Annotated in this window: 41 protein-coding genes, 1 tRNA gene and 1 other RNA gene (1 of these 43 only partly in view); 41 read left to right on the top strand and 2 right to left on the bottom strand. The window is 52.8% G+C overall.

Annotated features, from left to right (window positions below; translation table 11 throughout):
- The 14 genes from asnB to VMF88_04780 form a co-directional block, all read left to right on the top strand.
- A protein-coding gene (gene asnB / locus VMF88_04845) for an asparagine synthase (glutamine-hydrolyzing) (GenBank protein ID HTY10381.1) crosses the window boundary here: on the top strand, positions 1-1737 show its 3' portion. Its footprint begins 159 nt before the window's first position; 1737 of the gene's 1896 nt are visible here — the last part of the coding sequence; the start codon falls outside the window, past its left edge; its stop codon occupies positions 1735-1737.
- A 374-nt stretch (positions 1738-2111) separates the two neighbouring features.
- Positions 2112-3782, top strand: coding sequence for an alginate lyase family protein (locus VMF88_04840; protein HTY10380.1), 1671 nt, complete (start codon positions 2112-2114; stop codon positions 3780-3782).
- Positions 3779-5020, top strand: coding sequence for a glycosyltransferase family 4 protein (locus tag VMF88_04835; GenBank protein ID HTY10379.1), 1242 nt, complete (start codon positions 3779-3781; stop codon positions 5018-5020). Before VMF88_04840 ends, VMF88_04835 begins: the two co-directional genes overlap by 4 nt.
- Positions 5021-5272: 252 nt before the next feature.
- The gene (locus VMF88_04830; GenBank protein ID HTY10378.1) at positions 5273-6622 is read left to right on the top strand and encodes a hypothetical protein; all 1350 of its coding nucleotides are present in this window, start codon (positions 5273-5275) and stop codon (positions 6620-6622) included.
- Positions 6623-6719: 97 nt separating this feature from the next.
- Positions 6720-8420: a capsule assembly Wzi family protein gene (locus VMF88_04825; protein ID HTY10377.1), complete on the top strand. Its 1701-nt coding sequence runs from the start codon at positions 6720-6722 to the stop codon at positions 8418-8420.
- Between the two features lie 69 nt (positions 8421-8489).
- On the top strand, positions 8490-15203 hold the full coding sequence (locus VMF88_04820; GenBank protein ID HTY10376.1) for a putative Ig domain-containing protein: 6714 nt from the start codon (positions 8490-8492) through the stop codon (positions 15201-15203).
- Between the two features lie 180 nt (positions 15204-15383).
- Positions 15384-16814, top strand: a complete 1431-nt coding sequence (locus VMF88_04815; protein ID HTY10375.1) for a sugar transferase — start codon at positions 15384-15386, stop codon at positions 16812-16814.
- A gap of 172 nt (positions 16815-16986) precedes the next feature.
- Positions 16987-18294 (top strand): UDP-glucose/GDP-mannose dehydrogenase family protein, encoded by a 1308-nt coding sequence (locus tag VMF88_04810; protein ID HTY10374.1) that lies wholly within the window; start codon positions 16987-16989, stop codon positions 18292-18294.
- A 49-nt stretch (positions 18295-18343) separates the two neighbouring features.
- Positions 18344-18721, top strand: coding sequence for a four helix bundle protein (locus VMF88_04805; GenBank protein ID HTY10373.1), 378 nt, complete (start codon positions 18344-18346; stop codon positions 18719-18721).
- Between the two features lie 62 nt (positions 18722-18783).
- Entirely contained in the window at positions 18784-19743 is a 960-nt protein-coding gene (locus tag VMF88_04800) for a UDP-glucuronic acid decarboxylase family protein (protein HTY10372.1), read from the top strand.
- 164 nt (positions 19744-19907) lie between these two features.
- Entirely contained in the window at positions 19908-20861 is a 954-nt protein-coding gene (locus VMF88_04795; protein ID HTY10371.1) for a GDP-mannose 4,6-dehydratase, read from the top strand.
- A gap of 113 nt (positions 20862-20974) precedes the next feature.
- On the top strand, positions 20975-22018 hold the full coding sequence (gene gmd / locus VMF88_04790; protein ID HTY10370.1) for a GDP-mannose 4,6-dehydratase: 1044 nt from the start codon (positions 20975-20977) through the stop codon (positions 22016-22018).
- Between the two features lie 268 nt (positions 22019-22286).
- Complete coding sequence (locus VMF88_04785) at positions 22287-23222, top strand: GDP-L-fucose synthase (GenBank protein HTY10369.1); 936 nt, start codon at positions 22287-22289, stop codon at positions 23220-23222.
- 182 nt (positions 23223-23404) lie between these two features.
- Entirely contained in the window at positions 23405-24706 is a 1302-nt protein-coding gene (locus tag VMF88_04780; GenBank protein HTY10368.1) for a nucleotide sugar dehydrogenase, read from the top strand.
- 45 nt (positions 24707-24751) lie between these two features.
- Here the strand turns inward: VMF88_04780 and VMF88_04775 are convergent, their stop codons facing one another.
- Together VMF88_04775 and VMF88_04770 are read right to left on the bottom strand one after the other, a co-directional pair.
- A complete protein-coding gene (locus VMF88_04775; protein ID HTY10367.1) occupies positions 24752-26824 on the bottom strand; it encodes a pitrilysin family protein in 2073 nt (690 codons plus the stop codon).
- An 18-nt stretch (positions 26825-26842) separates the two neighbouring features.
- Positions 26843-28168 carry a pitrilysin family protein gene (locus tag VMF88_04770; protein ID HTY10366.1) on the bottom strand — a complete coding sequence of 442 codons (1326 nt, stop codon included), beginning with the start codon at positions 28166-28168 and terminating at the stop codon, positions 26843-26845.
- 207 nt (positions 28169-28375) lie between these two features.
- Between VMF88_04770 and VMF88_04765 the strand changes: the two genes are divergently transcribed.
- The 27 genes from VMF88_04765 (at position 28376) to pckA (ending at position 57406) form a co-directional block, all read left to right on the top strand.
- Entirely contained in the window at positions 28376-28816 is a 441-nt protein-coding gene (locus VMF88_04765; GenBank protein ID HTY10365.1) for a GNAT family N-acetyltransferase, read from the top strand.
- A 290-nt stretch (positions 28817-29106) separates the two neighbouring features.
- Positions 29107-29179: transfer RNA gene (locus VMF88_04760), tRNA-Ala, on the top strand.
- 95 nt (positions 29180-29274) lie between these two features.
- Positions 29275-29372: signal recognition particle sRNA small type (ffs, locus tag VMF88_04755), an RNA gene on the top strand.
- A 322-nt stretch (positions 29373-29694) separates the two neighbouring features.
- A complete protein-coding gene (locus tag VMF88_04750; protein HTY10364.1) occupies positions 29695-31365 on the top strand; it encodes an Rne/Rng family ribonuclease in 1671 nt (556 codons plus the stop codon).
- Between the two features lie 12 nt (positions 31366-31377).
- A complete protein-coding gene (gene fsa / locus VMF88_04745) occupies positions 31378-32025 on the top strand; it encodes a fructose-6-phosphate aldolase (GenBank protein HTY10363.1) in 648 nt (215 codons plus the stop codon).
- Positions 32022-33101 carry a glycine cleavage system aminomethyltransferase GcvT gene (gcvT, locus tag VMF88_04740; protein ID HTY10362.1) on the top strand — a complete coding sequence of 360 codons (1080 nt, stop codon included), beginning with the start codon at positions 32022-32024 and terminating at the stop codon, positions 33099-33101. The genes fsa and gcvT overlap by 4 nt, the downstream gene beginning before the upstream one ends.
- 91 nt (positions 33102-33192) lie before the next feature.
- On the top strand, positions 33193-33960 hold the full coding sequence (locus tag VMF88_04735; GenBank protein ID HTY10361.1) for a 2-phosphosulfolactate phosphatase: 768 nt from the start codon (positions 33193-33195) through the stop codon (positions 33958-33960).
- A gap of 14 nt (positions 33961-33974) precedes the next feature.
- Positions 33975-36446 (top strand): DNA translocase FtsK, encoded by a 2472-nt coding sequence (locus VMF88_04730; GenBank protein HTY10360.1) that lies wholly within the window; start codon positions 33975-33977, stop codon positions 36444-36446.
- Entirely contained in the window at positions 36443-37132 is a 690-nt protein-coding gene (gene lolA / locus VMF88_04725) for an outer membrane lipoprotein chaperone LolA (GenBank protein HTY10359.1), read from the top strand. The genes VMF88_04730 and lolA overlap by 4 nt, the downstream gene beginning before the upstream one ends.
- A 15-nt stretch (positions 37133-37147) precedes the next feature.
- On the top strand, positions 37148-38161 hold the full coding sequence (locus tag VMF88_04720; GenBank protein HTY10358.1) for a lysylphosphatidylglycerol synthase transmembrane domain-containing protein: 1014 nt from the start codon (positions 37148-37150) through the stop codon (positions 38159-38161).
- 33 nt (positions 38162-38194) lie between these two features.
- A complete protein-coding gene (locus VMF88_04715; protein HTY10357.1) occupies positions 38195-40348 on the top strand; it encodes a bi-domain-containing oxidoreductase in 2154 nt (717 codons plus the stop codon).
- Positions 40349-40382: 34 nt separating this feature from the next.
- The gene (locus VMF88_04710) at positions 40383-41048 is read left to right on the top strand and encodes a hypothetical protein (protein HTY10356.1); all 666 of its coding nucleotides are present in this window, start codon (positions 40383-40385) and stop codon (positions 41046-41048) included.
- 17 nt (positions 41049-41065) lie between these two features.
- Positions 41066-41671, top strand: a complete 606-nt coding sequence (locus VMF88_04705; GenBank protein HTY10355.1) for a peptidylprolyl isomerase — start codon at positions 41066-41068, stop codon at positions 41669-41671.
- 14 nt (positions 41672-41685) lie between these two features.
- On the top strand, positions 41686-42720 hold the full coding sequence (gene holA / locus VMF88_04700; protein ID HTY10354.1) for a DNA polymerase III subunit delta: 1035 nt from the start codon (positions 41686-41688) through the stop codon (positions 42718-42720).
- Between the two features lie 9 nt (positions 42721-42729).
- Complete coding sequence (locus VMF88_04695; protein HTY10353.1) at positions 42730-44268, top strand: DUF92 domain-containing protein; 1539 nt, start codon at positions 42730-42732, stop codon at positions 44266-44268.
- A gap of 106 nt (positions 44269-44374) precedes the next feature.
- On the top strand, positions 44375-45205 hold the full coding sequence (gene kdsA / locus VMF88_04690) for a 3-deoxy-8-phosphooctulonate synthase (GenBank protein ID HTY10352.1): 831 nt from the start codon (positions 44375-44377) through the stop codon (positions 45203-45205).
- Positions 45202-45978 (top strand): hypothetical protein, encoded by a 777-nt coding sequence (locus VMF88_04685; GenBank protein HTY10351.1) that lies wholly within the window; start codon positions 45202-45204, stop codon positions 45976-45978. The genes kdsA and VMF88_04685 overlap by 4 nt, the downstream gene beginning before the upstream one ends.
- Positions 45975-46964, top strand: coding sequence for a KpsF/GutQ family sugar-phosphate isomerase (locus VMF88_04680; protein HTY10350.1), 990 nt, complete (start codon positions 45975-45977; stop codon positions 46962-46964). The genes VMF88_04685 and VMF88_04680 overlap by 4 nt, the downstream gene beginning before the upstream one ends.
- A 1-nt stretch (position 46965) precedes the next feature.
- Positions 46966-47505: an LPS export ABC transporter periplasmic protein LptC gene (gene lptC, locus VMF88_04675; protein HTY10349.1), complete on the top strand. Its 540-nt coding sequence runs from the start codon at positions 46966-46968 to the stop codon at positions 47503-47505.
- A 9-nt stretch (positions 47506-47514) separates the two neighbouring features.
- Complete coding sequence (locus VMF88_04670) at positions 47515-48777, top strand: OstA-like protein (protein HTY10348.1); 1263 nt, start codon at positions 47515-47517, stop codon at positions 48775-48777.
- A gap of 71 nt (positions 48778-48848) precedes the next feature.
- Entirely contained in the window at positions 48849-49580 is a 732-nt protein-coding gene (gene lptB, locus VMF88_04665; protein HTY10347.1) for an LPS export ABC transporter ATP-binding protein, read from the top strand.
- A 73-nt stretch (positions 49581-49653) separates the two neighbouring features.
- Positions 49654-50031 (top strand): four helix bundle protein, encoded by a 378-nt coding sequence (locus tag VMF88_04660; protein HTY10346.1) that lies wholly within the window; start codon positions 49654-49656, stop codon positions 50029-50031.
- 103 nt (positions 50032-50134) lie between these two features.
- On the top strand, positions 50135-51151 hold the full coding sequence (gene aroF, locus VMF88_04655) for a 3-deoxy-7-phosphoheptulonate synthase (GenBank protein HTY10345.1): 1017 nt from the start codon (positions 50135-50137) through the stop codon (positions 51149-51151).
- Between the two features lie 192 nt (positions 51152-51343).
- Entirely contained in the window at positions 51344-52429 is a 1086-nt protein-coding gene (locus VMF88_04650) for a prephenate dehydrogenase (protein ID HTY10344.1), read from the top strand.
- A gap of 36 nt (positions 52430-52465) precedes the next feature.
- The gene (locus tag VMF88_04645) at positions 52466-54181 is read left to right on the top strand and encodes a choice-of-anchor D domain-containing protein (protein ID HTY10343.1); all 1716 of its coding nucleotides are present in this window, start codon (positions 52466-52468) and stop codon (positions 54179-54181) included.
- Between the two features lie 370 nt (positions 54182-54551).
- Positions 54552-55769 carry a pyridoxal phosphate-dependent aminotransferase gene (locus tag VMF88_04640; protein HTY10342.1) on the top strand — a complete coding sequence of 406 codons (1218 nt, stop codon included), beginning with the start codon at positions 54552-54554 and terminating at the stop codon, positions 55767-55769.
- Positions 55766-57406, top strand: coding sequence for a phosphoenolpyruvate carboxykinase (ATP) (gene pckA, locus VMF88_04635; protein HTY10341.1), 1641 nt, complete (start codon positions 55766-55768; stop codon positions 57404-57406). Before VMF88_04640 ends, pckA begins: the two co-directional genes overlap by 4 nt.
- Positions 57407-57671 lie beyond the last annotated feature (265 nt).

The following is a 57671-nucleotide window of genomic DNA, read 5'->3' as shown; positions in this document are numbered from 1 at the left end:
GGACATCAGCCGATGTTTTCCCGCGATGGCAGGATCGCCCTCATATTCAACGGAGAGATCTATAATTATCAGGCCATCAAAAAGGAATTGATTTCAAAAGGGTATGTGTTCAGATCTCATTCTGACAGTGAAGTCCTGATCTATGGGTACATGGAATACGGGAGGACGCTCGTCAATCACCTGAACGGGATCTTTGCGTTTGCGATTTATGACAAAAATGCCGGAACGGTTTTCATCGCCAGAGATCAGCTTGGCGTCAAACCCCTGTACTACTACAACCGGGAAAATATCTTTGCGTTTGCGTCGGAACTGAAGATCTTTAAGGCGATCCCCGGGTTTGATAGGAGTCTTGACGTTCATGCGCTCAGTTATTACCTGCAGGCTCTCTACGGTCCCGGAGAGGTCACTCCGTTCCAGCACGTCAAAAAGCTTCTGCCCGGCCATTATTTGATCTATGACGTGCACAGGCACACCCTTGCGGTGACCCGTTATTATGATGTTTCGTTTCACGTTGAACAGGATACCGTCAGCGAAAAGGAATGGATTGATCGGCTTGACAGTGCGCTGCAGAAGGCAGTCGAGCGGCAACTCATGAGCGACGTACCGTTGGGATACTTTTTGTCGGGCGGCCTGGATTCAAGCCTGGTTGTCGCTATGGCCAAGAAGTTGCTGCCTCAAAGCAGCCTGACATGTTTCACGATCGCAACGGGACCCGAGATGAAAAAGGAGGGTTTTGCTGACGATGAATACTATGCACAAATAGTGGCGAAAGCTCTCGGCGTAAAACTCGAAATCATCCCGGCGCATGTTGACATGCTGGCACAATTTGACAAGATGATCTGGCACCTGGACGAACCGCAGGCCGACCCTGCTCCGATCAGTGTGAATAACATCTGCGACGGTGCGGTACAAAAGGGGATAAAGGTCTTGCTGAGCGGCGCGGGGGGCGATGACGTTTTTACAGGGTATCGCCGGCATCAGGCATTGAACCTGGAAAAATACATCGCAATGATCCCTGGTTTTGCCGCCCGACAGATCCAATCGGCCGCCAAACGCTTGAACAGTTCAAGCCCTCTTGGCAGGCGGATCCAGAAGATTGCCCACGACATTTCCTTGACCAAAGACGAGCGCCTTGCCGGGTATTTCATGTGGCTTGATGACCGAAACATCACATCGTTATATCGAGAAGAACAGAGGGCAGAACTATTGCGGAGGAAAATGCCTAGAGAATACTGGATGGATCTGCTGCGCAGTTTGCCCGCTTCCACCGACGACATCAACAAAATGCTCTATTTAGAGTTGAGGACATTTTTGCCCGATCACAACCTCAATTACTTCGATAAAATGGGCATGGCTTCGAGCGTTGAAATTCGCGTACCTTTCTTAGATATGGAGCTCATCGACCTCGCCGGCAAGATGCCGCCGCATCTGAAGATGGGAGGAAATGTGACAAAATACTTATTACGCAAAGTGGGAGAGAGGTATCTGCCGAAAGAAGTTGTCTATCGGCCTAAGACCGGTTTCGGGGCGCCTGTCCGCCAATGGATCAAGAGCAGCATGAAGCCAATGATCGCCGAGAGATTGTCCGGAGCTTCACTTGATAGATCGGGAATTTTTGACAGCAAGAACGTTCAGCATTTAATACGGCTGAATCTGGAAGGAAAGGTCGACGCAGCGTACACCATTTGGGCATTGCTCTCTATCGACAGTTGGATGACACAGTTTCGTGATACTTAAGGCCGTCGAAAGTCCACTCGTCATAGCACGGGCATTCAACGCGATTATTCTCCGATGAAATAGTTCATTGAAGAGCTACGATTAGGCGATCTTCTTTACGATTAGGTTTCTGCGCCCAACGTGAGCAAAGGAGAGGCCTTAGTTCAAATTCGATGATTTTGGAGAGAAGCAATGATTCCCTCTGCGGCGCTTGCCGATACCATAAGGAAAAAGTTTGCCCGATTTTAGCGTCTTGTGACATGCAAGCGGAAACGACTTCCCCAATATCACGAAGTATCTGGATCAATTAAAGGGCGTTTTTGTCAGTGGCTCCCCTCAGAAGGCTGGTTGTGAAAGGTCCCTTTCGAAACATAGAAAGACAAGTACAGGATAGAATGGAGAAAGTTCTGACCTTGTTTTTCACGGTTCGCCATCTCACCCGGCGGCAGATAGTGTATCGCATCTATTACGGACTTCGAAGCATCGTTTCGTTTCCGGGGGGGCGTGTTGCTGCCCGTACCTATAATCGCACGTTAACCCTGAGCCCCCCGATTCTGAGAAAATGGGATCGCCGGCCTCATGAATTTTCTTTTGTTGGAAAGACGATTTCTTTTGATCATGCAGACGCCATTGAGTGGTATCCCCCGTCTGCGTCGAGACTATGGCAATATCATCTCCATGCATTCGATTATTTAGTGAGCGACGCGTGTATTTCCGATGCTCACACAGCAAAGAACCTTGTGGTGAGTTGGATAACGAGGCACAAAAAGCCGTCATCAGCGGCCGGCTGGGCAGCCTTTCCCCTCTCCCTGCGCGTTGTGAACTGGATCAAATGGATGCATGCTGTTCAATGTTATGATCCGGTGATCATTGAATCGCTCTCACTTCAATACGGTGAGTTGTTAAAAAAAATAGAATACAACGTTCTAGGGAATCATCTTTTAAAGAACATCAAAGCGATGGTGTATTGCGCCTCATGCTTTTCGGGAGAAGGAAAAGTCCTACACAAAGCTGTTCGACTTTTGTGCGAAGAGATCGACGAGCAGATTTTGAAAGATGGAGGACATTTTGAACTGAGCCCCATGTACCACGCAGCTGTGCTGGAAGATCTTCTCGATGTTTACAGCATCGTTCTACGCAATCCGGTGTTGTTCGGGAAATATCCCGGCCTTTCGTCGAGGCTTGAAACGACAATTTCTAGGATGTTGGAGTGGCTCGAGGATATGTCGTTTGGAAATACCCCTTCATTTTTCAATGATGTCTCGCAAAATGAGTCGCCGACGTTAGCGGAATTGCGTGCGTACGCGGTTCAGTTGAAAGTCACCATTAATGATCGTCCACCGAGTTTATTGACCGTGAAGGAGGACTCCGGGTACAGCATCATCCGCCTTCAGCCGTTTCGTTTGATCATCGACCATGGAAGGGTGGGCCCGGCATATCTGCCTGCGCACGCTCATTGTGACATCTTTTCTTTCGAAGTCGCAAAGAACGACCGGCGAATATTCTGTAATTCCGGAACCGACGATTATGGAAACGCCTCCACACGTCAATCGCTTCGGAGCACCCGGGCGCATAATACCGCCATGATCGATGGACAGGAACAGGCGGAAATGTGGGGGACGTTCAGGGTTGCACGCAGGCCTAAGCAGATTCTGTCTCATGTCGACGAGACTGCGAGCCATATCTATTTTGAAGGGAAGCATGAGGGGTACAAACATCAGAAGTCTTTCTTAGCGGACTACACAAGAAAGATCAGGATAAACAAGGAGTCCGGGCAAATTACCGTCGAAGATATTTATACGGGAGAGGGACTTCATACCATCAGCTCGTATTTGCATTTTCATCCAAGCGTCGATGTTAAGCCGTCAGGGAACAAATACAGCTTTTCCCGTTCGTCTGACGGCATCAGCGGCTCCGTTGAAATTCACCATTGTTCTCGCGTGGAAGGCGCGCATCAGCCATTCTTCGAAGAATTCGGATGCCGGCAGCAGCATTACTGCCTTTCAATCTCTTCGTCGAAGCTTTCGCCGACTATCGTATCGTATACTGTCAGTATCAATCAATGAACATTCTGTATATCACGCATTTTTTCCCCCCCGAATTGAACGGTGGAGCCCGCCGGGTAAGCGATCTCGCGTCGGAATGGGTGAAACAGGGGAATGGTGTTACGGTCGCAACGGGTTTTCCTACACATCCGACCGGGATTGTGCCGTCACGATACAAACACCGGTGGCTGGCGGAAGAAATTCATGACGGCGTCCGTGTGCTTCGGGCGAAGAAGTTCAATGTGCCGAACAAGGGATTTTTACCGAGAATTCTCAACCACGTCAGTTCAGCGCTTTCGGCTTTCCTGGTGGGAATATTTCATAACGACGCCTACGACGTCGTTATCGCGACGTCGCCACCGCTGTTCATGGGATTTTCAGGCGTACTTCTGAAATTCTTCAAGAACGTTCCTTTGGTTTTCGAAGTTCGGGATCTCTGGCCGCAGCAGGCAATTGATCTGGGCATCATTCAGAATTCGCTACTCATCTGGCTCTCTCGAAAATTAGAGCATTTCTTCTATTCGAGCGCAGACCACATTGTTGTGGTAACCGAAGCCAGCAGGAGAACGCTGATCGGTCAAAAAGTCCCTTCATCGAAGATCTCAGTGATAAGAAATGGCGTCAATATTGATGCATTTCGTTCACCAAGCGTCCAGAACATGAAGATCGAATTCTCGATCAAGGACAAAATTCTCGTTACGTACGGCGGAACATTCGGTTTGTCACAAGGCCTGCACAGTATCCTGGAGGCTGCAAAACGATTCTCCGATGCCGGGATCGACAGATTTCATTTTCTCTTTGCAGGCGACGGTGTAGAAAGGGATTCGATGATCTCGTACGTCCGAACGAACAATCTGCATAATGTGATCATTCTCCCAACTCAACCGTTCGAGAGGATGGAGAGCTTTTACCGATCGTCGGACGTTCATATCGTCCCTTTAAGAAAACTTCCCCTGTTCAGTCACACGATACCCTCGAAGATTTACGAAATTATGGCATGCGGCGGGGCTATGGTATGCATGGTTGACGGTGAATGCCGTTCCATTATTGAAGAAGCAAGCGCGGGCGTTTTTGTTGAGCCTGAAAATGTCGACCAACTCTGTTCTTGTTTGCTCAAGCTCGACAGAGATACGATCACCGCTTTCAAGTCCTTAGGCGAAAATGGACGGGTTTGGGTCGAGAAGAACTGCGATAGGAAGAAACAGGCGAACCTCTATTCAAAACTCTTAAAAGGCCTTGTTTCGAGGCGTTATGACTAATTGTTCTGTGTTGCGAGACACAGTTCCCTATGATGGAATTGCCAATTTTAGAATTAGGGCATTCTGTAGGGCCCATTTCAACCGTCCGAAAAGAATCATCAGAATATTCCCTTGGCTGTATTTTCCTTCATATCGGAATTGATAAAATGAACCATTGGTAAAAATGATCTTACCGAGAGGTCATCTTTGTTACGAGGCGAATTGTAATCAAGGTATATTTACTTACTTGATGACGATGAGGAGAAGGAGAAAATGAAGAAGATAGTATCTATTTTTGTTTGTTGCGCGATGATCGGCTTCGGAACGATCGCGGCGGCTGAAAATATTCCGCAAAATGCGGCCGCCCAACAGGCGAACACCGATGTCGCAATAAAAGTGGATTTCGGAACTTCAATTTCCGAGAAATCCATGGTTGGATTTTTGGACAGTTTTACGGAGACAGCACCTCCCGACAGCATGATCCTTCCTCTCCGGCCGCGCTTTATGCGTAATCCAGGGTGGGGGGCCAAAGGTTTTGAGAATCGGATTGCAAGAGCGGAGGGTCTCGGGATGAGGCCCATTCTCGTGGTGAGCAATGCGTGGAGATGGAGTCACCATGAAATGCCTTTTGTCAACTATTCAGCGTGGGAAAGTTTGGTGGCTGATCTTGCAAGGAAATTTCCTGACAAGAATATCATCTGGGATATTTGGAACGAACCGACCGGTGAACTCCAGAAAGGCCTCGAGACCACCGATCAGTTTCTTGAATCTTTTCGCCGCGCGCACGACGTTCTGAGGAAGGAACTTGGCAATAACGTGTACATCGAGGGACCTAGTATAGGGACGTGGGGAAACCATGTTCTAACCATCGATCAGTTCATGGAATATGTCAAAGCAAATCATTTGAGGGTTGATGGTCTGAGTTGGCATGAAATACTAGGTGATGAAAGCGTTGCAGCCATCGAAGACCATTTACAGCAGGTGCGCAAGAAATATATTGGCAATCCGGAATATGCGGGCGTCGGAATTCGGGACCTTCATATCAATGAGATTATCGGCAAGTATTCCACCTACTATCCTGGCTCCATGATTGCTTGGTTCTATTTTCTGGAAAAAGGAGGAGCGGATGGTGCATGCAAAGCATGCTGGCAGGATGACGCCAGCGGAGAAGTAACTTGCGGCAATTCCACACTCGACGGTTTACTGGTTCCAAACACCTACGAACCTCGCGCCGGTTGGTGGGCTTACAAATACTACGCAGATGGAGTCGGCACGAGGGTTGCCAGTACATCATCCTATGGCGGGATCGTCGCCTTGGCAAGCAGGAGTGGCAAAGATCCCAACTCAGCGCAAATTCTGATAGCAAGTTATGACCCTGAAAAGAAAAAGGACTATTTTGCATCTGTCGGAGTTTCCTTGACAAACCTCGGCTCGTTGCCCTTCCTCAAGAACTCCAAAATGGCGAAGGTCTCTGTCAGCAGGGTTCCGAATGCCGGTTTGCTTCCCGTCCGCAGCATCAACGTTGAATTTGAAAAGATCATTCCTGTCGATGGTTCTATTCCCGTCATTATACCGAAAATCAAAGTGCACGAAATGATAATCGTAACGCTCTCGAAGCCGTAGCGCTTGCATGAACCAATCGGTGTAATACCGGCGCCATGTTTCCCTTAGAACCGTAAGAGGTAATGCTGTTGAACCAGAAGTGAAAAGAATGCTGAAAATGCACGGAGAGATTCTTTCGTTGCTGCTGTGGAGTACGTTTGTATATTCTCAAACAGTCTATTTGCCTGCGACGCACGAAGTCTACAATTTTCTCGACAAGATGGCTGCAAAGCATATTATTGTGGGATACCGCGATGCGGTCAAACCTCTGTCCCGGCAGTCCGTCGCCAGGTTTCTCCTCCAGACTGATAGTCTAAAAAACGACCTGACGACGGTGGAAAGGGAACAGTTGAAGTTCTACAAAGAAGAATTCTACGAAGAGCTTAAAAATATCGGCTACGATCGTGAGATAGACGGACGTTGGCATTTCTATAATCTTCAAAGTGAATCAATGCGGATGATGATCGACCTTGTTGGTTCGGCGTCGAACGACCATATGGCAAACGGAACAGTTTTTCACACTTTTGCCAATGGATTGTTCGCCTATGGATATGTCGGAAATGCCGTCGGCGCATATTTTTATTATCACGACACCCATGACGGAGGGTCGTACGTTAGTACCTTGGGCCCGCAATCTCCGCTTCGGCCGCTTTCTCCGTTGACCGCCGTTGTTCCGTCCGCCTCGACGATCGGAGCAAACGGTACGGCCACGGCGTATGATTACGATGTGTTCAATGCCCAGGTGAACGCCGATTTTGGCTTTGTAACCTTTACACTCGAGCAAATGCAGAACGTGTGGGGTGCGGGCGAGAACGGTAATATAATTCTCTCGACCAAGTCTCCCGCATTCCCGCAATTGAAGATGCGTGCGCGGCTGAGTAAGGACATTGATTTTACATACATCCATGGCTGGCTCTTCTCCGGGATAACAGATTCATCGCAAACGTACGATACCCAGTACTATGGAGCGCGCCCGGCGTATATCAATAAGTACATCGCGGCGAACATGCTGGAGTTCACTCCCTGGAATGGCGTCAACATCGCTGTCGGGCAATCGGAGATTTATGGAGGTCCCGGGCGTGAACCGGAATTATTGTATCTCATACCAATAATGTTCTTTAAATCCGCCGAACACTATCTGAACAACCAGGATAATTCTCAGATATTTTTCAATATTAAGCTAACCGCCGTAAGAAATTTCGATTTCTACGTTCCTCTCTTTATTGATGAATTTTCGACCGCGACGTTTCTTAGCCCCACTAAAAATCGGAATCAACTGGGGTTTACGTTAGGGGGTAATGCGTACGACCTCTTCTACCATGACACAAGAATCAACATCGAATATACTCGTATCAATCCGTGGGTCTATAATCACGAGTATGCCGAGGATACGTATCAAAATCATGGCGTGAATTTGGGCGATTGGATCGGGCAGAACGCCGACCTCTTCGCGATGAGCGTCTATCATCGCCCTGTGTATAATCTAGAGCTCGGGCTGAAATTTCAGTCGCTGAGAAAAGGGGGAAAGGAGTCTACGTATTACCAGTACGGGTTCGGCGATCCAGGGTTCTTATACGGCCCGATCACCAAACAACAATCAGTCGGTATTGTGGGCACGTTCCAGCCGTTACGCGACCTGTATGTTGATTTTCACGCGTTGTGCACGCGATTCACGACACAGATGACGCCTTCGACGACGGATAACACCGTGATCCCCGGCTATAATGAGTTCTTAAGCAACCCCTTTGATTACGTGCTCGGCCAAAGTTTTTCCGGAAAATACGATTTCTTGCTTGGGATTCGCTACAACTGGTATTGAACTGAAAAATTTAGTTCGGAAGTTGATTCTGAGCTTAGCTAATTCTTTCCATTGTCCCCGTTTTGGTCCATGGTATTGACGTCTACACTATACCGGCGCTTCAGGACACCCAATCTGCTCAACCTCATTTGTTTGAGGAGGTGCGGGTTTGTTGTCCTGTTCCTTCTGACCGCTGCATTTCACGGCCAGAGCCAGAACATTCTTTCGCCAGAAACCGGCGCCACGAATCAGAACTACAGCCAAGTCGTTCTTCAGTGGGCCGATACGACCCATTCGTACAGAGTTCTGATAGGAACCGATTCGCTGTCGTGGGGCATTGTGGATACCGTTGTGAGCGGTTCCTATCTGGTCATCACAAAGCTGTCGCCATCAACGACGTATTTTTGGAAACTCCAGACGATTGGCGATACCAGCAATGTCTCAAGTCAAACCTCCTGGTTCACCACAGGACACTACTTAACATTTCAGAATTTTAAGTTCATTCCCGCCATCGATTCCATCAACTTCGTCTCAGAGTTGTCTTCGCAGACCATTACGTTCACTGATTCCATCGATATTGGAAAAACGGCATTAGTGCTGTGTGACGTCTGGGCGTCGGCAGCTGACAGCAACGTCGTTAACATCGTCACAATGCTCGATGTGGCTCGAAAACATAATATTCCAGTTTTTCTTTTCAACCATAACGGACCCCTCTACCCTACCGTTGTGCTGAAGCCGTGGGATATCAATGCAAACATCTCCGCGATTCCCGATACCATGTTGAGCCAGAAAGGATATACGACGCTGTTATACGCAGGCGGGGACGCATCGGAATGTATTCTCTTTACGCGACCGATCAGCATCAATACCCTTACACTCAAAGTCCCCAACACGTACAAGATTGTCGGAATAAAAGACTGCATAATAAGTTGGTCGCAGCTTGCGTATAATTGGGGTATCAACGCTATCGAAACGAAGTATCAAACGACCTTGATGGCGACCTTGGCGGCGGCGCTCGGCGATACAGTTAATACGCTGATCGTACAGCGGCCCTCACTTCTAGCAACCATTAACACTGACTCCGCGTTTGGCACGGTTCTGAACCCTTCCCAAACGGCATTGGTTGTTGTCAATGCATGGAATTATTTCCCGAATGCGGGGTGGCTGGCGCGAATTCGGAACAATAACCGAAACAACATTGCCCCGTTGATTAAATGGGCCAGGAGTATCGGCATTAGGGTTTATCATGCTGCGAACGGGCAGCCGATAGATTCATCGTGCCTACCTCTCGGGAACGAATTGGTCGTGAACGATAAGAATTCGCTATACTCGTACATCAGGGGCACCGGAGTAAAGAAGATCATTTTTTGCGGGAACCTGATTAACACGGCAAATGTCTTCGCTCCGATGGATGCGTGGGGAATGACGAAATATCCCACAGGCTTTAACAATGTTCCTGGTTTCTTTTCATCCCGGCTTTTAAGCGATTGTTTTACCGTTTTTGAAACACCGGGCACCCTAGCGACCGAAACGAATAAATACATTTATCTTGAACGGTCTTCGACTGAGCCGTATGATACAATGTACCTGGTCTCAAGTCTCGCGACGCTGACAAGAAACATTCCTCTCAAAATTATTTCGACCCCCTTGTTTGTCGCCCATGAGGATTCTGTCTACAGAGATACGGTAGTCTCTCAAAGCGCATTTTTGGACAGTACGCTGAGATATACATTCATTGTGAAACCGAGCTGGTTGAAAATTAACAACTTGAGCGGCATCATTTACGGAACGCCCGGCGCTGCAAACGTTGGTGATACAACGGTCATGATACAGGTCCGCAACGGCGCAGGCCGGGTTACGACTCAATCGTACACTCTGACCGTTCTGCAGACAAATCACAATCCGAAGATCATTACGGCAGCTGATTCAACGGCGACAGAGGATTCGCCGTACAAATACAGAGTTATTGCCGTAGACAAGGATACCGCCCTTTATGGGGATGTGATTCGCTATCGTTTGTCCATTAAGCCGAGCTGGCTGACAATTGACAGTGTTGCAGGATTAGTTACGGGACTCCCTTCCGGGATCAATGCCCGCGATACAGTGGTAGCAATCCAGGCGTACGATAACAAAGGGGGTGCAGGAACTCAGCAATTCACCCTGCACGTCGTGCACGTCAATCATGTTCCAAAAATCCTTTCTCAGCCTGTAACGATCGCGAAACAAGATTCTCTTTATCGATACCGCATGTATGCAACGGATCAGGACAGTGCACTATGGGGAGACCGCTTGACCTATATGTTGCAAGTTTATCCGTACTGGTTAACAGCGGATTCGGTAACGGGGATTGTCAGCGGAACGCCGCATGCGCTGAATGTTGGAGATACTGTTGTGACCGTGCAAGTGAGCGACGGGAAAGGGGGGACGGCGACGCAGAGTTATCCGCTTCACGTGGCGCATACGAACCATTCGCCAGTGATAAAGACGGGAAGTCTTCCGCCAGCGGTAGAAGACACGCTTTATCAAACGAGGGTCTACGCGAGCGACCAGGACAGCGCGTTGTTCGGCGACGTCGTCCATTACAAATTATCACTAAGGCCGGTGTGGCTGAAGATCGACAGTGTGAGCGGAATCATCACGGGGACTGCGAGCGGGATCAATGCCCAGGATACGACCGTGACGGCAACAGCGTATGACGGAAAGGGTGGAAGCTCAAGCCAGAGTTATGCGATTCATGTTGTCCATACGAATCACGCGCCGGTGATCGTGAGCATAGCGGTGACGCATGCGGCAGAAGACACGCTTTACCGGTATGCGGTGTGGGGATCGGATCAGGATAGTGCGTTGTTCGGCGACCGTGTACATTACCATCTGACGACACGGCCGAGCTGGATCACGATCGATAGCGTGTTAGGATTAATCAGCGGAACGCCGCATGCGCAGAATGTTGGAGATACTGTTGTGACCGTGCAAGTGAGCGACGGGAAAGGAGGGACAGCAACGCAGAGTTATCCGCTTACGATCACACATACGAATCATCCACCTGTAATTATGCAGTTGCCCGACACCCTCGCGAGAGAAGACACTTTGTATCAATCTAAGGTTTGGGCGACGGATCAAGACAGCGCATTGTACGGTGACAGAGTCCATTACGCGCTTTTGAACAAGCCGAGCTGGATCACTATCGACTCGGTGCTGGGAAAATTGAGCGGCACTCCGATAGGAGCTAGCGCCGTCGATACGATACTCAATCTTCAAGCGTACGATGGGAAAGGGGGACTTGCGACAAAACGGATGACTCTTCATGTTTTAAGAGTAAATCATCCCCCGGTTATCCTTTCAACGGCGCTCACGATAGCGCAGGAAGATTCGGTCTATAAATACAAGGTAACCGCGGCCGATCAAGATACCGTTGTGGGCGATAGTATCTCATACAGCCTCATTGCACATCCATCCTGGTTAACATTCAACGCTGTCACACACTGTTTTAGCGGTACACCGAGAGCCGTGGATGTCGGCGACACTCTGTTCTCGTTTAAACTCACAGATAGATTGGGCGCGTTCGCAACCCAAACCGATACGCTGCACGTGCACCACACGAATCACACGCCTCAGTTTGTCGGTACCGTTACCGACACAACCGTTGTAGAGGATCAAAGCTATAGGGCCTCTGTTTGGGCAACGGATCAAGACAGTGCGTTGTTTGGGGACAAAGTACATTACCGGCTCCTCAAACCGGCATGGATGGCAATTGATAGCACAACGGGAATATTCGGCGGCACGCCGCATGTGCAAAATGTTTTTGACTCGGCCGTTGTCCTCCAGGCTTACGACAATCACGGTGGGATGGCACAACAACAATATACTTTGCACATTACTCGGATTAATCATTCGCCGACACTCTCTTCTTCGCCGGTTTTTACCGCGCATGAAGATACCCTGTATCGGTATCAAGTCGTTGCGTATGACCCTGACACTTTGATCGGTCAAGTATTAGCCTATACGCTGACGCAAAAGCCAAGCTGGCTGTCGGTGTCCTCCGGCGGGTTAGTCTCCGGCATACCGCGCGGAATAAATGTCGGCGACACGACCGTCACTGTAAAAGTAAGTGATGGAAACGGCGGCGTCGTAAATCAAAGCTATCATCTTGCAGTGATTCATACCAATCACAATCCGTATTTTGTTTCGGCGATTGACAGCATGGCGACGGAAGATTCTTTGTATCTTTATGCTGCAACAGCGAGAGATCAAGACAGCGCCTTGTTTGGGGATAAGGTTCATTATAAACTTATAACCAAACCGAGCTGGATCGCCATCGACAGCGTCACTGGCTTACTTTCGGGAATTCCTTCCGGTAAGAATGTACGGGACACGGTAGTCTGTATCCTCGCATACGATAACAGCGGTGGGACAGCCACGCAGCAGTTTATTCTCCGTGTCACCCATGTCAACCACCCACCGCAATTTGACATCTTTCCGGCCGATAGCGCTGTGGAGGACTCTATGTATTACACCGTTGCCGGAGCGACGGATCAAGATTCGTTACTGTGGGGGGACATAGACAGTTTTGGCATACTGCAAAGTCCGAGTTGGCTGGTGATTGATTCAGTCAAAGGAATTATCCATGGGATACCAAGACTTGTGAGAAGTAGTTCTTCTCTCGCCAGTCAAACTGTTAATGCGCGTGTACAGCAAATTCTTGACAAAACAAAGACCATCAAGCACTACGCTGCAAAGCCAAAGACAAAAAGGGCGCAAATATTAGGAATCGCGGGAACCAATATCTACCTGGATTTTCCAGTGACTATTGCCGTTTGGGATACTAGAGGAGGAGCTAGCGAATATAGTTATGATCTGACGGTGAGGCATACGAATCATCCGCCAGGATTCTTCGTTTTCCCCGACTCGACGGCGGTAGAGGATTCGCTCTATACAACGGTAGTTCGGGCAAGCGATATCGATTCTGCGATGTTCGGCGACATTGTACACTATCGTTTTGTTTCGAAACCTCCCTGGATATCCATCGATTCTGTTACGGGGATCATAACAGGCACACCCCATGGCCCAGATCTCGTTGATACCACAAAAATTATCGCTCAAGCATATGACGGAAAGGGTGGAGTAACTTCGTACCAATATGGAGTTCATATCAGGCATGTGAACCATCCGCCGGTATTTGTCTCACCACCCGTGACTAACGGAGTGGAGGATTCATTGTATGTTTACAGAGCATCTGCTATCGACTCTGATTCGCTCTTATGGGGGGACAGGGTGAGTTATGCAGTCGTTACAGCGCCGAGCTTTCTCTCGATAGATTCGACGAGCGGGATTATCGCTGGTATACCAGCTCTAGTCCTCGATTCTCTTGCGATGAAATCCGGAAAAGCGTCGACGGGGAAGCAGAGCCGCGGAGGTGTAATGCACACCAGTGTTGTAAAGTTCATTCCTGCGGTATCGCGTGCGGCGAAGAAGTCCGTCGCCGGCGCGCGTGCCGTGATGGATTCATCGCAATACCGAACATTTCCAGTCAGTATATCTGCCAGCGATGGAAAAGGGGGGATTGCGCTGCAGAGCTTCACCCTGGCAGTTCTTCACACCGATCACGCGCCGGTATTTACAAGCGCTCCTGATTCAGTTGCCACGGAAGACTCGTTGTACCGTTATCAATATTCCGTGTATGACAGGGACGCTGCGTTGTTTGGCGACACTATGACGGTGACGACGACAATCCGTCCCTCTTGGCTGCACCATGATTCCGTGCAACACGTGCTGACTGGAATTCCCTACGGAAGATTGGCCGCCGATACCATCGTAGAGCTCGTCGTCGCCGACAATCACGGCCTTTCAACGACTCAGCATTTTATCGTGCATGTCGCCAACGTTAATCATCCACCTCAAATCCTTTCTGCGCCTGACACCATTGCGCTGGCAGATTCAATGTACCGGTACGTGGTCACAGCAGTAGATTCCGATGCGATCTTTGGGAGGGATTCCATTTCCTACAAAGAACTATTTGGCCCGCAATGGCTGCATATGAAAAACGACACTCTCATAGGATTGCCGGTAAACGCAAATGCAGGAGACAGCATGGTAGCGATCTTGGTCTCGGACAAGCATGGGAGTACCGTACAGCAGGTGTGGAAAATAGCCGTGCTCCCGATGGTGCTTCCGCCGACAGCTTTTCAGCTGGTCAATACGTTTCATGCAGACAGCCTGACGATAAATTATGGCAAAGCCCTCACGCTGAACTGGCAGCCCTCTCATGGGCATGATCCAGGCGACACGGTCCGGTATGCGTTGAAGTTGTGGGGAGGACGCATCGATACGACGATCAGCGGGATAGCGGACACGGTGTTCAGTTCTTCGTCGATGATGAAGAAACTGTTGCCGCGCACACATTATGCATGGACAGTCTCTGCCGCGGTCAACGGCCGGACTGCGGTATGGTCGAAAGACACCGTGCAATTTTTTACGTCGGGGTCCATCGTCTATGCCGAGGGGCAGGCGTCGCAGATCCCACAGGATTATGTTCTGTACCAGAATTATCCCAATCCGTTTAATCCATCGACAACCATTCGGTACGGAATTCCCGAACTGAGCAATGTCTCGGTCAAAGTGTATAATATCTTAGGCCAGGTTGTCGCAACGCTCGTCCATGAAGTTCAGCAGCCGCAGTTTTACGAATATCGATGGAATCCGAACCATGCCGCTTCGGGAGTTTATATTGTCGTCATTAATGCACAGAGCTTGATTTCACCGACAAAAACCTATCGCAGCATCAAAAAAGCACTCTACGTAAAATAATCCACCAGTTCCTTTTTTGAGGGATTAACGGAACAAAGGCGGTGCATTTTATTAAAGCGGTTCAAATTTGAGACTCTCTTGTTCAATCCGGAAAAGAATTGTTTTGCCTTCGCTCGATATTTTGTATATTACTCGGCACCTCACGAAGGGGACTACGTCGGGGGATGAAAGTTATTTGGCATGTTAAGACTCATACGTCACAACTGGAAAATACTTTTCGTCGGAATCTCGCAGCTCGTTGACCTCCTCGCCATGATCTGTGCCGCTCTTGTCCTTCTAGGGACGAGGCATTACAATCTGGTTACCATACGGACGCCCGATGCCGACCTTGCCACATGCTACTTGATTTTCGTCGCGGTGTATATCACAATTGCCGCGATGATGGGATTGTACCGTGGCTCATATCATCTTAGCCTCAGCCTTCAGAACCTCATCATGGCACGGGCATTCATCCTCTGTGTCCTCGTGACGTTGACGATCGTCTCCGCGATCGACAATCTCTACATCGGCCGCCACGCGCTGGTGATCTTCCTTTTTTCCCTTCCGGTTTTCTTTGTTCTCGGGCGCGTTCTGCTGCGAAGGGTCAATTTGCTATTTCAGAAATGGGGATACGGAGTCCATAATTCACTGATCGTCGGGTACGACCAGGATGCGTTCAAGATTTACCAGCGTTTTTCCTCATTTCCGGAGCTTGGATACAAGATCAAAGGATTCGTCGTTCGCGAAAAGAACTCCGCGAGCACGCTGCAGCCTCAATACACGCTCGCGCAATTCGACGAGGTCATTGCAAGCGAATCGATCGATAGGGTCTTCATTCCGTCCCCCGAAATGGTGGTGAACGGCTATGCCTCACTGAAGAAGAAGGGCGAAAACCATCCGATCAAACTTAAAATCCTCTCACCGCAGGCTGAGGAGCTTTTGAAGATCGCCCGTATCTACGATATCGCCGGCATTACCCTCACGGCGCCCCCAAGGTATCATGTGGATGCCATCAAGCTTTTCATCAAGCGGCTGTTTGACATCGTAGGCTCCACCGTTGCCATTATCCTTTTTAGCCCTATTTTTCTCGTGACGATCGTCGCCATTTACCTGGAAAGCGGGCGCCCATTTTTCTTTCTGCAAACCCGGGCAAGCATCAAGGGGGGAAAACAGTTCGATTTCATAAAGTTCCGCAGCATGATCGAAAAAGCGGACCAAATGAAAGATGAACTCTGGGGGCACAACGAATCGGACGGCGCGCTCTTCAAGATGAAGAACGATCCACGGATCACGAAAGTCGGACGCATAATCCGCAAGCTGAGCATCGATGAACTCCCGCAGCTCTTCAATGTCCTTAAAGGAGATATGAGCCTAGTGGGACCGCGGCCGCTGCCGCTGTCTGATTTTGATACGGTCAACGAGCCTGATGAATTCTGGGAGACGATCCAGGACCGCGCTGCCGTGAAACCAGGGATGACCGGTTTGTGGCAGGTCTCTGGAAGAAGCGACATCAAGTTCAGAGAGATGATCCTGCTCGACCTGTATTACGTCGAGAACCATTCTCTGCTGTTTGACCTGGAAATCATGTTTGAAACGGTTCCGGTGGTGCTGTTCGGCAAGGGCGCCTATTGATTACGCAGATGACGCAGATTTTGCGCTGATTACAGATTAGACAGATCACGCAGATAGGGCCAGGGTGGCGAATCAGTTTCTTGCCGATGATTGAAAGAAAAGTTCCGTTCCCAACGGAGCGTTGAAGAAATTCCGTTATCCTTCATTGTAATTTGAAAGACTGCGAACAGCTATGGAAATTTCTATTATTGGTACGGGGTACGTTGGATTGGTCCAGGGCGCCTGTTTTGCAGATACGGGCAACTCGGTACTCTGCATGGACATCGATGAAAAGAAGATCGCCGGACTGAAGAAGGGGACGATCCCGATCTACGAACCCGGGCTTGAAGAAATGGTCCGGCGCAATACGCAGGAAGAACGTCTTGAATTTACGACATCGCTGAAGGCGGCGATCGACCACGGTGAAGTGATCTTCCTCTGCCTGCCGACTCCGCAATCGGAGGACGGTTCGGCAGACCTGTCGCGCGTTCTCGCGGTGGCCGAGCAGATCGCCTCGCATGCGACAGGGTACAAGATCCTTGTCAGCAAAAGCACCGTTCCCGTCGGGACGGTCGACAGGATCCGGCAGATCATGCGAAAGAAAGGAAAGACGGAGATCGACGTCGTCTCCAGCCCGGAGTTCCTGAAAGAGGGTTCGGCGCTCGAAGATTCCCTGCGCCCGAACCGGATCGTGATCGGCTCGCGCAGCAAGCGGGCGATCGCCGTTTTGACGGACATCTATACGCCGTTCATGCGGACGGGCAACCCGATCATGGTGATGGACGAGCGAAGCGCCGAGATGACCAAGTATGCAGCGAACTCGTTCCTCGCAACAAAAATCTCTTTCATGAACGAGCTCGCCAACCTGTGCGAAAAAACGGGAGCGGATATCGACTGGGTGAGAAAGGGGATCGGGTCCGATCCCCGCATCGGGCAACAATTCCTTTTTGCCGGCGTAGGATACGGCGGGTCGTGTTTTCCGAAGGACGTGAAGGCGCTGATCAAGACCGCACAGGAACACGAGTATGAGTTCAAAGTTCTTCGCGCCGTCGACGAAGTGAACGAACGTCAAAAGCGCCTGATCGTCAAAAAGATGATGAAGCATTTCAACAACCAATTGCACCAGAAAGTCATCACCGTATGGGGGCTGTCGTTCAAACCTCAGACTGACGACATCCGGGAGGCGCCGGCGCTTGTTGTTATCGCCAGCCTGCTTGAAGCGGGGGCGAAAGTCCGCGCACACGACCCCATCGCCAATGGCAGGGTCAAACCTCTGTTCGAGGGAAGGGTCGAATTTTTCGACAACAACTACGATGCGCTGAAAGGGGCCGAAGCGCTTGCCGTCATCACGGAATGGAACGAGTTCCGCCGTCCCGATTTCGACAGGATCAAATCCCTCATGAAACGTCCGGTCATCTTCGACGGAAGAAACATCTACGACCCGAAATTGATGAGGGAAAAAGGATTCGTGTATTTCGGGATCGGGAGGAATGGGGAGTGACTGAAATAAGGAGTAAGGAGTAAGAAGTAAGGAGAGAAAAGAGGGGGCAATGGAAAGGATGTATCGGGGTTTTAAGGATCTCAGAGTATATCAGGCGTCTTACTCTTTGGCTATGGAAATGTATTTTGAGACAAAGAAATTTCCATCCGAAGAGAGATTTTCTTTGACGGATCAAATCCGGCGCTCTACACGGTCAATACCCGCAAATTTGGCTGAAGGGTGGAAAAAGCGGCGGTATCGAAAGTCGTTTATCAGTAAAGTGATAGATTGTCTGGGAGAGGCCGGAGAAGTCGAAGTGTGGTTAGATTTTGCAAGAGATTGCGGCTATCTCGATAGCGGTCGTCATCGCCATTTTTTTCAAGGGTATGAAGAAGTTAGCAAAATGCTCTACGGCATGATTCAAAATGAAGCTAAGTTTACTTTTTAGAAAGAATTTTGGCTTCAGTCTTAAATCTTGTTCGCCTTACTCCTTACTCTCTACTTCTCTGAATGAATCTGCTCAACAAGAAAACGTCAGTGGTGACCGGCGGTGCCGGGTTCCTCGGCTCGCACCTGTGCGACAGGCTTCTTGCCGAAGGGCATTCTGTCGTCTGTATCGATAACCTCATTACCGGCGACACGGCGAACATCGCTCATCTGTTCGGCAACCCCCGGTTCAAATTTTTCCAGCATGACGTCACCGAATATATTTATCTTCACGACGACGTCGATTACATTTTTCATTTCGCCTCGCCGGCAAGCCCGATCGATTACCTGAAACTCCCGATCCAGACCCTGAAGGTCGGTTCCCTGGGAACGCACAAAGCGCTCGGATTGGCAAAAGCGAAGCATGCCAGATTTTTTCTGGCATCGACGTCTGAAGTCTACGGCGATCCGGAAATTCATCCGCAGGTGGAAGAATATTGGGGAAACGTGAACCCCGTCGGCCCGCGAGGCGTGTACGACGAAGCGAAACGGTTCGCCGAAGCGATGACGATGGCGTACCATCGTTATCACAACGTCGAAACGCGCATCGTGAGAATTTTCAATACGTACGGAGAGCGGATGAGGATCGACGACGGGCGCGCGATCCCGGCGTTCGTGGCTCAGGCGCTCCGCGGGGAGGACATCACAGTGTTCGGCGACGGGAGCCAAACGCGCAGCGTGTGCTATGTTTCCGACCTGATCGACGGCATTTTCAAGTTGATGATGTCCGAGTATGATCTTCCGTTGAACATCGGAAACCCGTCGGAGCTGACGATGCTGCAGCTTGCACAGGAGATCGTCCGATTAACACACAGCACAAGCACGATCGTCTTTAAGGAGCTTCCCCAGGACGACCCGAAAGTTCGGCAGCCGGATATTTCCAAAGCAAAGCGGCTGCTCGGATGGGAGCCGCGGGTTCCCCGCGACGAAGGGTTGAAACGAACGATTGAGTATTTCAGGCAGAAGCTGAAACTGGGGCAATGATCGTCTTTCCCTCCTCGTCTATTCCTCGCAACCCAAGCAGTATCAAGGGCTTTTCCCGCTTCTCGTTGAAAAGGCGCGGCCGATTCCGTATATTATGTCTCGCATTTTCAGAGCCGTACGCTCGCTGTTTGTCATCATCGCTGTAATCCAGAGTAATTGAAATTATGAAAGTTCTTATTACCGGTATCGGGGGATTTGCCGGAAGTCATCTCGCGGAATATGTTCTCGATCAAGGCGTCGCAGAAGTCGCCGGAACAATCCGCGACGCGGAAAAGAACGAGAACATCCGTTCCCGCGAAAAGAACATCGACCTGCACGAATGCGATGTCGTGGATTTTCAGTCGGTGTTCGGGGTGCTCAAAGAGGTCAAGCCGGACATTATTTTTCACCTGGCCGGACAGGCGTTCGTGCCAAGTTCGTTCGAGCACGCGGCAGAAACGTTCAAAGTCAACGTCATCGCCCCGATCAACATTTTTGAAGCAGTGAAGGCGGCCGACATCGCGCCGAGGATCGTCGTCGTGACGTCGGGCGAGGTGTACGGCGAGACGGCCGGATTGCCTGCCGTGCACACGGAGCGATCGATCCCACATCCCGTCAACCCCTATGCCGCGAGCAAAACGAGCATCGATTACATTGCGCAGACGTATAAAACGTATGAAGGGCTGAACATCGTCATTGCCCGGCCGTTCAATCATACCGGCCCGCGTCAGAAGCCGTCGTTCGTCTGTTCATCGCTCGCCCGCCAGATCTCATTGATCCGAAAGAACAATGCGCCCCCCGTCATTCAGATCGGCAGCATCAAGCCGCGGAGGGATTTCACCGATGTTCGCGACGTCGTTCGCGCGTACTGGCTCCTGGGTGCAGTCCCGAATGGAAAAGAGTTCATGTACAATGTCTGCTCCGGGAAGATTTTCTCGATCGAGGAAATTATCAGGCTCTATGAGACAATTACCGGAATAACGTTTGAGCTGCATGTCGAACAGAAGAGACTGCGCGGATACGACATCCAGCTTCTTGCGGGATCGAATGAGCTGTTGAGGAGTGCGACGGGATGGCAGCCCGAAATCCCTATGGAGAGAACATTGAAGGACATTCTCGCGACGTGGATGGAAAAATAGGAACTGCTCTGACCGACGCGCCATGTCAAAGGGATGAATGGTTCGCAACAACTGTTTGTTCCTGAATTCAATTTATTTTCTTATCCTCATCCGATACAAAAACGCAAATTCTTATGTCAAAAAAAGCATTGCTGACCGGCATCACAGGGCAGGATGGATCCTATCTTGCCGAATTGCTCCTGCAAAAAGGGTACGAAGTGCACGGCATCATCCGCCGAAGCAGTTCATTCAACACCGGGAGGATCGACCACCTCTATAATGACCCGCAGCTTCTTGGCAAGAGGCTTTTTCTTCATTTCGGGGATCTGACCGACACGAGCAACTTGAACCGGATCCTCGAAAGGATCCAGCCCGACGAGATCTATAATCTCGCCGCGCAAAGCCATGTCAAGGTATCGTTCGAGCTTCCCGAGTACACGGCCGAGGTCGACGCGATCGGGACCGTCCGATTTCTTGACGCGATCAGAGAAGTGGGGATCAAACCGAAATTTTACCAGGCGTCCACGAGCGAATTGTTCGGCAAAGCGCAGCAGGTTCCGCAGAATGAAAAGACTCCGTTCTATCCGCGCAGCCCGTATGGCGTGGCAAAACTGTACGGGTACTGGATCATCATCAATTATCGTGAGGCCTATAATATTTTTGCCTGCAACGGAATTCTCTTCAACCATGAATCCCCCCGGAGAGGTGAAACGTTCGTCACCAGGAAAATTACGAGAGCGGCGGCGAAGATCAAATTGGGTATGGAAGAAAAACTCTCGCTCGGGAATCTCAATGCGAAGAGGGATTGGGGCTACGCCCCCGAGTATGTCGACGGCATGTGGCGCATGCTCCAGCTGGACCATCCCGAGGATTTTGTCCTTGCGACCGGCGAGACGCACACGGTCCGCGAATTTGCCGAAGTTGCATTTGCGGAGGTGGGGATTGCATTGAAGTGGGAAGGAGATGGCCCCGGTGAAAAGGGGATCGACAAGAAGACCGGTAAAACGGTCGTCGAGGTTGACTCCCGCTACTACCGTCCGACCGAGGTCGAATTGCTGATCGGCGATCCCGCAAAGGCGAAGGAGAAACTCGGCTGGACGCCGAAAGTAAAATTCGAAGAGCTGGTGAAAATAATGGTAAAAGGAGATTACGAAAAGATTTCTAAGAGGGGGTATTAGAAGCTATCTCAGGAATGAAATTAGATCGACCCTTCAGCGCGTCACCCTGGGGAACATGTTCAGAGTGAACACATAGCAGATCATCCTGCCCCCAAAGGGCCCTTTCGGGACGTAAGCGAACGAAGGGAGCGCATCGTCAACGACCAGGCGGGTCGCAGGCCCGTTGGGAAGCGTGAAGTGACATATAGTTGCGATAGTTTCTAGTTACGAAAATTAGGGATTTGAGGCCCGAAACTTAAAACGCAGAACTTTTGCTCGGACGTCGATAATGGAGTATAAGTCCAAAATATATGTGGCCGGCCACCGGGGCCTTGTCGGTTCGGCGATCACCCGAGCGCTCCGGGCATCCGGATATTCGAATATTGCGTCGCGCACGCACGAGGAACTGGAACTCGAAAATCAGCAGGCGGTCAGGGATTTTTTTGAGAAGGAAAAACCCGAATATGTTTTTCTGGCGGCGGCGATCGTCGGCGGCATCTACGCAAACGACACGTATCCCGCCGAGTTCATTTTTGACAACCTGCAGATCCAGAACAACGTAATTCATTCTTCGTACTTGTATAAGGTAAAGAAGCTCTGCTTCCTCGGAAGTTCTTGTATCTATCCGAAGTTTGCCCCTCAGCCGATCAAAGAGGAGTACTTCCTCGACGGAAAATTAGAGCCGACGAACGATGCGTATGCCGTGGCGAAAATCGCCGGCATCAAAATGTGCCAGGCGTACAATAAGCAATATGGAACAAATTTTATCTCCGTGATGCCGACGAATTTGTACGGCCCGAACGACAACTTTGACCTGCAAAATTCGCACGTGCTGCCGGCACTCATCAGAAAATTCATCGACGCCCGCAATTCGCGGTCGGATTCGGTGATGCTCTGGGGGACCGGCAAGGCCAAGAGGGAATTTTTGTATGTCGACGATCTCGCGAACGCGTGTGTCTTCCTCATGGAACGGTATGACAGCAGCGAGATCATCAATATCGGCTGCGGAGAAGATATTTCGATCTTTGATTTGGCTCATCTCATCGGGGAAATGACAGGGTTCACGGGACGGATCGGCTTCGATGTCACAAAGCCGGACGGTATGCCGCGGAAGCTGCTCGACGTCGGCAAAATCAATGCATTGGGATGGAGAGCCTCGGTCCCCCTACGGGAAGGGATCCGCCGGACGATCGAGTGGTATGAAAAGAGCGCTGCCCGTGCATAGTGCGGCCGTTGTTGTGTTTTGCGTTGGATGTCCGGCAAATTGACGCGGTGATATTTCAAGGCATGGTCAAAAAGGCATCAAGGATCAAAGGGCTTAGTGGCGGACTTATTCGTTATCGTAGAAGGAATTACCTCTGGAACATAATTCACACGGCATCACGAACTTAACACAACGCACTCTCTATGAAATCCGAGCTTTTGCAAAAAATTGAAAACAAATCATTCGTCGTCGGCGTGATTGGATTGGGATACGTCGGACTCCCGCTCCTCCATTGTTTTGTGGAGAAGGGTTTCCGCTCGATCGGTTTCGACATCGACGGCTCGAAGGTCGATTCCCTTGCGAAAGGGAAATCGTACATCAAGCATATTCCTTCGGAGAGGATCAAACGCGCGGTCGATTCCGGGCGGTTCAGCGTGACGACCGATTTTTCGCGGCTGAAGGAATGCGACGCCATCCTCATCGCCGTGCCGACGCCGCTGAACAAAAATCGCGAGCCGGATATGTCGTTCATCGTCTCGACCTGCGAAGCGATCGCGCCGCATCTGCGGAGAGGGCAGATGGTCGTGCTTGAGTCGACAACTTATCCCGGCACTACGGAAGAAGTGATGGTGCCCATTCTTGAAAAGAACGGATTGAAAGTCGATAAGGATTTTTATGTCGCCTTTTCGCCCGAGCGGGAAGATCCCAACAACCCCGATTATACCACTGAAACGATTCCCAAGGTCGTCGGCTCAACGACGCCCGACGGCCTTGCGGTCGTCGACGCGGTCTATAAACAGATCGTCGTCAGGACCGTTCCGGTCTCGAGCGTGAAAGTGGCGGAAGCGACCAAGCTTGTTGAGAATATTTTTCGCGCCGTCAACATCGCGCTGGTCAATGAACTGAAAACGACGTTCATGAAAATGGGGATCGATGTATGGGACGTCATCGATGCGGCGAAGACCAAGCCGTTCGGCTTCATGCCGTTCTATCCGGGGCCGGGTTTGGGCGGACATTGTATCCCCATCGATCCGTTCTATTTAACGTGGAAAGCGCGGGAGTTCGGCGTCACGACGAAATTCATCGAGCTCGCCGGAGAGATCAACACTGCCATGCCGGAGTTTGTCGTCACGCGCGTGATGGAAGCGCTTAATGAAGTCGGGAAACCTCTGAAGGGGGCAAAAATCTTGATGCTCGGCCTCGCGTACAAAGCGAATGTTGACGACGACCGCGAATCCCCTTCATACCATTTGATCGAGAAGCTCGAAGAGCGCGGAGCGGCCGTCAGCTACAACGATCCCTACATCCCGGCGATCAAACACACCCGCGAATTTCCTAGATTTGCCGGAAGAAGATCGGTCGAGATCTCGGACAATTTTGACCTCATTCTCGTGGCCACCGCCCACAACGAATACAAGAAGATCGACTTCGAACGGTTCACCGTTCCAATCGTCGATACGCGTAACATCGTGCGCAGGAGCAAGGGGGGGGTGTACAAAGCATAGGCCCCCGCCGGATTCCCGGGAAGGCCTATGCAAGGAAGAATTAATCTACTGCAGAGGCTTTTTGAAGATCTTGTCGCTGATCCCTTTGTTGACCTCGTACTTATCCGTCGTAAATTCGAAGGTCTGTCCCATAACCGATTGCTCCATTTTTGCGGGGGCAAGGTAACCGTTGAAATCCTTATAGTCCGAAAAATCGGTTGTCTGTGCGATCGGGCCGTTCGGGGTCGGGAGTGTTTTCACTTCGCGGTATTTGAGGAAGTCCTCCGTCCCGAAGTACTGCTTCATCGTTTTCCCCGAATCGTTCGTGAAGGTAATTTCGTAACATTCCTTTCCTTTCACGACCTGAACTCCGCTGACGTCTGCCTTGAACCCCAACGCTTTGTAGTTGCCGTAGAAATCAAACGTCGATTCGATGCGGATGTCGTCGAGCTGTTCCCCTTCAAGGTCCTTTGTCCCTTGCGGAGACGCAGCCCATCCCTTTTTTCCGTCAAACCCCTGCCGCTGCTTGAACATCCCGACCATTTCCGTTTCGGCGTATAGTTTGTTCGGGGCCTTCTGAACAACTTTCAGCTTGACGTCCATATTCTGGATCTTCCCGCTTAATTCGATCGTTTTATCCTTCATCCCCTTCAGCTTTGCCTTGCCGCCGCTCTTCTCGATCGACTTTGCGAAAATCTCCTCCGCCGTCATCGTCACCGCCGGTGCCCTTTTTTCGACGATGAGGTTCCCGTCTTCGTCATACACGGCGACCGGTCCGAACTTTGTCAGCTTCGCCTTGACCTCCTGCGCGGAGCCGACGACGATGATCGTCATCGCATTCGGTTCAAGGTATTTTTTCGCAGCGGCCTGGACGTCCTCGGCGGTGACGGAATCGAGACGCTTCAGGTATGTTTTATAGTAATCTTTCGGCAGGTTGTAACGCTCGATCGCGGTGGCCTCTTCGGCAACGGTATTTGCGTGTTCAAGCCCCCGCACAAATGAACCGCTCATATAATTCTTTGCCATCTGCAATTCTTTGGCGTCCACGCGTTCATCACGGATCCTGTTGAGCTCGTTGAAGATCTCCGTCAGAGCGCTGTCCGTAACCCCGTTCTTTGTCGATGTCGACGCGGTAAAGTTTCCGATAAGCTCGTCGGCGTTGAGGGAACTGTAGGCGCCGTAAGTGTACGCATGCTTTTCCCTCAGGTTAACGAAAAGCCGGAAGATGCCTCCGCCGAGGATGGTGTTCATCACCTGAGCGGGAAGGACGTCGGGGGAGACGCGCGGGAGGTTCACAACTTCTGCAACCCTGACGACGGACTGGACCGAACTCGGCCTGTCGACGAATGCCACGTGCACTTTATCCGGACGCTGCGGCGCGGCGAACACGGGCGAAGCGATCGTCCCTGTCGCCCAGGCTCCAAAATATTTATTCACGAGGTTCATGACGCTGTCTTTTTCGACGTCTCCGACGACGGCCATGATCGCGTAATTGGACTTGAAATACGTGTTGTATGCGTTGATGCATTTTTCGCGGGTCACGTTGCCGACGGTTGTTTCGGTTTCCACTTCGCCGTAAGGATGCTCGGCGCCGTACATGACCTTCTTTCGTACGACATCCACGATCATGCTGGGATCTGTCTTTCGGTACTGCAGCCCCGACTTTGTCTGAGTGATGATTTTATCCAGTTCATCCTGGGGAAATGAAGGATGAAGGGTGATGTCCGACATCAGGGCAAACAGTTTTTCGGTGTTCCTCGAAAGCCCCGAGGCATAGACGTTGGTTCCGCTCGAACTGAGATCGCCTCCGATCAGGTCGATCTCATCGTCCAGCTGGTCCTTGGTGCGGGTCGTGGTGCCGGTGCGCAGGAGTTGGCCGGCAATGTCGATGCATCCGGCGTCCCCTTTTTCGACGTCGGGCTTCCGGTCGATGAGCAGGCTGATGCTGACGGTCGGCAATTCCGTGTTCTTGACGATGATGACGCGAATGCCGTTTGGCGTTGTCAGGACGTCGTAATCAGGAAACGCTATCGCGGGAGCGGGGCCCGGCCCGGGGATCTTGCTTCTGTCCAGCTGAGCCTGGGAAAGGGAAAAGATCAGGCATAACAATGCGGCCGATACTGAGAAAGATTTTTTCATTGTGAGAGCTCCTTAATCCTACTGGACTTTTGTTTTTGGTAAATAATAGAGAACGGCCCTGTTCTTTTCGGTCAGGTATTGGTTCGCGACGCGCTTGATGTCTTCTTTCGTCACGGCCATGAATTTGTTGATCTCGGAATTGATGAGGTTTGCGTCGCCGAAAAAGAGATAATAATTCGCCAGCTCGGTCGCTTTTCCCTGGTCGGTCGAATTTTTTTCGATGAAGCCCGTTTCTTCCTCGTTCCGGATTTTCGTCAGCTCGTTGTCGGTGATGAGAGAATCTTTGACCTTCTGGATCTCATCCCAAATGCTCGATTCGATCTCCTTCGGCGATCTTCCGAAGTTGGCGACGCCGAAAAGAAGGAACAGCGACGGGTCCTCGAGGTCGAACGGGAACGACTGTACGCCGAGCGCGACCTTCTCTTTGTCGACAAGACGTTTCGTGAGCCGCGAACTTTCTCCCCCCGAAAGGAGCGTCGTCAGCATGCTGAGGGCGTAGTAGTCCTTTGTTCCCTCCGCCGGCATATGGTAAGCTTCGATCACGGCAGGGAGCTGGATGTTGTCGTACACCGTGTCGCGCACCTCGGCGGTCTGCGGCGGCTCGACGATCGTGGGCCGGTATATTTCCTTCGTTCCCTTTGGAATGCCGCCGTAGTATTTGTCGACCAGCGCCTTTGTCTTTGCGGTGTCGATGTCTCCGGCGATCACGAGACAGGCGTTGTTGGGAAGGTAGAACGATTTATAGAACTGATAGAACTCGTCGTACGATGCCCTGTCGATATACTGGAATGAGCCGATCGGAACCCAGCGGTAGGGATGGACCTTGTACGCGTGCGAGAACGTCTGTTCGATGAGTGACCCGTACGGCCTGTTATCGAGACTCTGTCTCCGTTCCTCCTTCACGACCGAACGCTGGGTTTCGATCCCGATGGAATCGACCTTAAGATGCAGCATCCGCTCTGACTCCATCCACATCGCGAGCTCCAATTGATTTGACGGGACCGTGATATAATAAACCGTTTTGTCGAAGCTTGTATATGCATTAAGCTCTCCGCCGGCGTTTTGCACCATCTTGAAGAATTCACCGCGGGGGATGTTCGGCGAACCTTCAAACATCAAATGCTCGAAAAAGTGGGCGAAGCCGGTCCTGTCTGGGTTTTCATTCTTCGATCCGACGTGGTAGACGACGACCTGCGAAACGATGGGCGATGAATGATCTTCGTGCAGAATAACGTGAAGGCCGTTGGGGAGCGTGTATTCGGTGAACTTGATGTTGACCTGGGCTGTCAGCGCGCTCCATGCAAACAGCGCAAGCAAGGAAATGAAGAAGCGTTTATTAACCACGACGTCCTCCTGACGGGAAAAATAGTTGGTCAAGTCGAATGTGATTTAATACCAATACGTTGCGAGACTTGGAGGGTTGCGTTTTTCCTGTGAAAAGTGAGGTTAGTGTACTACTATTATGGCACAAGTTCAATACAGTCTTCCGTATTGACAATCTAGACGGATAATCCGAAATTCTAATGGTTTTGATAAGAAAAAGCGCGAACAATGAATGACAAGATCGAGATACGGAAGATCCAATTTGGCTCGGGCCAATACAAGGAAGAGCTGGAATTGAGGAATAACGTGCTGCGTTTGCCGCTCGGGCTGAGTTTGTATGATGAGAATTTGACGAAGGAGGCCGATGACGTTCATCTTGGCGCCTTTGCCGGGGACCGGCTCGTCGGGGTCCTTATCCTGACGACAGTAGGCGGAAATGAGATCAAGATGCGTCAGGTTGGCGTTGCCGAGGCCTGGAGAGGGAAGGATGTAGGGGCAAAGTTGGTAGCATTCGCCGAAGATGTCGCCAGGAGCTTGGGCCGGAAGAAGATGGTGCTGAACGCAAGAAAATCCGTGATCGGTTTTTATGAAAAACTTGGATATGAAAAACTGGGAGGCGAGTTTGTCGAAGTCACAATTCCTCACCAAAAGATGAAGAAAGACCTGTGAAAAGAGGGCTTACTGACTTGGAATTTCCCTTCTTGCCTTAACCGGCGAATTTTCTTATATTTGTATGTCATGGGGGGAGGTCAATCAACAATGAACAATTAACAATGAGCAATGATCTTTAGTACTTGATTTTTTTCTAGTTGTTAGCTGTTCTTTGTTGATTGCTGGCTGTTTTGGTCAATCGGGGGTGTAGGTCAATCAACAATGAACAATGAGCAATGATCTTTAGTACTTGATTTTTTTCTAGCTGTTAGCTGTTCATTGTTGATTGTTAGCTGTATTGGTCAATCGGGGCTGTAGCTCAGTTGGGAGAGCGATTCGTTCGCAACGAATAGGTCGTCGGTTCGATCCCGATCAGCTCCACTAATCAGTAAACAGTTAGCAGTTAACGGTGATCAAAAAAAGATCAATTGCCCAAAGAGCCTTTTAACGGCTTACTGTTAACTGATCACTGTTTTGGTCAAGCCCTGTACAACCGTACGTCGCCCAACCCCGCCAGGTCCGGAAGGAAGCAACGGCCCGCTACCGAAAGTGTGATACAGTAAGCTTGACCTTTTTATTTCTATCCCGTAAATCCCCTACGATTAAATAGCTTGCAAGCCTGCCGGAATTTTCGTACCTTTACATGAATTTTATAAAAAAGGCGGTTGCGCCTTTTTCCAGGCAGCAAAATGCGATTCCGGCACTTCTCCGCCGGTTTTGAGCGGTAAGGTTCGTCATCGAACCTCGTTGCAGGGGGGGATACGTTTGCAGGCTTTAGAAATTCACTACACAAGCAATAATAGTCAGGAAGTTGCGCTGTTCCGCTATTCGATTGTCGCGTGCCAGAAGGGGATGAAAAATAATTTTATTCGGCGCAATTCAAGGAATGTAGTTTCATGAGAAAAGAAATAATCATTAACTCCACCGCGAACGAAGTTCGCATCGCCATCACCGAAGAAGGGAAGCTCGCTGAGCTCTTCGTCGAAACTCCAGAGAAGGAGAGGCTGGTAGGAGATATTTACGTCGGCAAGGTCGCGAAGGTCATGCCCGGGATTCAGGCGGCATTTATTGACGTCGGTCTGCCGCAGGATGCCTTCCTTCATTTTTCCGACATCGGCGCTTCGCTGGGCCAATACAACGCCATGCTCGGAGAGGACTCCGACATCGACACGGATGCGGACGATGATGAAGATGAGCCTCATCAATCGGCAGTTCCGGCCGCCGCGGCCGCGCCCCCGTCGCCAGACGGGTCATCGGCTGCCGTCGCTGTTCAGCCTCCTCCCGCACGCCAGGAAAATCGGCACGACCATCGTCCGCGGTATGATCAGCGGCAGCGCCGCAACGTCAACCTCACAAAGGGACAGGAAATCATCGTCCAGGTTACGAAAGAGCCGGTCGGAAAAAAGGGAGTTCGCGTCACGACCGAGGTCTCTCTCCCGGGACGTTTTCTTGTGCTCCTCCCGTTCGACGGGAAGGTCGGCATCTCGAAAAAGATCAGCAGTTTCAAGGAGAAGCGGCGTCTGCGGAAGCTGGTGCGCAGCATTCTCCCTCCGTCCTTCGGCGTTATCGTCCGCACGAATGCTGAGAACCAGGATGAAAAAGTCTTCCTTCAGGACCTTGAATCTCTTCTTGCGACGTGGCGCGAAATTGAGAAGGGGGTCAAAGAGGAACATCCCCCCGCGCTTCTCTATAAGGACATGGCGACGACCTCGAGCGTCATCCGCGATCTCTTCAGCGAGGACGTACAGCGCGTTGTCATCGACAATAAAAAATTGTTCAAGGAGATCAGGCAATACGTTAAACTGGTCTCCCCGCAGCTCGTAGAGAAGATCGAATATTACGGCAAGCGGGAACCGATCTTCGACGTGTTCGGCGTTGAGAAGGAAATCGCAACCACCCTCTCGAGAAAAGTATGGCTGAAGAGCGGCGGCTACATCATCGTCGACCACACCGAAGCCATGACGGTGATCGACGTGAACAGCGGACGGTACGCTGCGAAGCAGGAACAGGAACTGAATTCGCTGAAGACGGACCTGGAAGCGGCGCGCGAGATCTGCCGTCAGCTTCGTCTGCGCGACCTCGGCGGCATCATCGTCATCGATTTCATCGACATCGCGGACGAGAAGAACAAGAAGAAAGTCTACGACGAGCTGAAGAAGGAATTCCGGAAGGACCGCGCGAAGGTCACGGTGCTCCCCATGACGGAATTCTGCCTCGTCCAGATCACCCGGCAGCGGATCCGCCAGAGCATCATCCACAGCTTCACCGAGCCGTGCCCCGTGTGCGGCGGCAGCGGACTCATCCAGTCGAAGACGACGATCGTCAGCCAGATCGAGCGATGGATCCGCCGGTTCAAATCCGAGTCGAAGGAGTTCAGGCTCATTCTTCGCGTCCATCCGAGCATCGCCTTGCACCTGACGGAGGGTACGATCAGCCGGCTGACGAAAATTAAGCTCCGCTTCTTTGTCCAGATCAAGCTCGAAGAGGATAAAGGGCTCGCGATCGACGAATTTAAGTTCATCTCGCGAAAGCAGGATAAAGACATCACCGCTCAATATAAATCGTAGAAAGAGATCAATATGAAATTTTTTATCGACACCGCAAGCATCAAAGAGATCAAAGAGGCGAACGACCTTGGCGTCCTCGACGGCGTGACGACGAATCCGAGCCTCGTGGCGAAGGAAGGGAAAGAATTTATTCCGCTCCTCAAGGAAATTTGCGCCATTGTTCAGGGACCGATCAGCGCCGAAGTGGTCTCGACCGAGTTCGACGGAATGATGAAGGAAGGACGCGAGCTTGCGAAGATCCACGATAACATCGTCGTGAAAGTACCGCTCATTAAGGACGGATTGAAAGCCGTGAAGGCGCTGAAGGCCGAAGGGATCAGGACGAATGTGACGCTCTGTTTTTCCGCCAACCAGGCCTTGCTTGCGGCGAAAGCCGGAGCCTATTTCATCAGTCCGTTCGTCGGAAGGCTCGACGACATCAGCCATAACGGAATGGACCTGATCGGACAGATCGTGACGATCTACCATAATTACGGATACGACACGCAGGTGCTTGTTGCGAGCGTGCGCCATCCGCTTCACGTCATTGACGCGGCGATGATGGGCGCCGACATTTGCACGATGCCGTTCAAAGTCATCGACCAGCTCATCAAGCATCCGCTGACCGACATCGGCATCGAGCGGTTCCTCGCCGATTGGAATAAAGGCCAGAAAAAATGAAGCAAACGCCGTTTCATTCGATCCATCGAAAGCTCGGCGCAAAGATGGTTCCGTTCGGCGGTTTTGAAATGCCCGTGCAGTATTCGAGCATCATCGAAGAGCATAACGCGGTGCGCGCTGCTGTCGGCGTGTTCGACGTGTCGCACATGGGGGAGTTCGTTGTGAAGGGAAAGAATGCGGAAGCGTTCCTTCAGCGCGTCACGGTGAACGATGTTGCGAAACTGACCCCCGGCGAAGCGCAGTATTCCGCGATGTGCTACGACGACGCGGGAATTGTCGACGACCTCCTTGTCTATAAGCTTGCCGAAGACCGTTTCATGGTCGTCGTGAATGCTTCGAATATCGGGAAGGATTTTGAGTGGATGAGCCGGCACCTGACGCCCGGCGTTGAATTCCGGAACGACAGCGACGCAACGGCGCTCCTTGCGGTCCAGGGGCCGAAATCACAGTCGGTGCTTCAAAAACTGACGGCCGTCGACCTGAACTCGGTTTCGTATTATCGGTTCAAAGACGTAACTCTTGCCGGAGTCGCGATGATGCTTTCACGGACCGGATATACCGGCGAGCTTGGCTTTGAGATTTATTTTTCCCCCGAGCACGCCGAGCGCGTATGGAATGCTCTCTTTGACACGGGGAAGGAGTTCGGGATCGCGCCGGTCGGGCTTGGTGCCCGCGATACGCTCCGCCTCGAGATGGGATATTGTCTCTACGGAAATGACATTGACCAGACGACCAATACACTCGAAGCGGGGCTCGGCTGGATCACAAAACTGAAAAAGGGGGATTTTATCGGCAAGACAGTCCTTGAAAAAGTGAAGGCAGAAGGGTTGAAGCGAAAGCTCGTCGGTGTTGAGATCGAAGAAAAGGCCATTCCGCGGCACGGGTACGCTATTCATGCGGATGGAAAACCGATCGGCTCCGTGACCAGCGGGACCTTCTCTCCGTCCCTTGAAAAAGGAATCGCGATGGGATACGTCGAAGCGTCCTATTCTTCTCCCGGCAGTCCGGTCGGCATCGATGTCCGTGGAAAGGCCGTTCCCGGAAAAGTCACAGCGCTACCGTTTTTGAAGAGGTGAATTATCAACCGCCGGCAGTTGAGGGCCTGACGCCGAATTCTACGCTCAAGCAGTTCGAGCGCCATCTATTGAATAATGGTCTGGTGTTGCGATGAAACTTGACGTGTACTTTTCTCCTGCTCAAGTCGATGAGATGCAGCTGCGCGACAAGAATGTCGTCGTGATCGACGTACTGCGGGCGAGCACGACCATCGTAACGGCGCTGAACAACGGGGCCCGCGAGATCATCCCGGTCGGATCGATCGAATCGGCCGTGAAGGTGTCGGGGAATCTATTCGGGGATGTCGTGCTGCGCGGCGGCGAACGGAACGGAAAGATCATTACCGGCTTCAATTTGGGGAATTCCCCCAGCGAATACACGGAAGAGGCGGTCAAAGGGAAATCGATCATTTTCTGCACGACCAACGGTTCCTCGGCGATGGTGAAAGCGAAGTACGCCAAAAGGATGGCGGTCGCCGGCTTCATCAACGTGTCGATCGTGGCCGACTTTATCCGCCAGGCCGGCGAAGATTTTTCGATCGTCTGTGCCGGCGAAAAGCAGCTCTTTTGCATCGAGGATGCGGTCTGCGCCGGCATGCTGGTCAAAATGCTTGTGGAAGATTCGCCGATCGTCGTTGACGTGAACGATGCCGCCGGAGCCGCCCAGGTCCTCTATAAGACCGTGAGCAAAAATCTGCTCAAGATGGCGAGGAGCTCGGACCACGGAAAGTATCTCGTCGACATCGGCTTCGAGAACGACCTGAAAACCTGCGTGGACGTCGATTCCATCCCCGTCATTCCCCTCCTCATCGGCAACGTCATCAAGCTGAAGAAAGAGGAGACCAAGCATTCCATCACTCTCGACGTTCAAGAGGGATAAGAATTTTTTTTTCAATGGACGACACCTCAACCCTAACGGAACGACCAGCACCTCGCCGGAAGAAGAACGACGAGGGAAAAAACTCCCGCCGCAACAAACAGATCGCATCGTTCCTCGTCATGGTGCTCGGTATCCTTGTCCTGCTCTGCCTCGTTTCGTACTCTCCCGCGGACGAAGCGAGCGGCGACGTCCCCTTTTCACAGCTCTATAAAATCTTCACGAACGACCCTGTCATCCAGGAGAAAGCCGCGGCCACCGGCAACTGGCTCGGACTCGTCGGGGCCATCACGTCGAACTTCCTCATCAACTCCACGGTCGGCTACGCCGTCTTCGTCCTCCCGTTTCTCCTGCTCGCCTGGGGATGGATGACGCTTCGCCGCAGCGACATTCGCCGCCTTGTGTATTTCACGAATTATGTCATCGTCATCGTCGTCCTTTGGGCAACGCTCTGCGGACTGCTGAGGCTGGTAGGGATGTCCGAAGACCTTTCGCCGCAATGGAGCGGGGCGGTCGGTGCATTTCTCTCGATAGTGCTGAAGCAGTTGATCGGATCGGCGGGGGGCATCATCGTGACCCTTTCGCTCCTTTTCATTACGGTAACGCTCGCCATTGACCTCGACCTCCATGTCACGTCGGAACGGGTGAAAAATTTCTTCGTGATGACCGCATCGGCAATGAATGCGCTTCTGGGGCGTTGGAAAGAACAGCGCGCTCTTCGCGAGGTGGAAAAAGAAAAACAGAAGGCAATGATCGAGGTCAAGCGTCCGGCGGAAGAAATATCCTCCAGGCCGGACCGAGCCGTGAAGCAAAGGAATATGCCTCCGGTTGAAGAACCTGTGAAGACCGACGCGCCGCAGTCCGTCGGGACATTTGCCGTTGATGAAGCGGAGAAAGCCAATATTGCGTCATCGGAGCCTCAGGACGAAGCGCCCCTGGACATCAAGGAGATGGTGCGCGACGAGGAGGTCGATCTGGGTGAGCGCGATGTGGAGGATGAGGAAATCGATTACGTTTTTCCGTCGGTCGATCTGCTGAACACGCAGCGCCAGGCCGAAGCGATCGACGATGCGGAGCTCAAAGCCAACGCCGAGCTTCTCCGGGCGAAGCTCGCCGACTTCGACGTCGAAGTGGCGAACGTCAGCGTCACTCCCGGCCCGGTCGTGACGCTGTACGAGCTTGTCCCGGCGACCGGCGTCAAGGTCGCGAAGATCGTGAACCTCGCGAACGACCTCGCTCTTGCGATGCAGGCGAAAGGGATCCGCATCGAGGCGCCGATCCCGGGGAAAGGGACCGTCGGCGTGGAGATCCCGAATCATAAGCCGTCGCTGGTGACGATCCGAAGCATCATCAATTCGGCGAAATTCCGGGATGCTCAGGCGGCGCTTCCCCTCGCGATGGGAAAAACGATCTCGGGGGAGGTTTACGTCGATGACCTTTCCAAGATGCCTCACCTGCTCATTGCCGGCTCGACCGGCTCGGGAAAGAGCGTCGGCATCAATACGATCCTTGCCAGCATTCTCTACCGCCTGCATCCGTCCGAAGTGAAGTTCCTCATCGTCGACCCGAAGAAGATCGAGCTCAGCCTTTACAGGAAGCTCGAGCACCATTACCTCGCCGTCTCGAAGGACATCGATGAAAAGATCATCACGATGCCGCAAAACGCCGTGCTTGCGCTGAAGGCCGTCGAGCTCGAGATGGAACAGCGGTACGACAAGCTCGCGCATGCCGGCGTGAGGAACATCGCCGACTACAACGAACGGATCGGGTCGGGGCGGCTGAAGGATTCGGATACGCTGAAGCACAGAAAACTCCCGTATATCGTTGTCATCATCGACGAGCTGGCCGACCTGATGATCACGGCGGCGCGCGAAGTAGAAGAGCCGATCACGCGGCTCGCGCAGCTCGCACGCGCAGTGGGGATCCACCTCGTCGTTGCGACGCAGCGGCCTTCGGTCGATGTCATCACGGGGGTGATCAAAGCAAATTTCCCTGCGCGCATTGCGTACCAGGTTTCGTCGAAGACCGACTCCCGCACCATTCTCGACATGAACGGCGCCGAGCAGCTCCTCGGGAACGGCGACATGCTGTACCTGCCTTCATCAAGTCCCAAGCCGATCCGCATCCAGAACGCGTTTATTTCGAGCGACGAGGTCGAAGCGATCGTCGACCACATCGGCAAGCAAAAGGGATACAGCAGGCCGTTTGAACTCCCGTCGGTGCTGGAGAAACAGCGCGCCTCGATGAGTTCGGGAGGGGGAGAACGCGATGAATTGTTTGAGGAAGCTGCGCGGACCATCGTCCGCCATCAGCAGGGTTCGGTCTCCCTGCTGCAGCGGCGGTTGAAGGTCGGTTATTCGCGTGCGGCCCGTCTAGTCGATGAGCTGGAAGCGGCGGGCATTGTCGGACCGTTCGACGGGAGCAAAGCGCGCGAGGTGCTCGTGGAAAGCGAAGCGGAACTTGAAAGCATTCTGAAGAGTCTCATATGATGCGACGATCGGTTTCTTTTTTGACGGCAGGGATGTTGGCAGTCGGCGTCTCCGCGCTGGTCTTTTCCGCCCAGAAGGAAAAGCTGAGTGCGGCAGAAGTGCTTGAGAAAGTTCAACGCGCGTACGCGGGCGTCGACGATGCGTCGGCCGACTTCACGCAGACCGTTTCGCTCAGCTATGCAAAGGTCGAGCAATCCTTTACCGGGAAGGTGATGATGAAGAAAGGGAATAAATACCGCGTCGAGTCGCAGGAGCAGACGCTCGTGACCGACGGTAAAACGGTCTGGGCCTATTCACCGGTCAACAAACAGGTGCTGATCGATTCGTACAAAGAAAATCCGAACACGCTCTCGCCGGAGCAATTCCTCGTCGGTTTGCCGAAGAATTTCCGTGCCGCGCTTGTTGAGGATAACAGCGGCGACCGTCATGCCGCGTACTGCCTGAAGCTTTCGCCGACTTCCGGCTCCCCCAAGTCGATCAAGTCGCTGAAAGTATGGATCGATGACGCCGACTGGAGCGTCCGGCAGGTCGAGTATATCGACATGAACGAAACCCGGACCGTTTATACGATGACGAATATCCGTTTTAATCCGGGAATTCCGGACGAGCGTTTCACCTTCACCGTTCCCGACCATGTGGAAATCGTGGACCTTCGTTCTTCCGGCCACCCCGCCCCTCGCCAGTAATCCGGCCCCACTTCGATGAAACGGTCCAAAAACTATATCCGGTACATCGTCAGCTTCGTCATCATGGCGCTGTTCATGTACCTTGCGTTTCGCGGGCAGGATCTCAACGCGCTTTGGGCGTCGTTGACCCAGGTCCGCTTCATCTGGATCGTCTATCTTGTCGTGGGCGGCATCTTGAGCCATGTCGTGCGGGCATGGCGCTGGCAGTATCTTCTCAACCCCATCAAAAAGAATGTCACACTGCGGAATTGTTTTTCGGCCGTGATGATCGGATATATGATCAATAATTTTCTTCCGCGGGTGGGAGAGGTTGTCCGTCCGTATACGCTCGGAAAACTTGAAAACATTTCAAAGACAGCGGCGTTCGGAACGGTCATCATCGAAAGGATCATCGACATCATCACATTCTATTCGATCCTGCTTGCCGTCATGTTCATTTACTCCGACTCGTTTGCGCAGCTGTTCCCGTCGTTCGCTTCGATCGAGCCGATCTTTCTTGCGGGCGCCGTTTTCGGGCTCGTTTTTTTTATCTTCCTTTTTTTCAAAGCAGAGCTCATTTTTTCCTTCCTAAAAAAAGGCCTCGTCTTTTTGCCGCAGAAGATCCGGACCACGATCGACCGTACATTTGATTCCTTCATCAGCGGGTTTGCCGTCGCGAAGCAGCCGGGGGATTTCGCGATGATCATCGTGACGAGCTATATCATTCAGGGACTTTACCTGCTGTTGATGTATATCCCATTTTTTGCCTACGACGGGATCGTGAGCCATTCGCTTGATTTTGGTTCCGCGGCAATTTTGCTCGTGGTTTCCACCGTCGCCTTTGCCGTGCCGACGCCGAGCGGATTCGGCACGTACCATTCGTTTACGTCGTTCACGCTTACGCAGCTCTATCATGTGGACAGTGTGACGGCATTGAGTTATTCGGTCCTGACGCACGAAGTCGGTGTTCTTCTGACGTTGGTCATAGGATTGTATTACTTTTTTAGAGACCATATCCGTGTTACCGAAATTGTCGCCGATGCCGGATGACGGCGGGCGGATCCATTGAATGAGGTGCAGTCTATGAAACAAGTTTCGCAGGAAATGAAGAAGGGGACCATGCACGTGGAAGAGGTTCCCGAGCCGGCGCTCCGGAGCGGGGGCGTGGTCGTCCGCAACGAATACTCTCTCATCAGCGCCGGGACGGAACGCTCGTCCGTTCAAAAGCGGAAGGGGAGCATGATCTCCAAGGCGCGCTCGAACCCCGACATGGTGAAGCTCGTCCTTCAGCAGATGAAGCAGCAAGGCGTGATGAACGTTTACAGGAAAGTGATGACAAAACTCGAGGCGTTCGGCCCGCTCGGCTACAGCTCTGCCGGGACCGTCATCGGCGTCGCGGGGGATATTGACGATTTTTCTGTCGGCGACAGGGTTGCGTGCGGAGGCAGTTCGGCGAACCATGCCGAAGTGCTCTTCGTCCCGAAGAATCTCTGCGCCAAAGTCCCCCCCGAACTGTCGATGAAGGAGGCAGCGTACACGACCGTCGGAGCGATCGCGCTCCAGGGAGTACGGCTGACGGCCCCGACGCTCGGAGAGACCGTCGCCGTCATCGGGCTCGGACTGGTCGGACAATTGACGGTTCAGATTTTGAAAGCCGCCGGATGTTCGGTCGTCGGCATCGACCTCGACGCACGCTCGGTGGCGCTGGCGAAAACCCTCGGTGCCGATGCGGCCTTTCACCGGAATTCGAGGGGATTGACCTCGGATATCCAGTCCCGCACTCGGGGGCTCGGCATCGATGCAGTGATCATCACGGCGGCGACAAAAAGCAGCGACCCGGTGCAGCTGGCGGGGGAGATCGCGCGCGACAAGGGACGCGTTGTTTTAGTCGGCGACGTCGGAATCACCATTCCGCGCGCCCCGTATTACATGAAAGAACTTGAGTTCAGGATCTCACGGTCGTACGGTCCCGGACGATATGACAAGTCGTACGAAGAAAAAGGGATCGATTATCCGGTGGCGTTCGTCCGCTGGACAGAAAAACGAAACATGGAAGAATTCCTTCGGCTTGTGCAGGAAAAGAAAGTCGACGTCGAAAAGCTGACGACACATACCTTTCCAATCGCAGAAGCGTTGAAAGCGTATCACTTGATCTCGAAGGGGGCGAAGGAGCGCTATATCGGCGTGATGCTTGAATACCCGCACGAAAGGAAAGCGGCGGCGAAGAGCGTCCTCGTCGCCCCGCCGCGGGAAACAAAGGGATCGCTGTCGGTGGGATTCATCGGCGCGGGGAACTTTGCCCAGAGCTCTCTTTTGCCGTTCATTGATGTCAAACGGGCCGCCTTAAAGAGCGTGTGCACCTCCAACGGTTTGAACGCCAAGAACGTCGCACGGCAGTTCGGCTTCGAGTCAGCGACCGCCGACCCGAAGGAAATTTTCGCGTCGAACAATATCGATACCGTCTTTATCGCGACGCGCCATAATCTTCATGCCGCGATGTGTGTCCAGGCAATGAAGCATCACAAGAATGTCTTCGTTGAAAAGCCCCTTGCGCTCAACGAACGCGAGCTCGACGAAGTCGTCAAAGCCCACGATGCGGCGAAACAACAATCGCATCTCCGGTTCATGGTCGGATTCAACCGCAGGTTTTCTCCCTCGGTGCGGCAGGCCAAGGCCTTCTTCGACAATGCGGCTGAACCGATGCTGGTCAATTACAGAGTGAATGCCGGTTTTCTTCCCAAAGATCATTGGACGCAGGATCCTGTTGAAGGGGGCGGAAGGATCATCGGCGAAGTATGTCATTTCATCGATACGATCCAGTATCTTACGAACGGCGAACCGGTCTCGGTTTTTGCGCAATCGCTGTCGCTGGGGGGAGAGCGGACACAAGGCGACAACGTTGCGATAACGATCCGGCTTTCGAACGGCTCCGTCGGCGTGGTCACGTATCTCGCGAACGGCGATCCGGCGGTATCGAAGGAACGCATCGAAATGTTCTCGGGGGGGAAGACGGCGGTCATCGACAATTTCAAAGTGCTGGAGATGTTCCATGGAGGCGCGAGAAAGGTTCAGGAAACTTCTTCTATTGAAAAGGGGCATAAAGCCGAAGTCGAGGAATTTATCAGCTCTGTCCATCTTGCGAAAGACCTCATCCCGTTCCAGAGCCTCGTCGCCACCACAAGGGCGACGTTCAAGATCATTGAATCGTTGGAGACCGGACTTCCCGTTGAACTCTAAGCTGTCAGCGTCAGCCGGAAAATTTCTTTCAAGTATGGTCGCCGTGATATGCTGCACGGCTGTTTCATTTGCGCAGGCCACGCTGCCCCCCATCGTCATTCCGCCGCAGGATAATTCTTTTGCGGTGTACGGCGGCATGGGGGTCTCTCTTGCCGCGGCTCCCGGCCTGGTGAAATATCTTAACACGCTCGCCGACCCGGCACAGCAGGTCCCGGATTTCGGCACCAATATCGAATTTTTTGGCGGCGCCGAATTTCCGGTCACGGATCAATGGGGGGGAGCGCTCGAGTACGGATACCTTTTCAAATCATACACGCTTCCGAATTCCATCGCGGGGACGTATACAGAATTCTATTCGGTCAGCATGCCGACGGCGATGGCGCAGTATGTTTTTTCCGGGATCGGATATTTCATCAAATTCGGGGGGGGACTCGGTTACCACACCGGGTCGCTGGAGCAAAAAGATTCCTACGGCAACGATATCACGTATTCCACCCACGGGATCGGTTTCAAGGCGCAGGCAGTCGGGCAAACCGCCTTCGACGGCCATTTTTACGGATACATCGGGGGATCGATGAGATGGGAGCTGCTCGGGAACCTGAAAAATGGGAGCGGGACTGTTTTGCAGAATGAAGGAAGGGCGGCGTCCCTGTCGATGTTCGTCGTGGGGGTCAATTTCGGGGTCATCTATTATTTTTAAGCAGGAGGAAGAAACGCATGAAAGCAGCTCTGATCGTGTTTGCCGGGACAATTTTTCTGAGCGCATTTTCGGTGAGCCAGGATTCCAGTTCAACCAAGAAAGGAAAACCATCAGTGGAAAAAAACAAAGAACCGCACGGTCTTGTCGTCATCAAAACTTCGATGGGAGATATCACCGTTCAATTGGCGGATGATAAAGCGCCGAAGCATGCGGCAAATTTCCGCAAGCTTGCAAAAGAGGGATTTTATGCCGGAACGACGTTCCATCGCGTTATTCCCGGATTCATGATCCAGGGAGGGGATCCGAACTCGAAGGGGGACGACCGGTCGAAAGACGGGCTCGGCGGACCGGGATATACCATCGACGCCGAGATCGGGTTGAAGCACGATCGCGGGGTCATTGCAGCGGCGAGGCAGGGAGATGCCGTGAACCCGCTCCGCAAATCGAATGGCAGCCAGTTCTACATCACCGTGGTGCCGACCCCCTCCTTAGACGGCCAATATTCCGTTTTCGGAAAGGTCGTCAAAGGGATGGAGGTCGTCGACAAGATCGTTGCCGTCCCGCGTGACCGGAATGATAATCCTCTTCACAAAGTGGTTATCGAAAAAGTGGTAGTGCAATAGCACGCCGTACGCCAATGGCAAAGAGCGCAAAAACGAAATCCTCCGTCGATACCTTTCTCTCCTCCATCAAAAGAAAGGATTTTGCCCCGATCTATTTTTTCTCGGGCGAAGAGGATTTCCTGATCGATGAAATTATCGATGCCGTCGTCGAGGAAGGCATCGACCCCGCGACCAGGGGTTTCAACCTGGACGTGATTCACGGGAGCGAAACGGACGGAAAAGACATTGTCTCCATCGCTTCGTCCTTTCCGATGATGGCCGAGCGCCGGGTCGTCATCGTCAAGGATTTCGACCGGGTGGCGAACAAGGAGCTGATCGAGCCCTATGTTGAGCATCCGTCCCCTTCCACCTGTCTCATTCTGACCGCTTCAAAGCCCGATACACGCAAGAAACCGTACCCGCTGCTGAAAAAGAATTCAGTCGTCGGGGAATTCAGCCGGCTGTACGATAACGAGGTCCCCGGGTGGATCCAGCGCCGCGTGTCGCAGTTCCGCAAGACCATTACGCCGGAGGCGGCGGAACTGCTGCAGGCATACGTCGGCAATTCTCTCCGTGAAGTCTCGAATCAGATCGACAAATTGCTGATCGCGATCGGTTCGAAATCGATGATCGAGCTGGAGGATGTGGAGGCTGTCGTCGGCATCTCCAAGGAATTCACTGTCTTTGAACTGACAAAGATGGTCGGCGAAAAAAATGTCTCGAGATCGCTCGAGATTGTCGAACGGATGCTCGACAGCGGAGAATCCCCGCAGCTGATCATCGTCATGCTCACGCGTCATTTTATCATCATGGCGAAGCTGCGTGAACTTCAGGCCTCCTCGAAATCCGAGTTCGAGCTCGCCGGCGCCGTCAGAGTCAGCCCCTATTTCATTAAAGAATATCTTTCCCAGCTTCGCGGCTATTCTCCAGCGGCCATCGAAAACGCATTTCTCGCTCTGACGAAAGCCGACCGTGAATTGAAGTCCTCCGCTGCCGACCCGAAGCTCATCATGGACGTTGTGTTGTGCGAGATCATGAGGCAGCCGTCCGTTCAAGCTCCTTCCACATAATTGTTCCGCATGCACCTTCTTTCTCCGCCGACGAATTCCGAGTGGCTGTCTTTTTCTCTCCTCTTGTTTGGACTGACGTCCTTCATCGTCCTTGCGGAAGGGGTGAGGAAGGCGCTCCGCTGGTCCCCCGAAGTAACGCGGAAACTGGTCCATATCTCCACCGGCATCCTGATCTTCTTCGCTCCCCGGATATTCGTGTCGGGCATTCCGGCGATCCTCCTGGCTGTGATCTTCATCGTCGTTAATTTTGCCGCCATAGAGTTCGGCCTGTTGAAAGGGATGCACGGGACAAACAGACGGTCGTACGGGACGGTGTACTATCCCCTTTCATTTTTGATCCTTGTGTTGTTGTGCTGGGACTCGATGCCTCAGCTTATTTCTGCGTCGATCCTCGTGCTCGGATTGGGGGACGCCGCGGCGGCCATCGTCGGCGAGAACCTTCGTTCGCCTCACAACTATGCTCTGACAAGCGACAAAAAGTCTCTCGAAGGTTCGTTCGCAATGTTTGCAACAACATTTCTGATTGTTGTCGTCGTTCTTGAGACGATGTCCGGGCTTATGATGAATGCTCAACTTTCCCGCTCGCTTCATCTGTCGCATCATGTTGCCTCGGTCCTTATTGCTTTTGCCGTTTCGCTTTTTGCGACTGCATGGGAAGCGATCTCCTCAAAGGGCCTGGACAACCTTGCGATCCCGCTTTCGACGGCGTTCGTTCTTCATTATTGTCTTTCACCGCTTCCGCACCATGTACCCGTCCAGTTTATCGCCGGCGTCGTGCTTGCACTGGTGTTCGCGGCCATTTCGTTCTCGCTCCGCTTCTTATCGGCCAGCGGGAGCGTGGCGACATTCATTCTTGCCGCGATAGTTTTCGGATCGGGGGGATGGCAATGGACCATCCCTATCCTGGCATTCTTTCTTCTCTCGAGCCTGCTTTCAAAACTCGGCAAGAAAAGAAAAGCGGCCTTCCAACTGATGTTCGAAAAAAGCGATACCCGGGATGCGGGGCAGGTTGCGGCGAACGGCGGTGCCGCGGGAATCATCATTCTGTTCTGGTATTTCTTTCCGGGATATCCCGGATGGTACGCGCTGTATCTTGCGTCGCTCGCCGCGGTGACTGCGGATACGTGGGGGACAGAGATCGGTCTGTTGGCAAAAGGATCTCCCCGCTCGATCACGACCTTGAAAAAAGCAGAAACCGGCACGAGCGGAGCCGTCTCCATCGCCGGAATCGCTGGAGGAGCGCTCGGAGCACTCTTCATTGCGTTGAGCGGATCCGTTTGGCTGGCCGGCGATGTACTCATCCGTGCGTTCGTGTTGATTGTTGTGTCGGGGATAGCTGGTTCGCTTGCGGACAGTTTTCTTGGAGCAACGCTTCAGGCAAGGTATCAGTGTGACGTGTGCAGGAAGATGACGGAGCGGACAACACATTGCGATACGCCCGCGCAGCTCGCCGGGGGTGTACGATGGGTGAACAATGATGTTGTGAACTGGGTTTGCGCAATTGCCGGCCCCTTCTTTTTCCTCCTGATGTTCTCTGTACCAATGTAGGAATCTGCCCGAATTTCCTTCGTAACGCTCTCGTACAGCATATTGCCGTCATCCTTATTCACCTTTACTTTCCCCCAAAAGATTGCTATTTTGTTGGTGAAAACCTATGAAAACGGTAACAATTTCTTCAATTTCCATCGGCGGAAGCAATCCTTTGGTGCTGATTGCCGGTCCCTGCGTCGTCGAAAGCCGGGAGATGGTTCTATCCACCGCGGAAAAGATCAAAGAGATCACATCGCGGCTTGGCATCCCTTTCATCTTCAAATCGTCATACAAAAAGGCGAACCGGACGAGCGTCAGAGGATTTACCGGAATCGGCATTGATGAGGCGTTAAAAATTTTAGCGGAGATAAAGAAAGGGCTTGCCGTTCCGATACTGACAGATGTCCATTCGGTCGAAGAGGTCCATGCCGCAGCCCAGGTCGCCGATGTTCTTCAGATCCCGGCATTTCTTTGCCGTCAAACAGACCTTTTGGTTGCGGCAGGGAGGACGGGGAAGGCGGTGAACATCAAGAAAGGCCAATTCCTTGCCCCCGAAGATATGAGGCATCCCGTGGAAAAGGTCGCTTCGACAGAAAATGAAAAAATTCTTGTGACCGAGCGGGGAGCGACGTTCGGTTACCACAACCTTGTCGTCGATATGCGCGGCTTGCCGATAATGCGCTCGCTCGGTTATCCCGTTGTCCTGGACGCGACGCATTCAGTCCAACTTCCCAGCAACGACAGCGGGCAGAGCGGCGGACAGCCGCAGTATATCTTTCCGATCATGCGCGCCGGCGTGGCGGTGGGGATCGACGGATTATTTGTCGAGACGCATCCCGAGCCTGCCAAAGCGCTCAGCGATGCGGCAAGCCAGCTTCCGCTTTCACGCCTGGAAGAATTGCTCGCCCAGGCGAAGGCGATCGATTCCCTTGTGAAAAAGAACGGATGGTCGTGAACCACAGTTCCTCCCGCAACGGGCAACAGGCGCTGTATCCCCGGCAGCTGACTCCGTTTGAACGGACTACGCTGCTCTGGCTGCTTCCTGAATCAAAGCCGGGATACAGGGAATACCGCAGGTATGTTTCGGAATGGGTTGTTGTCGGCGAAGGCCGCAGGGGAACGGGAAATTATATTCTGGCCGAGAAAGAAATTGTTCCGGACGTGGAATCGCCGCTGCCGCAGGTGTTCGCGTATGGAGTGGTTGAAGCCGAGGAAGCGAGCATCGCCGCGACGCTCCGCGAGCTGTTCGAGGACCAGCTTGAGTTCGAGATCGTCGGACTGAACAGCGATGCGATTCCGGAAAAACTCTCGGTGCGCCGGCAGTGGAATTTTTCGGCATGGTCGCCGGGCCAGCCGTGTCCGGCGTGCGGCGCGCAACCGCGGGAAGTGTTGCTCCGGAGGGAGGTTGGCGGGGATGCAACCCTCGCTGTCTGTTCAGCCGATAAAAAGATCTGGATCCATGACGCCGGCGACGGGGTCAATCATCTCGTGCCGGTGACGAATTTTCACAACGCGCTGATGTTGTACAAGAACATCCGCGATCCGAAGGTCGCCCTTGCCGCGGAGAATTTTTTCAGGGACCTCCGGACGTACTCCGATACCGACCTCGGCGCGGCCTTCGTCCAATACAATAAATTGAGAAAAAAGATCGACCTTGGCAGAATAGCAGCACCGGCTTCAAGGAAGTCGACGCTGGCCGGTAAAATTCTCTCATTCTTTAAAAAATGAATACTCCATCGTTTGAAATTGAAAAGGGGAAGCACGTCATCCGCGTGGAAGCGCAGTCGTTGGCCGCGCTCGTCGACAAGATCGACGAAACGTTCGAACAGGCCGTCAAGGTCATTTTCGAAGCGAAGGGGCGGATCGTCGTGACGGGGATGGGGAAGTCGGGGATCATCGCGCGCAAGATCGTTGCGACGATGAACTCGACCGGCACACCGGCCATTTTTCTTCATCCTTCGGATGCCGTCCACGGCGACCTGGGAATGGTGCGGAAAGAGGACGTCGTGGTTTGTCTCTCGAAGAGCGGCGAGACGCAGGAGATCTCGAACCTGATACCGATGTTCAAGCGGATCCAGGTGCCGGTCATTGCCATGCTCGGGCGCGTCAACTCGTCCATCGCACGCCAATCGGACGTGGTCCTCGATATTTCAGTGGAAGAGGAGGCCTGTCCGCACGACCTGGCTCCGACGTCGTCGACGACGGCCGCTCTGGCGATGGGGGACGCTCTTGCCATCACGCTCCTGGAAAAAAGAAATTTCAGCAAAGAAGATTTTGCGATGTTCCATCCGGGGGGGAACCTCGGCAAGCAGCTCCTCCTGAAGATCGAAGAGCTGATGACCGGCGGGGCCGCTGTCCCTACGGTGCCCCTCACGGCGAGTTTGAAGGATACGATCATCGAAATGACCACGAAACGGCTCGGCGCGACGTGCGTTGTCGATGCGGAGGGAATTCTCAAAGGCGTGATCACGGACGGCGACCTTCGCAGGCTTCTGCAAAAAACGACCGACGTCTCCGCGGTGACTGCGGAGCAGGTCATGACGCGCAATCCAAAAACGATTTTGTTCGGCGCTCTTGCCGCCGCGGCCCTTCAGGAAATGGAAACGTTCAAGATCACGCAGCTGATCATCGTCGACCGCAGCCATCGCCCTGTCGGCATGGTGCATATCCATGAACTGGTGAAGGCAGGCCTGGCGTCACAGGAACGAGGATAGCGTGGTAAAGGAATGCTTCGTTTTTCTCGCCGCATCTCTTTTCTTGTTCTCCAACGGATGTGAGGAAAAGATCAAGCCTTCCGTCCTGGGCGGCGTCTCGAGCGCTGCCCTTCCTTCGCAGGAAAGCTGGAACACCACCGTCACGTTCACCGACTCCGGCACCGTCAAAGCGATCTTGAAGGCGGGACACATCGCCGCCCTTGAGACGACGAAGCAAACGCTGCTCGACAGCGGAGTCCACGTCGATTTCTTCGACGAGCACGGCGTACACTCGTCGGTGCTCACGTCCCGCACCGGCAAAGTGGACGAGAACACCAACGACCTCGAAGCGGACGGAAATGTCGTGGTCGTTTCGGACAGCGGCGTCGTGGTCGAAACGGAGAAACTTTTATGGGATAACCGGCGCCAGCTGATCCATTCGGACGAGTTCGTGACGATCACCTCCCCGAAGGAAACTTTGCAGGGGCACGGATTTGAGTCCGACCAGAATTTGAAAAATTACAAGATCTTTAAGGTCACCGGCTCGGCAAAGCCGCAATAACGTGAAACCATGACAAGGGCGCCAATACTACTTCTGGTTCTTTTACTCTCGAACGCGGTCGCGGATGCCCAGGGGAAAGAGAATATTGTCCTCAAGAATGCCGACGTCTTTGTCGGCAGGAATGTGAACGGCGAGGATATCCGCGAGTGTACCGGGAACGTTCACTTCGTGCAGGGGAACGTCCTCGTCTGGTGCGACCGGGCGATCCAGCATTTGGCAAAGAATGAAGTTGAGCTGATGGGGAACGTCAGGGTTCTCCGTGATACCGTGAAGCTGACGGCGAAGCATGGGACCTATGACGGCAACACGAAAAAGGCCGTGTGTGAGGACGGCGTGAAACTCGAGACGAGCCACATCGTGCTGACGGCCGATTCGGGGACGTACTTCACCGAAGAGAAGAAATCGTTCTTTCGTTCGCACGTCTGCGTGGTCGATTCCACGACCACGATCTTCAGCGACGAGCTGACCTATCTGGAAAAGGAGCGGGAGTCGATCGGCGTCCACAACGTGAAGATCGTGAACTCCGAAAATCATGTCCGCCTGTTCGGCGACTACCTCGAGCATTTTGACGAGTCGAAGTATTCGAGGGTCACGGAACACCCGCGGCTGATGCAGATCGACACCTCATCCAAGGGAGAGATCGACACGCTCGTCGTCAAAAGCATTGTGATGGAATCGTTCGACGACTCGACGAAGAAATTGATCGCGACCGACAGCGTGGCGATCGCCCGAGGTCCTCTGGCCGTCCGCTGCGGGTGGGCGCGGTATTTTATCCAAAAAGAGTTCATGGAATTGCGGCAGGACCCCGTCGTCTGGTACGAGGACAACCAGGCCACCGGCGATTCGATCTCGCTCTTTCTCTCGCACAATAAATTGCAGCGGGCGCTGCTGCAGGGGAGAACGTTCGCCCTCTCCGTCAGCGACAGCGCGTATCCGTCCCGCTACAACCAGCTGACCGGAAGAAAGATCGAAATGTTCTTCGAGGATGACAAGCTGCGCGAAATGGCCGTGGACCAGAATGCGATCAGCCTCTATTATCTGTACGACGGGAAAGACCCGAACGGCTGCAACAGAACGAGCGGCGACAAAATCACGATGTCGTTCGTCGCAGGGAAGATCGATATGATCCGGATCGTCAGGGGGATCGAAGGAACGTATTATCCGGAGAACATGGTCTTGAAGAAAGAGAACAAGTATAATCTTGACGGTTTCGAGCTGCGGGGGAACCGGCCGACGTTGGATTCAATTTTTCCATCTCTGAAAAATTTATGACCGAAACCCAGTCAGCGACTGACGGTACCCCCCTCTCTCCGGATCCCCGTAATGGGGCGCCGGACTACAGGATCGTCCTGCGCGCCGACAACCTGGTGAAGCTCTATAAAAAGCGGGCTGTGGTGAAAGACGTTTCGGTGAACGTCCGGCAGGGAGAAATTGTCGGGCTGCTCGGACCGAACGGCGCGGGAAAAACGACCACATTTTACATGATCGTCGGTATGATCAGGCCGAACGGCGGAGACGTCTATCTCGAAGACAAGAATATCACGCGGCTGCCGATGTATAAGCGCGCTCATGCAGGCGTCGGCTATCTTCCCCAGGAACCGTCCGTGTTCCGGACGATGACGGTGAGAGAGAATATTCTTGCCGTGCTCCAGATGACGAAACTCCCCGCCCAGGCGCAGGCCGAGCGATGCGACAAATTGCTGGAGGAATTCGGACTCACGCATCTGGAGAAGAGCAAAGGCTACGTTCTCTCCGGGGGCGAACGGCGGCGGACGGAGATCGCGCGCGCCCTCGCGACCGACCCGAAGTTCATCTTGCTCGACGAGCCGTTCGCGGGCATCGACCCGATCGCCGTGGAGGAGATCATGAGGATCGTCACCGGTCTCCGATCGCGCGGCATCGGCGTCCTGATCACCGACCACAACGTCCACGAAACGCTCTCGATCACCGACCGCTCGTACCTGTTGTTCGAAGGGAAGATCTTGAAAGCCGGGTCCGCCGAGTTTCTGGCCAACGACCCGGAAGCAAGGAAGCTCTATCTCGGAGAGAGTTTTAAGCTGGATCGGTATGAGTAACGGGGGGGGATGAAAGAGATAGAATACAGAATACAGAAGTCAGAATTCAGAATACAGAAGTCAGAATCTAACTATGGGGGATTTTATGGGGAACATTGCAGCTCGGTCGTTTGAAGATTTGGTTGTTTGGAAGAAAGCGCATCAATTGGTTTTGCAGATTTATCGATTCACAGGCTTATTGCCTGCAAATGAAACGTATGGACTTGCTTCGCAAATGAGAAGATGTGCGATATCAGTTCCCGCAAATATTGCCGAGGGATTTAAAAGAAGAGGAAAGCCCGACAAAGTGCGTTTTATGAACATTGCTCAAGGCTCCTTAGAAGAATGCAGATACTATCTGATTCTTGCGAAAGATCTTCACTATGGAGAAACAGGAATGCTCGCTATGATGGTAGAGGATGTGAGCAGGATTCTCGAAGTATATTCGAACACTATTCGGAAAAGCTTCTGACTTCTGACTTCTGTCTTCTGTCTTCTATCCTCTGCATTTTGAATTCATAGCTTATTGAAAAGGAAAAAGATTTTCAACTCATCACTATCAGAGGGTCCAAAAAATGGTTGTTGTACTCGAGCAGCATGCTACTGAAGCGGATGTAGAGCGCATTATCAAGGTCCTCAACGATTTCGGGTTCGACGTTCACCGCTCGACGGGGGTCAATCAGACCGTGCTGGGTGCGATCGGCGTCAAGCCGGATTTCGATACGAGACAGGTGGAATTGCTGCCGGGAGTTGCGCACGTGTACCGCGTGACCGACCCGTTCAAGCTTGCCAGCCGGTCGTTCCATCCGGAGAATTCCGTCTTCGACATCAAGGGGGTGAAGATAGGCGGAGAAGAGATCATCGTCATGGCCGGCCCCTGCTCTGTCGAGAGCGAGAAGCAAATTTTTGCCATCGCACAGCATGTGGCGAAGCACGGCGCAAAATTTCTCCGCGGCGGAGGGTTCAAACCCCGCACGTCGCCGTATTCGTTCCAGGGGATGGGCGAGGAAGGGCTGAAGCTGATGCGGCGGGCCGCCGACGAGTTCGGTCTGCTGGTCATCACCGAAGTCATGGATTCGAACCAGATCGAGCTTGTCGAGAAGTATGCCGATGTTCTCCAGATCGGCGCGCGCAACATGCAGAACTATAATTTCCTGAAAGAACTCGGCAAATCCCGGAAGCCGGTCATGCTGAAGCGTGGCCTCTCGGCGACGATCGAAGAATGGCTGATGTCGGCCGAGTATGTTCTGGCGGGAGGGAACAAGCAGGTGATCCTCTGCGAGCGGGGCATCCGGACGTTCGAGACCGCAACACGCAACACGATGGACATCAGCGCGATACCGGTCATCCATGCGAAGAGCCACCTGCCGATCGTCGCCGACCCTTCGCACGGCATCGGCATCCGCGATAAAGTGACGCCGATGGCGCGCGCTTCCGTCGCCGCCGGCGCGGACGCCATTATGGTGGAAGTCCATAACGATCCCGACCACGCAAAATCGGACGGAGCGCAATCGCTCTTCCCCGAACAATTCGACGAGTTGATGAAGCAGGTGAGGATCATCGCTGAAGCGATCGGGAGAACCGTAGGATAGAAAAAGTCAAAAGTTAAAAATTAAGAATCAAAAATCCACGGACGCCTCTTCTCATTGAAGTCAACTGTTGATTGGTTATGAAAGTTTTCTCTCGTTCCCGATCGGAGTTTGGGAACAAGAAGGGAAATTCTCAATCGGTAACACTTCCGAATTTTTAGCCTGTTGCTGTTCATTGTTCATTGTTGATTGATCATGCGTGTTTCTATCATCGGTCTTGGTGTTGTCGGCGGTTCGCTGGGCATCGCGATCAAACAGAGTAACTCCGGCGTCACGGTAACCGGGTTCGATTCACCCGAGGTGCTCCGACGCGCGAAGAGACGGAAGGCGGTCGATCTCTCCGCTGCATCGGTCCGGAGCGCCGTCTCGGATGCCGATATTGTTTTCTTATGCACGCCGGTCGATTCGATCATAAGAATTTTACCTGCGGTCTCACGCAGTATTGCTCCCAATGCGATCGTCACGGACGTCGGCAGCGTGAAGGGAGTTATTCAATCGTACGCCCAAAAATATTTTTCGTCGAGGGGAGTATTTGTGGGAGGACATCCGATGGCCGGTTCCGAAGGGAGCGGCATCGAATACGCCGACGGCCTCCTTTTTCAGAATGCCGTTTATGTCCTTTGCCCTCTCCCCGGAACGGGGAAGAAGATCCAGCCGTTGTTCTCCTTGTTGAAGTCCATCGGTGCGCGTGTCGTGACGATGAACGCGCGGGAACACGACCGTGTTGCGGCAGTCATCAGCCATCTTCCGCAGCTGGTCGCGGTCGGATTGATGGACAATGCGGCCCGCGAGAATAAACGGGACCCGGCCATCCTCAGGCTTGCAGCGGGCGGATTCAGGGATATGACCCGGATCGCATCGAGTCCTTTCGGGATGTGGAAAGAGATCCTGTCGAACAACAGGAGCGAGGCAGGGCGGGCAGTGGCGGAATTTGAAAAACTGCTCAAACAGATCCGGAAAGAACTCTCCCAACGTACGCTTTCGGAGGTGGGGAAGAAATTCGTCCGCGCAAAATCGTTCCGGGATGCAATTCCGAAGAATTCAAAAGGTTTCCTGCATTCGCTCCATGATCTCTTTGTTTGGGTCGACGATAAGCCCGGAATGCTGGCGCGGGTAGCTGCGGCTCTGTCTGGCGCCGGCATCAACATCAACGACATCGAACTTTTGAAAGTGCGGGAAGGCCAAGGGGGCACATTCCGCCTGGCGTTCGATTCCGCAGAAACCTCCCGCATGGCCGCACGAGTTCTCCGGAAGAAAGGCTTCAGAGTTGTCGCCAATTAATTTTGCCACGCCATAATTTCGGAAAGGATCCTTAGAGTGCGCAGAGCTTTCTTTGTGGGGTTGATATCAATAGTCTGGTATTCATTGACATGGAGCTGGGGAGGTCCGACTCATATTTTCATCAACAAATCGGCGATGAAACACCTCCCGCCGTCGTTCCCCTTCTTCGCGAACAATGTGGACTGGATCAGCGCTCACGCGGTCGATCCGGACAACAGAAAGAGCAGCGACCCGACCGAGGCGCCCAAGCATTTTATCGACATCGAAGACTATCCCGAATTCGCCCCCCGGACGCTTTCGCATAATTACGACACGCTCGTGGCGAAACACGGGCTGACGTTTGTCACGAATACCGGGGTCGTTCCCTGGTCGATCATCTGGTCGTTCGATTCGCTGACCGAATCGCTCAAGCGGGGGGATTCCGCCGCCGCGCTGCAATTCGCCGCCGACCTCGGCCATTACGTAGGCGATGCGCATCAACCGCTCCACGTGACGTCCAACTATGACCCCAACGGAGTTCACAGCAGGTACGAATCGACGATGCTTGCAACCTACGGCTATTTAAGCCAGGTCACCGTCACCCCGAAACACGCGCATTTCATCCCTGTTCCGATCGATACAAATTTCGTTTTCATTATGCACGGCAACGGTCTCGTTGATTCCATCATTCACGGAGACACGTATGCAAAAGGGATCGATCCGACATACAAGGGCTCCTATTATGCCGCATTGTGGTCGAAAGTCGGTGCGATGACCCAGAACCAGATCCAGGACGCGACGGCGGACCTGGCATGTCTCTGGTATACTGCCGCGATCAACGCCGGAATCGTTCCCAACGCGGTCATCCCCCTGAACCCGTCGCTGACGAATATCGCGTACGGCAAAGTAAGGGTTGGAAATTTCAAAGATACGACGATCACGATCACGAACTATGGCAACGACTCCCTCATTGTTTCGAATATCTCTGTTTCGGGGAATTCCCTCTCCGTGACGGCGACATCGGCGAACATCGGACCGGGACAGACGTTCGTCGACACGCTCCGGTTTATCCCGTCGGCATTCGGCAGTGCTGCCGCACGGATCGTTATCGCCAGCAATGCGGCATCGTCCCCCGACACGATTCAGGTAGCGGGGAGCGGAACGACCAATGCGCTGCTGAACCTGGCGGCACATTCCATATCATTCGGGCATATAAAGATCGGTCAGACGAAAGATACCGCGATCGTAGTTGCGAACAATGGGACCGACACACTGAAAATTTCGGGCGTGGTCGCTGATACGGCAGTGTTTACGGCTCGGCCTTCGAATTTCGCCCTGGCGCCCGGAGCCTCGCTGTCCGATACGATCACTTTTTCGCCCGACTCCGTCGGCAGCGTCAAAGGATTCTTTCTCATCTCGAGCAATTCGGGGGCGTCTCCCGATACGCTGCACGTCGACGGTATCGGCGAATCTTTGACCGGTGTTCCCGGCAAACAGGCGACCATCCCGGATCAATTCGGTCTGAGCCAGAATTATCCGAACCCGTTCAATCCTACGACAGTCATCAGTTATCAGTTACCAATAAACAGTCGCGTTGCGCTGAAGGTATACGATATTCTCGGCAGAGAGGTCGCAACGATCGTGAACGAACAAAAGCAGGCTGGAACGTACCAAGCAACGTTTGATGCTTCGAGATTGCCGAGCGGAGTGTACATCTATAGGATCCAGGCCGGGGCGTTTACGGCAATGAAGAAACTCTTGCTCATCAAATAACTTCGAATGGCGTTCAGGAATTTTCGAATGTTAGGCTTTCGGGGAAAATAACCTGCCTTACTCAGGCAGGAAGATGCTTTTGCTTGCCTCCGATGAAGCAAATGTGCTTGCCGCACGACATTTTTTATCATTTCTGCTAACATTTTTTGTCGTATCTTCGCATTGTTAAGAACGCGAACGCGTTTGCAGGGCCGTTCGAGAAGGTCTCCGTAGTAACCGTTGAAAAGCTGAATAATTCGGCGCATCATCTGCGTCCATCTGCGATCTGAGCTTGAATCTGAGTACATCTGCGCCATCAACTTGGCATTAGAATTGCGCGGACCTTTCATTTGGTGTTCTCACATCTTTTTAACAATGGAGGTCTCATACCATGAGCGTCAGTCAGCTTGCAAAATCAATCGCTGAGTCGCCGACGTTGAAGTTGAACGAAGAGGCGCGCGTGCTGCGTGAAAAAGGGGAAGCGGTCGTTCACCTGGGGGCCGGTGAGCCGAAGAACAAGGCTCCGATCAACGCGATCCTCAGCGCCTCCGCAAAGCTTAACGCGGCGGACATCAAGTACACACCGACCGACGGTATTCCGTCCCTTAAAAAGGCGATCATCAAGTACACCGAGGAGAACTACAACCGCATCGTGGCGCCGGAGAACGTCATCGTCTCCGCCGGAGCGAAGCAGTCGGTGTACAACGTCCTATATTCGATCGTCAATCCTCAGGACGAGGTCATCATTCTTGCGCCGTATTGGGTCAGCTATCCCGACATGGTGAAGATGGTGTACGGAATCCCGGTCATTGTCACGCCGGAGGACGGGGGATTCTATCCCCGCTTCGAGGAAGTGGTCAAAGCGGTCAGCTCATACACAAAAGCCATCATCATCAACAGCCCGAACAACCCGTCCGGGGTCGTCTATCCGGAAGAATTCATCGCGCAGATCGTCGAATTCTGCGAGACAAAGGGAATTTATGTGATCATGGACGACATCTATCACAAGCTGGTGTTCGACGGCAAGACGGTCCCCGTTTGTTTCAAGTACACGAAGAAAGACACGGAATCGACTCACATCATTGTCATCAACGGCGTGTCGAAACTCTACGGCATGACCGGCTTCAGGATCGGCTGGGCCGTTGCGAACAAAGAACTCGTCGGGATCATGTCGAACGTTCAAAGCCAGATCACATCGTGCACTTCGGTGCTGCTGCAGGCAGCGGCCGAGGGGGCATTGACCGGTCTCCAGAGCGCCACCGAGAGCCTCCGCATGACGCTGGAGAACAACCGCAATGTCATGATGCAGGAGCTGAGTTCCTTCAAGGGAGTGAAATGTACGAAACCGAACGGGACGTATTACTGCCTGCCGGATTTCCGCGCGTACTCCAATAAATCGGTCGACCTGTCGCAGCTTTTGCTGAAGAAAGCGCTCGTCGTCACGGTGCCCGGAAAAGAATTCGGCATGGAGGGACATCTTCGCCTCAGCTATGCAGGCACGATCAAAGAGATCACCGATGGCGTCACACGCATAAAATGGGCGCTCGACCCATCGTCACCCAATGAAATTTACATCGGCGACAGAAAACTTGTGAGGGACTGGCTATGAACAACATCTTAGACATCAAAACACCAGCGCAAGGCGAAGCCGCCGCCTTAAAGAGCGACTTTGGGCTTGACAACCACGGCCTCGCAAATTTACGGATGGCATACTGGAATCTGCCGTCCGAGGCGTTGTATGAGGAGATCACCTTCCGGCGTGAGGCGAGAATTTCTCATCTCGGGCCGATCATTGCCAACACCGGAAAACATACTGCCCGTTCCGCCAACGATAAATTTATCGTCAAAGAGCCGACGACGGAGAATCAGATCTGGTGGGGACAATACAACCGTCCGTTCAGCACTGATAAATTCAACGATCTGTATAACCGGCTGCAGGGATTTTTACAGGGAAGAGACGTGTTCGTGCAGGATTGTTACGGCGGCGCCGACCCGAACTACCGGATGCCGATCCGCATCATCAGCGAGCATGCATGGCATGCCCTCTTCGCGCGGAATATGTTCATTCTCCCCGAGACGAACGAAGAATACCGGAGACACGTTCCCGATTTCACCGTTATCGCAGTCCCTTCCTTTAAGGGCATTCCGCAGATCGACGGCACGGCGACGAACACCTTTATCGTGCTGAACTTCGCGCAGCGCTTATGCATTATCGGCAACACGGCGTACGCCGGCGAGATCAAGAAGTCGATCTTCACCATCCTCAATTATCTCCTGCCGCTGCAGGGGGTGATGGCAATGCACAGCTCGGCGAACATCGGCAAGGACGGCGATGCGGCGATCTTCTTCGGTCTTTCCGGAACGGGGAAAACGACGCTCTCCGCCGACCCGAAACGAAGCCTGATCGGGGACGACGAGCATGGATGGAGCGACGAGGGAGTGTTCAACTTCGAAGGGGGATGCTACGCCAAGGTCATCCGGCTCTCGCCAACTGCCGAACCGCAGATCTACGCGACGACGAAGATGTTCGGGACGATCCTCGAGAACGTTGTGTACGACCCGGTGACGCGGCTGATCGACCTCGACGATGAATCGATCACGGAGAACACCCGCGCCTCCTACCCCCTCGGATATATTGCCAACGCCGTCCCCGAAAAAATGGGAGGGCATCCGAAGAACATCATTCTCCTTACCTGCGACGCCTCGGGCGTCATGCCGCCGATCGCGCGGCTGACGGCGAACCAGGCAATGTACCAGTTCATTTCCGGTTACACGTCAAAGATCGCCGGGACCGAGGTCGGCCTCGGAAAGGAGCCGGAGATGACGTTCAGCACCTGCTTCGGTGCGCCGTTCATGGTGCACCATCCGTCGTTTTACGCGGACCTGTTGAAGCGGAAGATCCTGAAGCACGGCGTCACCTGCTGGCTCGTCAACACGGGCTGGATCGGCGGACCGTTCGGCATCGGCAAGCGGATCAGCATCGGACACACGCGGGCGCTCCTCAACGCGGCCCTGTCCGGCGAACTGCAGAAGGCCAAGTTTGTCAAAGATCCGATCTTCGGCTTCGAAGTCCCGACGACCTGTGACGGCGTTCCTGCCAACGTGCTCGACCCGTCCGGTTCGTGGCCCAGCAAAGAACAATACACGCAGAAGTACAAACAGCTGGCATCGCGGTTCATCGAGAACTTCAAGAAGTTCGAGGATGGATGTCCGAAAGAAGTGATCGACGCCGGACCGAAGATCTAAGCAGTTGTCCTTGTTGAAAGTCAAAATCCCCGGGCAAAAGCTTGGGGATTTTTTTTAGATAAAATTAAACATTCCAATCCCAACGGGACGTTGGGAACGAGGCAAAAATATTCTTGGTGTACTTCGTGCGCTTCGTGGATGGCTACTGTTTCTCGTCCCATCTTGCTCCCAAACTCTGTTTGGGAGCGAAGGTGAACAGAATTTCAGGGGCTTTTCCGTTCCGAACGAGACGTTGGGAACGAGATGACATAGGCTTTTGCGTTCC

The sequence above is a fragment of the Bacteroidota bacterium genome (assembly GCA_035506275.1).
GTDB lineage: Bacteria > Bacteroidota > Ignavibacteria > UBA10030 > UBA8401 > JAGVPT01.
This window is presented reverse-complemented; position numbering and strand designations above follow the sequence as displayed.

What these genes read in the sequence shown, in the direction of transcription:
- aroF (HTY10345.1), top strand. Translation starts at nt 50,135, where the DNA reads ATGGTTGTTGTACTCGAGCAGCATGCTACTGAAGCGGATGTAGAGCGC.
- VMF88_04830 (HTY10378.1), top strand. Translation starts at nt 5,273, where the DNA reads ATGAAGAAGATAGTATCTATTTTTGTTTGTTGCGCGATGATCGGCTTC.
- VMF88_04705 (HTY10355.1), top strand. Translation starts at nt 41,066, where the DNA reads ATGAAAGCAGCTCTGATCGTGTTTGCCGGGACAATTTTTCTGAGCGCA.
- VMF88_04670 (HTY10348.1), top strand. Translation starts at nt 47,515, where the DNA reads ATGACAAGGGCGCCAATACTACTTCTGGTTCTTTTACTCTCGAACGCG.
- VMF88_04785 (HTY10369.1), top strand. Translation starts at nt 22,287, where the DNA reads ATGGAGTATAAGTCCAAAATATATGTGGCCGGCCACCGGGGCCTTGTC.
- VMF88_04765 (HTY10365.1), top strand. Translation starts at nt 28,376, where the DNA reads ATGAATGACAAGATCGAGATACGGAAGATCCAATTTGGCTCGGGCCAA.
- VMF88_04810 (HTY10374.1), top strand. Translation starts at nt 16,987, where the DNA reads ATGGAAATTTCTATTATTGGTACGGGGTACGTTGGATTGGTCCAGGGC.
- VMF88_04680 (HTY10350.1), top strand. Translation starts at nt 45,975, where the DNA reads ATGAATACTCCATCGTTTGAAATTGAAAAGGGGAAGCACGTCATCCGC.
- VMF88_04775 (HTY10367.1), bottom strand. Translation starts at nt 26,824, where the DNA reads ATGAAAAAATCTTTCTCAGTATCGGCCGCATTGTTATGCCTGATCTTT.
- VMF88_04750 (HTY10364.1), top strand. Translation starts at nt 29,695, where the DNA reads ATGAGAAAAGAAATAATCATTAACTCCACCGCGAACGAAGTTCGCATC.
- kdsA (HTY10352.1), top strand. Translation starts at nt 44,375, where the DNA reads ATGAAAACGGTAACAATTTCTTCAATTTCCATCGGCGGAAGCAATCCT.
- VMF88_04780 (HTY10368.1), top strand. Translation starts at nt 23,405, where the DNA reads ATGAAATCCGAGCTTTTGCAAAAAATTGAAAACAAATCATTCGTCGTC.
- fsa (HTY10363.1), top strand. Translation starts at nt 31,378, where the DNA reads ATGAAATTTTTTATCGACACCGCAAGCATCAAAGAGATCAAAGAGGCG.
- lolA (HTY10359.1), top strand. Translation starts at nt 36,443, where the DNA reads ATGATGCGACGATCGGTTTCTTTTTTGACGGCAGGGATGTTGGCAGTC.
- VMF88_04730 (HTY10360.1), top strand. Translation starts at nt 33,975, where the DNA reads ATGGACGACACCTCAACCCTAACGGAACGACCAGCACCTCGCCGGAAG.
- holA (HTY10354.1), top strand. Translation starts at nt 41,686, where the DNA reads ATGGCAAAGAGCGCAAAAACGAAATCCTCCGTCGATACCTTTCTCTCC.
- VMF88_04815 (HTY10375.1), top strand. Translation starts at nt 15,384, where the DNA reads ATGTTAAGACTCATACGTCACAACTGGAAAATACTTTTCGTCGGAATC.
- VMF88_04805 (HTY10373.1), top strand. Translation starts at nt 18,344, where the DNA reads ATGGAAAGGATGTATCGGGGTTTTAAGGATCTCAGAGTATATCAGGCG.
- VMF88_04695 (HTY10353.1), top strand. Translation starts at nt 42,730, where the DNA reads ATGCACCTTCTTTCTCCGCCGACGAATTCCGAGTGGCTGTCTTTTTCT.
- VMF88_04820 (HTY10376.1), top strand. Translation starts at nt 8,490, where the DNA reads ATGGTATTGACGTCTACACTATACCGGCGCTTCAGGACACCCAATCTG.
- VMF88_04660 (HTY10346.1), top strand. Translation starts at nt 49,654, where the DNA reads ATGGGGGATTTTATGGGGAACATTGCAGCTCGGTCGTTTGAAGATTTG.
- VMF88_04840 (HTY10380.1), top strand. Translation starts at nt 2,112, where the DNA reads ATGGAGAAAGTTCTGACCTTGTTTTTCACGGTTCGCCATCTCACCCGG.
- VMF88_04800 (HTY10372.1), top strand. Translation starts at nt 18,784, where the DNA reads ATGAATCTGCTCAACAAGAAAACGTCAGTGGTGACCGGCGGTGCCGGG.
- VMF88_04650 (HTY10344.1), top strand. Translation starts at nt 51,344, where the DNA reads ATGCGTGTTTCTATCATCGGTCTTGGTGTTGTCGGCGGTTCGCTGGGC.
- VMF88_04720 (HTY10358.1), top strand. Translation starts at nt 37,148, where the DNA reads ATGAAACGGTCCAAAAACTATATCCGGTACATCGTCAGCTTCGTCATC.
- VMF88_04795 (HTY10371.1), top strand. Translation starts at nt 19,908, where the DNA reads ATGAAAGTTCTTATTACCGGTATCGGGGGATTTGCCGGAAGTCATCTC.
- VMF88_04835 (HTY10379.1), top strand. Translation starts at nt 3,779, where the DNA reads ATGAACATTCTGTATATCACGCATTTTTTCCCCCCCGAATTGAACGGT.
- VMF88_04825 (HTY10377.1), top strand. Translation starts at nt 6,720, where the DNA reads ATGCACGGAGAGATTCTTTCGTTGCTGCTGTGGAGTACGTTTGTATAT.
- VMF88_04735 (HTY10361.1), top strand. Translation starts at nt 33,193, where the DNA reads ATGAAACTTGACGTGTACTTTTCTCCTGCTCAAGTCGATGAGATGCAG.
- VMF88_04715 (HTY10357.1), top strand. Translation starts at nt 38,195, where the DNA reads ATGAAACAAGTTTCGCAGGAAATGAAGAAGGGGACCATGCACGTGGAA.
- pckA (HTY10341.1), top strand. Translation starts at nt 55,766, where the DNA reads ATGAACAACATCTTAGACATCAAAACACCAGCGCAAGGCGAAGCCGCC.
- VMF88_04710 (HTY10356.1), top strand. Translation starts at nt 40,383, where the DNA reads ATGGTCGCCGTGATATGCTGCACGGCTGTTTCATTTGCGCAGGCCACG.
- gcvT (HTY10362.1), top strand. Translation starts at nt 32,022, where the DNA reads ATGAAGCAAACGCCGTTTCATTCGATCCATCGAAAGCTCGGCGCAAAG.
- gmd (HTY10370.1), top strand. Translation starts at nt 20,975, where the DNA reads ATGTCAAAAAAAGCATTGCTGACCGGCATCACAGGGCAGGATGGATCC.
- VMF88_04640 (HTY10342.1), top strand. Translation starts at nt 54,552, where the DNA reads ATGAGCGTCAGTCAGCTTGCAAAATCAATCGCTGAGTCGCCGACGTTG.